The sequence below is a fragment of the Shewanella sp. MBTL60-007 genome (genome assembly GCF_019654915.1).
Classification (GTDB): Bacteria; Pseudomonadota; Gammaproteobacteria; order Enterobacterales; family Shewanellaceae; genus Shewanella.
In genome coordinates this window covers 1-57,671 of sequence record NZ_BPET01000025.1, presented here as the reverse complement: position 1 = coordinate 57,671, position 57,671 = coordinate 1, and the positions used below count along the sequence as shown (strand labels likewise).

Below are 57,671 nucleotides of genomic sequence, written 5' to 3'. Positions count from 1 at the left end.
GAAGCTCATCTAGCACCTTACCAAAACAAAAAACACACTATCCCTTTACTGCATATCATTATTTGTTCTTAGTGGTACTGACTTCCCTAATAGTAGAACAACGAATAATGACCAATCACTATTGGCGCGATCGCGGAGTATATCCCCAATACAGAGAACTCACCAGCTAATAAATTGACCAATGTGATCGATTAAATTTTTATCATATCGGCAGATATTAAGAGCCTCACCTAAGCCCTTATTTGTATAGAAAATAGTCACAGATTGCTTTCATACCAATCAAACTCCACAACTTTCAAGACCACAAACTACCACATCTATTCCATAAAGGAATAACTGCTATAGGTGTAACGCTAGTTATCAAAACAAAAGAGAATAGCTAATATCTTGCCATCGCTTTAATAGCCCACAGACTCCTTCGGCAACTTGAGTTTCGGCGGCTAATTAAACCAAATGAAAATGACACGAGGATCCCACCATGGATATGCAGCAAAAACTTCAGCAATTACTAGACAAACAAGAGATGACCGAGCTTATGTACAAATTCGCTCGTGCGCTAGATAGAGTCGATGGCGACTTAATGAAATCAACCTACTGGGAAGATGCCATTGAGGAACATCAAGACCCTATTTTCCCAGAGCTATTCTTTTACAATGATAACGCGCATCAATTTGTTGAGCCTGCAATGGAAGGCTTCAGAGCCTTAAAAGCCACACAGCACAGAATTAGTAACCCTCTTATCGAAATTAACGGTGATACAGCCACCGCAGAGGCTTATGTCTGGGCCTACCATGTACATGAACAGGACGGTGTCGATAAAGAGGGCATCTTAGGTGGCCGACACCATTTCCGCTTCGAGCGTCGCGATGGAGTATGGAAGATTAAACATCGCTCTACCGTATTCGACTGGAACCAAAACCAGAATGCCACAGCAATTTGGGCCGATAATTTCAGCGATAAATACCGCGGTAAACGCAACCGCCAAGATGACAGCTACAATTACATCTCAATCTAACCTTTTTGACTGAAGTAAGTGATGAAGGTCGCCATAGGCCTTCATTGCTAGAAATACACATTAGTGGCTATCCACCAGATGAGGGGAATAATATGTCGTCAATCAAATTTACTGCTGGAGCGGCCTTTCCAAGCATTCAACTGCCCGCTTTAACGGGCGAGTCAATATCTCTTGGCACGCCTGCTTTAGGTTATGACTGGCGCTTACTGGTTATTTATCGTGGCAAGCACTGCCCACTGTGTACGCGCTATCTTAATGAGCTGGAAAAGTTAGCAGCTGATTTTATGAAGTTAGGCATCGACATCGTTGCCGCATCGGCCGACTCTCTCGAGCAGGCACAGTTTCACAAGACTCAATTAACGGTTAGCTTCCCTATTGCTTACAATCTCACTATTGAGAATATGCAGCAGCTTGGGCTTTATATCTCTCACCCACGCTCAGAAAAAGAGACCGATCATCCCTTTGCTGAGCCAGGCTTGTTTGTGATTAACGACAAAGGCACAGTGCAACTTATTGATATTTCCAATGGTCCCTTTGCCCGTCCAGAGCTAGCCACGTTATTATCAGGACTCACCTTTATCCGCGACCCTGAAAATAATTACCCTATCCGTGGTACTTATCGTTAATCCTTACGCTCATTACACTACTTAGCGATAGCTTGAGTCTTCGGCTAAACGTTGCTTTAGATAATCAATAAAGCAGCGAACTTTTAACGGCACATAACGACTCTGGGGGTAGATAGCATTGAAAGGTAAGGGGTGAGAAAAATAATTAGGCATAATTCTTTTTAGCTTACCCTGTTCAATATGTTCATCCACCATCCAGATCGGTAGCTGAACAATACCAACACCATCTAGTGCCAACTGTAATATCGCCTCTCCATTGTCACAGCGACAATTACCACTCACTGGCACCGCAATATCACCACTCCCACCAGAGTGTTCAAAGTGCCAGATATTGACCGACTTCAACATCGAATAGACGATACAGTTATGGGATTTGAGATCCAAAGGCGCCTTAGGCTCGCCAAAACGATTAAGGTATTGTGGCGAGGCTACCGCAACTAAAGGATTATCGAATAGATGCCTTGCCACCAAGGAGGAATCCTCAAGTTGCTTAGCACGGATAGCGACATCGACTCCCTCGGCGACGAGATCCACATGCTTATCGCTTAGCATCAGATCGACTTTTATCTCAGGGTAACTTTTGAGGAAGTCACCCAAGATAGGCGCAATAAACTGACAGCCAAAAACGACAGGTGCCGCAACGCGCAAAATACCTTTCGGTGACGCTTGCTGAGATCGCACCTGAGCCTGTGCTTCATCGAGCTCAGCGATAATAGCCACGCAGTTTTCATAATAAACTGCACCGACCTCAGTCATCGAAAGCTCACGACTGCTCCGAGTGAGTAACTTTGCCCCAAGCAGACTCTCTAAGGCAGCGACTTTCTTACTAATTGTCGCCTGCGTAGTATTCTGCTCTCTGGCTGCTGCAGAAAAGCTACCGGTTTGTACCACACGCACAAAGGCTTTCATTGCACCTAATTGATCCATTTACTTTCCCTATCCCCTTGCCAGCTTATAGCACTCGCCAAACACCACTATTTAGTCGGCTTTGGCTTTTTAGTGGCTATTTTTTGGGCTGTGGCTTTTTTAGCGACAAAGTCTTTGGCGCTACGCTTACTCAAGCTGCGACGATTAGCCTTTTTATCCCTTGGCGCCCTTTTACTTTCCCCCGTTGATGGCTTATCCGTCACTTCGAATCCCTCAAGACTCTCGAGTGCTAACTCTCTATGAGTTAACTGCCCAATCGCCTTTAGGCTATCGGCCTCACTGTGACACACCAATGAGATAGCTAAGCCCTTATCTCCTGCTCGCGCGGTACGGCCAATACGGTGAACGTATACGGGGGCGCTCGTTGGTAAGTCCAGATTAATAACGACGGGTAAGGCATCGACATGAATGCCCCGAGACAAGAGATCTGTGGTGACCAAAACCGATAACTTAAGCGACTTAAAATCGGCTAATATTTGCTGCCTATCTAGCTGCGCTTTATCACCATGCAAAGCGCTCGCGTTGATGCCAGCTTTAACCAGTCGTTTAACAAGTTTATCAGCATCATCCTTTGCATTGATAAATACCAATACCTGCGGCCATTGCTGTCTTTGAATCAGCGCGATTAATGCCCTCGCCTTATCGCCTTTATTAATCAAATAAAACGACTCATTAATATTTTCAGCCACACTATTAGCAGCCTGCGCTGCGACCTTAACTGGCTTATGCAGCAAATCGAGCGCCTTTGTATTTAGCTCTGGTGCAAGGGTCGCCGAAAATAGTAATGTCTGTCGCTTGCTGGGGATATACTCGAGTATGCGCTCTAGATCTGGCCAAAACCCCATATCCATCAGTCTATCGGCTTCATCGAATACCAAGTGGGTTACCGACGCCAGTGAAAGATGCTGCTCACGTAACAGATCTAATAGCCTGCCAGGTGTTGCCACCACAAGTTGTGGTTTTTTATGTAACTGCTCCTGCTGCAACGCCTTTAGCTGATCGGCTCTATCCACACCACCACACAATACCGTTATCTTAGTGGTAGCAGAGACTAATTTAAGCGCATCACCCACTTGCAACGCCAACTCACGAGTGGGCACTAACACCAGCGCCTTTATCTCGCCGCCGTGGCAATTATCTTTGATAAGAGCTTGCAGCAGTGGCAAACCAAAAGCATAGGTTTTACCGCTGCCAGTTTGTGCCAGTGCTAACAGATCTTTCCCAGCGAGTACTTCAGGGATAGCAAGTCGTTGTATTTCGGTGGCGACCACCAGCTTGCTTGGTAATTTAGATAGGATTTCGGCGCTAAGATTAAGGTCGGAAAATTTCATAGTATGGGCTAGTAACGACAATTGCATGGAGTGTAACCACAGCCGCTCTATTAGTAAAATGTACTGTTTGCGCTTGTTGCCACACAGACCCAAAGCCTAGAGCATGATAAGCGATAGAGAACGGCTGAATTTTTCGATAAATAAATCCACGATTAGAGGCTGATCTCTGAGCGACTTTTAGTGTAAAATCCTCTCTTTCGTCAGCCAAAAAGCAGAAGCAATAGCAAGCTATCTCTTCGAGCAGGTCTTCAAGCATGTCGCCAAGTCAGAATCAGGCCCAGTTTTATCTGATGCCAAAGGATGCACAGCAAGTATCAAACTCGCCCAAATCGGCGCTTGAGCAAGTGTATCTGCTTGCCTGCCAACTAGCGCAGCGAGCCTTTGCCACTCAGCAGTTGGTCTACATTCATTGCCAAGACCAACAGCAGGCCTATGCTATTGATGAATTACTATGGCAATTTGAGCCGCAGTCTTTCGTGCCCCACAACCTTAAAGGTGAAGGTCCGTTAGGCGGCGCGCCAGTAGAAATTGGCTTTGATAGACTTGGTGCCAACAAAAAACGTCATCTTCTGATTAATCTTGCAGACCAAGTGCCGCAATTTGCGGTAAACTTTGGACAGATTATCGATTTCGTTGCCAACGACGACAGCCATAAAGCGATTGCTCGCGATCGTTATCGGCAGTATCGCGCACTTGGAATTGCATTAAGCACCCAAGATATAGCAACACAACCTATTAATTTTTAGTTTGAGATAAACACGCCCCATGGAAAAAACATATAATCCGCAGTCTATCGAACAATCTCTCTACCAAAACTGGGAAGAGCAAGGTTACTTCAAGCCACATGGCGATGAGTCTCAAGGCAACTATTGCATCATGATCCCGCCACCAAACGTGACGGGTAGCTTGCACATGGGTCATGCCTTCCAAGATACCATCATGGATACCCTAATCCGTTATCAGCGTATGAAGGGTAAAAACACCCTTTGGCAGGTCGGTACTGACCACGCAGGTATCGCCACACAGATGCTGGTTGAGCGTAAAGTCGCTGCTGAAGAAGGTTTAAGCCGTCACGATCTTGGTCGTGAAAACTTTATCGACCGTATCTGGGATTGGAAAAACCACTCGGGTGGCACTATCACTAAGCAGCTACGCCGCCTTGGTGCATCTGTCGATTGGGATCGTGAACGTTTCACCATGGATGACGGCATATCGAACGCTGTACAAGAAGTATTCGTACGCCTTTATGAAGACGACCTAATCTACCGCGGTAAGCGTCTTGTGAACTGGGATCCAACCCTGCACACGGCTATCTCAGACCTCGAAGTAGAAAACAAAGAAAAACAGGGCAGCATGTGGCACTTCCGCTACCCGCTAGCCGATGGCGCTTTGACAGCCGATGGTAAAGATTACCTAGAAGTGGCAACAACTCGTCCTGAAACCATGCTTGGTGACAGCGCCGTAGCGGTTCACCCAGACGATGAGCGTTATCAATCACTCATTGGTAAGTTTATTCTGCTGCCAATCGTAAACCGTCTTATCCCTATCGTTGCTGACGATTATGTGGATATGGAATTCGGTACAGGTTGTGTGAAGATCACTCCTGCTCACGACTTTAACGACTATGAGGTCGGTAAGCGTCACGCACTGCCAATGTACAACATCTTAACTATCGACGCTGCGATCCGCTCAAGCGCCGAAGTGGTTAACACCGATGGTAGTGCAAACAACGACTTAGATAACAGCCTACCAGAGCGTTATGCCGGTCTAGATCGTTTCAAGGCACGTACCGCTATCGTTGAAGAATTTGAACAACTTGGTCTACTTGGCAAAATCGATCCACACGCATTGAAGGTGCCTTATGGCGACCGCTCTGGCGTAGTGATTGAACCATTGCTAACCGACCAATGGTATGTTTCGGTTGCGCCTATGGCTAAGACCGCAATGGAAGCCGTTGAAAACGGTGATATCAAGTTTGTACCGCAGCAGTATGAAAACATGTACAACTCTTGGATGCGTGATATTCAAGATTGGTGTATTTCTCGTCAGCTTTGGTGGGGTCACCGTATTCCAGCTTGGTACGATGAAGCCGGTAAAGTTTATGTTGGCCGTGATGAAGCTGAAGTGCGTGCTAAGCACAAGCTTGACGATTCAGTGGTACTTCGCCAAGACGCAGACGTACTAGACACTTGGTTCAGCTCTGCATTGTGGACCTTCGCAACTTTAGGCTGGCCTGAAGATACTGCCGAACTTAAAGCCTTCCATCCAACGGATGTGTTGGTTACCGGTTTTGACATCATCTTCTTCTGGGTTGCCCGTATGATCATGATGACCATGCACTTCATCAAAGATGAAAACGGCAAGCCACAGGTTCCGTTCAAGACCGTATACGTGACAGGTCTTATCCGTGATGAAGCCGGTAACAAGATGTCTAAGTCTAAGGGTAACGTACTCGATCCACTAGACATGATTGACGGTATCGATCTTGAGTCGCTTGTTGAAAAGCGTACTGGCAACATGATGCAGCCACAACTTGCAGCTAAGATTGAAAAGAGCACCCGTAAAGAGTTTGCCGATGGCATCGAAGCTCACGGTACTGACGCTCTGCGCTTTACCCTAGCGTCTATGGCATCTACAGGTCGTGACATTAACTGGGACATGAAGCGTCTTGATGGTTACCGCAGCTTCTGTAACAAGATCTGGAACGCATCTCGTTACGTGCTGATGAACACTGAAGTACAAGCAGAAGGTGCTAGCGATGATGCAATCGGTGAAGCACTAGATTGTGGCCAGAACGGCGGCGAAATGGAGCTGTCGATTGCAGATCGCTGGATTATCGGTCTGTTCAATGAAACCGTTAAAGCCTTTGATGAGCATATGGCAAACTACCGTTTCGACCTAGCTGCTAACACCATTTACGAGTTCACTTGGAACCAATTCTGTGACTGGTACTTAGAGCTAACTAAGCCTGTAATGCAAAGTGGTACCGAGGCTCAGCTTCGTGGTACTCGCCATACTTTGGTTACTGTACTTGAGCAGATGCAGCGACTAATGCACCCAATCATGCCGTACCTAACTGAGACTATCTGGCAGCGCGTTAAGCCGCTTGCAGGTGTTGAAGGCGACAGCCTGATGCTAGTCCAGTTTCCAGAGTATCAAGCCGATAAGGTTGATGCTGCAGCGATGGAAGATCTTGAATGGGTTAAGCAGGTGATTGTTGCGGTACGTAACATCCGTGCAGAACTAAACATTGCTCCATCTAAGCCGCTAAACGCACTACTACGTGGCGTGAGCGAGCAAGATAAGGCACGTTTAGAGGCTAACCAAACCTTCTTCAAGACCCTAGCTAAGCTTGAGTCTATGACGATTCTAGCCGATGGTGAAGCAGCGCCTATGTCTACGACACAGCTTGTAGGCAACATGGAGCTGTTGATCCCAATGGCAGGCCTAATCGATGTGGCTAAAGAAGTGGCACGTATCGATAAGCTACTTGAGAAAGCACAAGCTGAATTTGCGCGTATCGAAGGCAAGCTATCAAATCAAGGTTTCGTTGCTAAGGCTCCAGCTGCCGTAATTGAAAAAGAGCGTGCTAAGCAAGCTGAATACCAACGCGATATGGATAAGCTAACCGAGCAGAAAGCCGAGCTTGCAAAACTCGAAGGCTAATTCTACAAGCTAACTGTAGAAGCTAAGCTTTATAAAGCATAAAAAAGGGCTGTCATCGACAGCCCTTTTTGTTATCTACAATCTAAACCAATACGTTGAGTCTGTTATACGCGATAGTACGCTATCTCTTGCTGCATAGATTCTGCGAGCTGGGCCAACTCATGGGTGGCAGCTTGCGTTTGCTCAGCGCCCGCTGCGGTTTGATCTGAAATATCGCTAATATTGATAATATTACGGTTGATCTCTTCCGTTACTAAGCTCTGCTCTTCTGACGCGGTTGCTATCTGTGTATTCAAGCCATTAATCTGTTCGATACTGGTCATGATTTGCAATAAAGCACCACCTGCTTGTACCGATTTCTCCACACTTAACTTAGCCTGTTCACTACCACGCTCCATCATAAGCATCGAGTCACGTGCACCTTGCTGTAGACGCTGGATCATCTTTTGAATCTCCTCCGTTGAGTCTTGGGTACGCTTAGCAAGAGAGCGCACCTCATCGGCGACTACGGCAAAGCCTCTTCCCTGCTCACCAGCTCGGGCAGCCTCAATCGCGGCGTTCAGTGCTAGCAGGTTGGTTTGCTCTGAAATCCCTTGGATCACATCCACTACACTACCAATTTCATCGGAAGACTTAGACAACAACTTCATTGCTTCCGTTGCCCCATCCATCTCAGTAGATAGGGTTTCAATCACCGAGATACTCTCATCAACAACAGCCTGACCGTGATGCGCCGCATCGCTAGCCTCTAACGATGAACTCGCAGCAGCTTCGGCGCTTTGAGCGACCTCCCTCACCGTCGCAGCAAACTGATGAATCGCCGCAGCTATCTGCTGCGTCTGTTGTTGCTGCTCCACCACATTACGTTGAGTCTGAGTTGATACCACAGAGTTCTCTTCGGCCGCGCTGGCTAAGCGAGAAGTCGACTCATGGGTATTTTGTACCGCATGCTGAAATCTTGCCGCTATGCGGTTAACGTAGCCAGCGATATGAGAAAACTCATCATCACCACCAATCACGATACGTTTTGTCAGATCGCCATTAGCAATATCGTTAGCCGTCATTTCAAGCTGTGTCATCGCTTTACCCATACGGCGAACAATTAAGGTTGAGCTAATCGAAATAACTAACATGCTAACGACAGAAAAAAGCGCAACTAAAACGATGTAGATCTGCATACTTTCATTAAACTGGGTGAAAGTCTCTTCCCCCTTAACAACCTGCAGATCTAAGAATGATTGCGCTTCAGCGGTAATATTCTTAAACATCGGGTTAATCGTTGTCAGCAGCACTCTGTTTGCCGCTTCATACTCACCTTGCTTTAGTGCATCTATCGTAGGATTAAAGCCCTGCGTTACGACACTATCCAGCTGTGCCTTTAACCTATTGACTTGTAGACGCTCTTGGTTATCTAACCTTGCCCCTAAGATCTCTTTCTCAATAATGCTGTATAACAGTGTAATAGCCGATTGCGATTGGCTTATGTGCTGCGTAAGAGGATGGTTATGCATTTCTGAAAATTGACTACTTGGGTCATGCTGAAATGCTAATAACAATTCACTACGTGCTGTCGCTAATTCATTAAGAACTTTACCTGCGCGAATACTATGCTGCATACCTTCGGCATGCAGCTCGCCTATCGACTCTCCGGCATCTTGCATACCGGTAATGCCTTTATAGCCTAAGAATAAAAATGATATTACGGTCAAAAATACGATGAGTTTAAGTTGAAATCGTACCGATTTAAAAAGCGAGATAAAGCCGGACTGTGATTGATGAGATTGGCGAACCTCATCATGTCCTAACTGTTCGATTAATACAGACATATTAATTCCTGTTCCCCACCAGTATTGATGGAATCATGAAAACAAAGCTCTCTAATTACACTCGTCTTACCCTAAGTAAAACGCAGCTGAAGCAGCATAGTGAAATTGCCCAAATTTGGTATACAAATATAACATCTGTTTAAATTATTGATATTGCTCACAAGAGTAAGATTATTTCCCCGCTGAGTCGCTATTTGGGTCGCTTTACTCTGCAGCAATTCAAACACTCTACAGCCTTACGCTCAGCTCAAATCCCCGGTAATTGCTACCTTCGTCAATTTGATGACAACGTCAAGAAATCGACTTACCCATTGTTTTATAAGGTTTATTTTTTATCTTTTATTGATTTAAATATCAAAAACACTCAAGATGTGAGCAAATTTCAATGGGTGTTAATAAAATGAAACATTGGTTGCTATCGAGTTGCGTATTGCTAGGCTTATCGGCGTGTGGAGGATCTGATGATTCAAGCTCCCAAGATAATGGCGGCGAAATACCGCCCTTAGCTCAAGCGCCTAGTGTTGAACTTGGCGAAGGGATAACCGCATGGAACGATAAACTAATCACCCTCGCGGCCAAAGTGAATATCTATGCCTCTGGCAGCTCTACATTCAAGTGGCGACAAGTCTCTGGGCCAGAGGTGTTACTATCAAGCGCAAGCCTTGACGGTGTGACTATCGATGCCAGAACGCTCGAACAAGATAGCAATATTACACTCAGCTTAACGGTCACCGATAGCAGTAATCAGACCGCTAGCGATCAAGTTAGTATCCAGCTCAACGATAGAATTAGCGCAGCGATGGCAAACGGCGATGCCAGTATTGCCGCCGATCTCTCTGCGCAGATAACCAAACGGGCACTACAGCATATTGAGCAATATCGCTCAGATGGCGCGGCACTCATTAACAAGGTCTACCAAGCTGACATCGTGGAGTATGACCAAGGTCGCCACTCACAGATGATCCAGCTTGCCGGTGCAGAACATGCCTATCCACAAAATAAAGCTTACGCCATCGTCATAGGCAACAAAGGCCTGACCTTTGCAGCCGCCAACGATAAGGCGGGCCAGCGGAATGCCGCTTTTGGTACCGATATCATTTCCAGCATGCAGCAAGGCAATAACGCCAGTTTTGAGCCAAGCTTTAAGCGTTTACTCGGTTGGATGTTAGAACAAGATCAAGAAGCCCTTGCACAACCTAAGCAGATAAGGCTGTTTTTGATGGCCGGTAGTACAGTGACTCGCATCAATAGCTGGATTGGCGAGCATTTCCCTAATTGGCAGATTGAAACCTGTAGTGATGAAGCAACACTCTCAAGCTGTTTAAGCCAAGCGCAATTAGTGATCACAGGTTCATCCGAGCTATTTTCAATCGAAATTGTTGAGCCACTGATTGCCCAAATACAGAGCGAAAAACAGCCTCTACTTTATATGCATCTGCACAGCTGGAATAGCGTACCTTTGACTCAAACGGTACTTAATCCTATGGGTTTTAGTATGCAGGGACCAGGCGGCCCAGGTAACTACTTCGCTCAAGATAAAGCAGACTGGAGCTCTGCAAATGCCATGTTAGGTAGTTACAGCGCTCTGGAAAAAGAAAAGCTATGGCTAACTTTGTTTGATAATGAGCGAATAGAATTCAATCTCGCCAACTGTGCCAGCAGTTGCGATGCCACGTTTAACGATGACTATCGCCCAGCACTAGCGAGTATTCGCAGTAATATTCAAGGGATAGAAACCAATAGGATCGATATCTTTAAGCAACCAAACTACTCCCTATATAAGCTGCTCATTCTTTTAGGTGACAACTATCGTCAAGCTATCCAGTACCCGATGGACGTAGCCACCAGCGATAGCCTAAATTTTCTCAAAGCCTATTATGCCGATCACAGCGTATATAACTTCCGCGATATCAATGCCGTGCAACAGGATCTTGGTAACTTTAGCCGCACTGACTTTAGCCACATCAATGCCGTTGACCAAGATGTGAATTTGATGAGTAAGAAAGGCTTCCGCTCTGCAGGTATATACGCCCTCCCAGGCCAAACGGTGAGTGTGACGCGAAAAGACAACAGCGAGGTACGCAGCTGGGTCTTTATCAACACGCTTCGCTCAGGCTCTACCCATGAGTTTGCTAGCAATGGCTATAACCGCCCTAAACTACTGCAATCGACCCATATCGAAGTCAAAGCCGGTGAAACCATTAAGTTTACCAGCCCCTACGGCGGGCCGATGCAGATTCGTTTCGATCAAACAGATCTGCCAACGCAATTTAGCTTCGAGCAGGTTGGACTACACCCATACTGGCGCAAAGGGATGGACGGTGAGCAGTTTTTACAAGACTTAGCGGCAAACCAATATGATTGGGCCGAACTTGCAACCGATCACTTTGAAGTACACTCAAAGCTCGATAAGATGCAAAATACCATGGAGCATGAGCCGCTTTGGAACACCCCAGAAAAGATGGCCACTGCCATCATGACTCAGGTACATAATTACCCGCATCTGTTAGCAGGATTTAAGGGGCCCTTTATCGATGAGGTCGCCGAGATCACTGAATTTGCCGCCAGCCAAGGCTGGGAGACCGATAGCATAGATACGGTTAAGCATATGAATGCCGACCAAGCCACCTGTGGTTATGGCTGCTCGGGCAACCCTTACGATGCGTACTGGTCATTTAGTCCCACTGGGCACGGCGATATTCACGAGTTAGGTCACGGGCTTGAAAAGGGACGCCTGCGTTTCGACGGTCATGAGGGTCACGCATCGACCAACCCATACTCTTACTATACCAAGTCTCGTGCTTACACTGAGCTTGGTAAGCTACCTTCTTGCCAAGGACTAGATATTGATGATGAGTTTGCCGTGCTGCAAGCGAGTATGAATCAAGCGGATCCGTTCGCTTATATGCAAGAGGCTAAGCTAACCAGCTGGTCAAACGGTATGGCGACCATGCTACAGATGATGGTCGCGGCGCAGAAACAGGGAGCGCTTGAAAATGGCTGGCACCTTCTCGCGAGATTACACATTTTGCTACGTGAATTTGAGCGCGCAAAAGCCTCTGAAGAGCTATGGCTAGAAAAGCGAGCTCAGCTAGGCTTCAGCCAGTTTACCCTCGATAGCGTCAAGAACATCTCCAATAATGACTTCTTAATGGTGGCGATGAGCTACTCGACTAAACTGGATTATCGTGAGCTTTATCAGATGTGGGGCTTAGCAACAACCCAAGCGGCCGAAGATCAAGTGGCAGCCTTCAACTTCGCGGTTGTCGACAGAAAAGTATATGTCTACAACCCTGGAGATTACTGCCTAAGCTTAGATCTACAGGCGGTTGATGTGGATGGACAGCAGCCATGGCCACTTTAGTCAGTAGAGCGGATTGAGTCGGTTAGCCACCACGTAAGCACCAGCAGTATAAAGCCAGCTAATAGCAATCAGTATAATATTAGTTGGCTTTTTCTTTCCCCCCTAAGTCAGTGACTTTAATAGGTGATTACCACCAATTAAGCGATTGAAATAGGGATCCTACGTCGACCAAAATGCTCCGGCGGACCATCGAATCGCCCTGGCAGTTGGCAGCCACAATAATCACATCGACCGCTATTATCTAAGTGATACTCGCCAAGCTCATACCAATCTCTGCCTATCAGCAACTTTTTACAGTGAGCACAGTAACTACTGCCGCCACTCGGATCATGAATGTTACCGGTATAGACAAAGTTTAACCCTTGGTCGAGGGCTATCTCCCTTGCCCGTATCAAGGTTGAGACTGGAGTCGCAGGAGTGTCCATCATATGAAAATCTGGATGAAAAGCACTGAAATGCAGCGGTATATCTGAGCCTAGATTATCCCTTATCCAGCGACACTGCCCCTTAAGCTCTTGGCTAGAATCATTTTCTCCGGGGATTAATAAAGTTGTTAACTCAAACCAGACCTGAGTCTCATGGCGCAGATAGAGCAAGGTGTCCAGCACATCACTTAAATGCCCTCCGCAGATCTTACGGTAAAAACCTTCGGTGAAGCCTTTGAGGTCGACATTGGCGGCATCCATAAATTTAAAGAACTCGACCCTAGGTTCAGGGCAAATATAACCTGCGGTCACTGCTACCGCCTTGATCCCGAGTTCATGGCAAGCCTTCGCCACATCTATAGCGTATTCATGAAAGATAACTGGGTCGTTATAGGTAAAGGCCACACTCTTGCAGCCCATGCGTTTTGCTGTTGCGGCCAAATCATCGGGCATAGCTTTGGCGCCTAAGGTATCGAACTCTCTCGATTTACTGATATCCCAGTTTTGGCAAAACTTACAACTCAGGTTGCAGCCAGCGGTGCCAAATGAGAGTACCGAGCTGCCGGGATAGAAGTGATTTAACGGCTTCTTCTCTATCGGGTCGATACAGAATCCACTAGAGCGGCCATAGCTAGTCAGCTTTATTTGATTATCTATATTTTGCCTAATAAAACAGACCCCACGCTTTCCCTCTCTGAGCTGGCAATGCCTTGGACAAAGGTCACACTGCACTCGACCGTCATCGAGTCTATGCCAATACTGAGTCTTTACCGTAAAAATATCACTATGACCGGTTGCATTCACTGTGTGGTTTGTAGACATAAATACGTCCCTAGGGCGCAACTTTCGTGAGCTATACTTAAAGCCTAGTTGATAACCTTGAGCTCATCAGTCTATGTTTGCTTCAGTTCGACCTGCTGCGGTAGCGGGTCTATTCTACCCAGCCGCGGCCGATGAGCTGAGGGCAATGCTCGACAGCTATTTGACTCAGGCTAGAGTGAACCTTATTGGCCAAGTAAGCGCTCAGCAGTCCCAAGCCGAAAGCTTAGACTCTCCTCGCTCACCTAAAGTCATTATTGTCCCCCACGCAGGCTACATCTATTCAGGTCTTGTCGCTGCCCATGCTTACGCCCTGATTGAGTCGATGGCTGCTAGCGTCAGCAAGGTGCTACTCATTGGCCCTGCCCATCGGGTTTACCTACAGGGCGGCGCGCTGCCACAGAGCCAATATTTTGAAACCCCCTTAGGTCAGGTAAGAATCGATCGGCGTAGCGTGGAGATGCTAGAGGGCAAGCCGTATATTACTGTCTCAAACTTGCCCCACCAGCAAGAACATTCCCTCGAGGTGCAGCTGCCTTTCCTACAACGCTGCCTCAATCAATTTGAGCTAATTCCACTATTAATTGGCGAAAGTGATCCCCATGAGATGGCTGAGCTACTAGAGCAACTATGGGGAGGAGAGGAAACTTTAGTCGTAATAAGTACTGACTTAAGTCATTTTCATCGATATGTCGAAGCGACGAACCTTGACAGGATAACTTGCCAAAAAATTGTAGAGGGGCAAGAAACCATCTTCCCCGAGCAAGCCTGTGGTAGTTCAAGCCTCAACGCTCTAATGCCGCAACTTAAACGCCACCAGCTGCGCCTTGCACAATTGAGTTACCAAAACTCAGGCGACACAGCTGGGGACAAAGATCGAGTAGTCGGCTATGCCAGCTTTGCCAGCCGTTAAACTTAGCCAGTCAGAGAAGCTGCAACTACTAGCTTTAGCCCGTGACGCGCTTGTTGCAGCATTCAATCCTAACTATCTTGCTGCAAAAATACCGCTCATCACAGGGAGGCTTGAGCAACTTAAACTTGGCTGTTTCGTCACCCTCACCTTAGATGGGGCTCTCAAAGGTTGCATGGGCCATATCGAGGCTGACCGTCCCATCGGTGAGCTGGTGCCGGCACTCGCTCACAGCAGCGCTTTCAACGATCTTCGCTTTCAGCCCTTAGTCGAATCTCAGCTAAGCTCACTTCGCATAGAGATCTCACTCCTATCAGAAATGCAAAAGCTTGAGTTCAGTGCTCAGTCACAGCTGCAGACCTACCTTGAAGCCACTAAGCTGGGCTTAGTACTGAGTGAAGGGAATAAAAGAGCCGTATTCCTGCCACAAGTATGGCAACAATTACCTGAGCCTAAGGAGTTTATCGAGGCACTCAAAGTTAAGGGAGGCTGGGACAGAGACTATTGGTCTTCTAATATGGAAGTCGAAGTCTTTAGCGTGACTCATTTTTGCGAAGGGTAGAAGAGCAACTGTAAGACGCTTAAGGCTCCAGCTTAAGCCTAAAGGATTAACCTTTCGTGCAAGCCCTGCACATTTACATAAGAGTTAAACTGCATTAGGGTTAACGTAACACCTTACAGGGAGCCCCTTGTATGGTCACACAGTAAGTTTCAGGAAATAATCTACTGAAGGGAATGACGACATGGATACCAACAAGCTATTACTCATCATCATCGCAATTCTACTGCCACCTGTAGCGGTATTTCTAAAAAGTGGTGTAGGTAAAGACCTATTGATCAACATCATCCTGTGCCTGCTTTTTTTTGTTCCAGGCCTATTACACGCGCTCTGGGTCGTCACTAAGTAAAGCTTTGCCCAACTGAAAAGCCTAGCTCGGTTACGGCATATAACCTTCTTGCTAGGCGGTTCAATTTCCGAATAAGATGGCTCGTATTTTTAAGGTGCGGCAGTCTGTTCAAGTTGCTGCTTAATCAGCTCAATCATCGCCTTAGCCGCAAAAGATAGGTTCTGCTGCTTACGCCAAAACAGCGATAGCTCCCACCTGAGATCATTAGCGGCAAGCGGCACATTGACTACTGCATCGACGCGGTAACGCTCGGCAATGATTTGCGGTAACACCATAATACCTGTTCCTGCCGCGACCAGCGCGATACCAAAATCGGCATGGCTGACTCGTGTTATTTCTGCGGGAATGAATCCGGCGTTATCGCAAGCATCCAAAATCAGCTCATAGAGGGCATATTCGGGCTCAAACATCACTTGGGAAAGAGACTGTAAATCTTTAAGCTGTAGCTCCATACACCCAGCTAGGGCATGGGTTTTAGGCACGACCACGACCATAGGGTCGTTACGGATCCTAAGCCCGTCGAACTCACCACCAAACTCGATGATCCCGGTCGCCAACTCAATCTCGCCTTTCTGCAAGGCTAAGGTTTGCTCTATACCACCGCGCACCAATAGCTGCATCTCCACCTTAGGGTATTGCTGTCGAAACTTGGCGATCACAGGAGCAAATAACTCAGCGCTGCCAAGGGGCGCTAAGCCTAGTTTTAACGTACCGCCAGTTAGGTTTCGCAGTGCATCCAGTTCAGATAGCATAGATTGGCGCTGGGACATAAGCTGCTCTGCGTGACGATATACCAGCTCTCCAGCAGCAGTAAGCTTAATCTGGGTGCCTCGCTTTCCTCGCTCCAGCAACACCATATCCAGCTCCTCTTCTAAGGCTTTTATCGCCTTAGAAAGTGCAGGTTGAGTGAGAAAGACATTGCGACTCGCCTTGGCAAAACCACCGGCATCAACAACCTGAGTAAAATAGTGCAGCGCTTTAAGATCCATTTAGATAACCAAATTTTATAGATTACATTCTTAATATTCATTTTTTTTATTTATTAAGCAAGCGTAAAATCACGCTAAATCATCATACTTTGCTCACTTGGAACTCATCATGGCAAGCCTTGCCAAACGTGCTCAAATTAGCCTCAAACACCAGGCCCTTACTGGCACCCAGATAGCCCTTCTTTGTTTATTTGCTTGGGGCTGCCAAATCTTAGCAGATCAGATTAACTCCCCTATTCCCGGTAGCGTTATCGGCCTTGGGATCCTGCTGCTATTATTGGCCAGCAAATTACTGCCTGAGAGCAGTATCAACTTAGGCTCCAGTTGGCTGATTGGTGATCTGCTGCTGTTTTTTATCCCTCCTGTGGTTGCCGTGATTAAATACCAAGATCTGCTTGAACATTATGGTGTGGTGCTTATTGGCTCTATGCTCGTCGCAAGCAGTTGCGTACTGTTAGGCACGGCGTTTACCGTTGATAGATTATTTAAGTTTGAACATAAACAACGCTTAAAGAAGCATAGAGCAGACACTAATTCCGAAGTGATAAACCAAGGTATGCCGCTATGAGCCATACAAGTATCGGATTATTTTGCTTAGGCCTTACCCTAGTCGGCTACTACACCAGCAAAGCCCTCTATCGCCGTCAGCGTAAGATATGGTTTGCTCCGATTATTATTGCCCCAGTGATCATAGTCACTGTGGTCGTCAATCTAAACATCAGTGTGAGCGATTACTTTAGTTATACCCATTGGCTAGCCGCCCTATTAGCCCCTGCTACCATCGCCTTTGCGGTGCCTATTTACCGCGAGAGGCAGTTAATAAAACAGTATCCACTCACACTAAGCCTTGGGGTATTAACCGGTTTGATGTTAGGGGTTGGATCATCTTGGTTATTAACCTTAGTAACCAATATGCCAACACAGCTCTCCCACAGCTTGATGGTGCGGACGGTCTCAACCCCGTTCGCGATGGAAGCAACGGGGGCCTTTGGCGGCATCCCTGAGTTAACTGCAATGCTAGTGCTGCTCACAGGCATTATGGGCATGTTAATTTGTGAGCCATTGTTTAAAATGGCTAGAATTCGCAGCTCCGTTGCGAAGGGAGTCGCATTAGGCGCTTCGGCTCATGGTGCGGGCGCAGCCAAGGCGAGTGAAATAGGCAGGCAAGAGGGAGTTATCGCCAGCTTAACCATGATTTTCACAGGGATCGCCATGGTCTTAAGTGCACCACTATTTGCCGTAATAATAAAATAACCCAAACATTGTGGCTGTCAGATAAGCAATATCGGCGGCCAACTCTTACCGAGCGTATAACCAACTTAAAGATTTTTCACGTCATCTCATTAAGGTATTAACACTCGTAAATTCAAGAGTAAAACCATTCAAGGAATTTCCTTGTAATCGGTTGCCTAGCCTATGCTTTCCTGCACAAACTCGCCCTAAGATAAGGAGATTTCTTTATCACTACTCTGCTCATTTTCCCCCCTGCTTAAAACATGCTACTGCAATAGTTCTAATTAACGCTTTGGTGTTTGCACCCAAATTAGGTAAAGTGTCGACTGCAATTACAAGCTTGCAGCGTTTTGGTAAAGAGTGACACGTCAATCACACCCCAAAGCAACACAATAAGCAATATAGATAATAAATATAAATAATTAGAACATTTGAAGGAAAGTTATGAGCGATTCGAACGATGCTTACGCAGATAACGACCTAAGGGAAGTTAAGCAGCTGGGGATGTGGGCCTCTATCGCCAGCTTAAGTTATATATTCTGGATTGTTGGTGGCATGGAGCTGGTTGAGCGAATTGCCTACTATGGCGTGAAAGCCAGTGCTGGCCTCTATGCAAAAGCACCGACATCAGAAGGTGGATTAGGGATTAGCCTTAGCGATTACGGTGTAATTATCGCTATCTGGGCATTTATGCAGACCTTTATTCCGGTTTTTACTGGCGGGATCTCTGACCGCGTAGGCTACAAAGAAACCATTTTTGTCTCCACCGTCATCAAAATTGCTGGCTACTTAGTGATGGCTTTCTTCCCCAACTTTTATGGCTTCCTGTTCGGTGCCATACTGCTTGCCGGTGGTACAGGGGTATTTAAACCGGGGATCCAAGGCACCTTAGTACTTTCCACGGGTAGACAAAATACCTCGATGGCATGGGGAATATTCTACCAAGTAGTGAATATTGGTGGTTTCTTAGGGCCACTCGTTGCTGTACATATGCGCCAGCTATCTTGGGACAACGTATTCTATGCCTGCGCCGCAATTATCTCGCTGAACTTCCTATTCCTACTTGCCTATAAAGAGCCTGGCAAAGAGGAGCGTATGGAGCGTAACCGTAAGATTAAAGCTGGTGAGATCCACCAAGAGGCACTATGGCGTGATGCTTGGCATGAGCTGAAAAAGCCTGTTGTTATCTACTACATGTTGGTATTTGCAGGTTTCTGGTTCCTGTTCAACTCGCTATTTGACGTACTACCAATCCATATCGCCGAGTGGGTCGACACCAGCGTTATTGTCACCTCGCTATTTGGTGCAGAAGGCACCTCGAATGGAATGGCGCAGTTCTGGCTAGGCTTAGATAACACTGGTACTAAGGTCATGCCAGAAGGCATGCTTAACCTTAACGCGGGTATGATCATGACCAGCTGTTTCTTAGTGGCAGCCTTAACCGCGAAGTACCGTATTACCACAGCCATGTTAGGTGGCTGTCTACTGAGTATTTTGGCCTTCGTGCTGATTGGTGCAACCAATGCCGCTTGGATGATCGTTTTGGCAATCGCGATGTTCTCTTTCGGCGAGATGATGATTAGCCCAAAGAAAAACGAGTTTATGGGTAACATTGCACCTGAGGGCAAAAAAGCCATGTACTTAGGTTTCGTTATGCTACCCCAAGGGATCGGTTGGACATTAGAAGGTTACTTCGGTCCTAAGCTTTATGAGATGTTTGCCTCTAAAGAGATCTTCTCTCGTGAGCTTTTGGCTGAGCGTGGTATGAATCCAACTGAGATAAGTGCCATTCCACAGGGTGAAGCTTTTACAACGCTAGTGAGCTATACCGGAGAGTCTGAAAAAGCACTAACTACATTGCTTTATAACACCCACAATATTGGCATGGCTTGGTACATTATCGCTGCAATTGGCACCATTTCAGCCGTGGGGATCTACCTGTACGGCAAGTGGTTGTTCAAACTACAGCAGCAACGCTAAATGAGTCATTAACACTTAGCCTATTGCTGGCCTAGATACAAAAAAAGCTGACCTTAGGTCAGCTTTTTTTTCGCTTTAATCATACATAATCACAGCAAGATGGTGATTATCACGACTAACTTAAGCAGCTTTAGCTTCTGCAGTAGGTTCATATGCTGCAACAGCTACTGGACCAACTGGTAAAATAACGCGACCAAACTCAGCGTTCAGTACTTGTGCCACAGCAAAGTAAATCGCGCTTAAACCACAGAAGATACCTTCGTAGCCAGCGATAGTGCCGATTAACTCACTACCAGTGAAGTCACGTGCAGCAAGTAACAAGAACAGAATAGTTAACGAAGCAAATACAACTTGCTTAGCACGTGGGTAGCGCAATGAACCGATAAATAGTGCACCAGTAAATAGGCCCCATAGTAACAAGTACCAACCCATGAAAGCAGCAGGGCTTGCAGCAAAGCCCATCTTAGGCATAACCAATAGGCCTACTAGGGTTAGCCAGAATAAACCATAAGAAGTAAATGCTGTGGTACCAAAAGTATCACCACGCTTAAAGCACATAATACCTACGATAACCTGAGCGATACCGCCGTAGAAGATCCCCATTGCTAAGATCATTGAATCTATTGGGAAGAATCCAGCGTTATGGATATTTAATAGGACGGTAGTCATACCGAATCCCATAAGACCAAGTGGAGCTGGGTTAGCTAATTGTGTCGACATTGAGTTCCCCTACAGGAAGTATTCAATAAAAAACGCACCTCAATTAAGGCGCATTATTAAATTAAGTTAATTTGAGCGCGCGCATTCTAGTTGAAGCCATGACGCCGAGCAAATCTGGGAACTTACAAAGAGGAAACCATAAAGAAGGATTGAAAAACCACATATCCCCATATAATCAATGCGTTAGCATCAGCCAACAACCAAGGTAGCTAACCAGCGAATTCGACGTGACACAAGTCACGTTTAGATGGCATTTTGACGCATTGAACACGCTTTGTTTGATTTAGCACATTAGCAGCTAATGAAATTAACTCTGTAAAAGTGTCGAAAAATTGCACCAGCTCACAAACTAATAAAATGGATCTTTTTCTATCAAATTTACATTTTATTGGCAAAACTTGCAGTACTACATACTGCCAACAGCAGGTTTGCATGACAAAACGCTAACACTGTAGATGTTAATTCACCGGGCTTACTCCTATAAAAAGCAGCAATGACTACACATTTTGCACTTCACTCGCTAACAAATCTCGACTCTCCCCTACCGCGAGCTGCGAGCCCAGCTCAATGCCCCCTACCGATAATCGGTGCAAACCAATAACAGGGTTACGAAAACGACCAAACATCCGCTTAATCTGATGATAACGCCCCTCAACCAAGGTCACCAAGGCTGTATGCTCATCGACAATTTCAAGTTTAGCGGGTTGAGTAGTGATATCCTCAAACGCAAAGTACATCCCACCAGCAAAGGCTGCAATATAGGACTCATCGATAGGATTTTTAAGCGTCACTCGGTACACCTTATCTACCTTATGCTCCGGCGACATTAACTTCTTCGACCAGCGACCATCGTTAGTCAACAACAGCAAACCCGATGTATTCAAGTCCAGTCGCCCAACTATGTGTAAGCTGTGTTTGTCTTCTCTGTCTAATAGATCGATAACTGTCTTATGCTTGTCATCCACTGTGGCACTCACCACACCAACGGGCTTATGCAGCATCACGTAACTCGGCGCATTCGCTTGTAACACCTTACCGTCTAAACAAACATGGGAGAATTGATCGATGATCTGGTCGATATCTCTTGCCACTTCACCGTCCACTAGCACTTGACCTTTGGCGAGGAGCAATCTCACGTTTTTCTTATTGATGCCGATTTTGGCACTGATAAACCTGTCTAAACGCGCGCGTTTTGATTCCATGACTTATTGACCATTCTCTTTCTTGTGAGGCACCACTTTATAGGCGCAGCGACGTGCGCCTTCAATAATGTGCTCCTCGCGGCTCACGATAGCGTCATTCTCAAACAGAGTTTGAAATAACTCTAGCTCTGAGCGACAGAAATTAAGACAGGCCGCTGCGGCAGCGCAAATAGGACAGTGGTTTTCAAGTAGCCAGTAATGGCCATCAGCTTGCTCAACCTTAGCCATATACCCCTCAAGTGTTCTTAATTTTGCTAAGACATGTAGCTTTTCGGCTAAACCTGAAGTGCCTACTAACTCATCTCGGTAAAGCTTCAAGGACTCCTGTTCACGGTGGTTGATTAACTGCTCTAGGCCGCCATTGCCAAATACCGATTTAACCGAATCGATCAACTGCACCGTTAATTCTTCATGTCTATCGGAAAAGTGGCTATTACTTTTAGGAGTCAGTGACCAGTAACGGGTAGGTCTTCCTCGAGTCGCCTTTCTATCTTCAAAAATCACATCTTGGCTATCTTCAAGGCTCTGTAGATGCTGGCGGACCCCCATAGTCGTTAACCCAAGCTCACTAGCTATCACCTTCGCAGTGAGCTCCCCTTGGATTTTTAGCATCTGCAAAATTTTGTCGCTGGTTTTCATTTAACTTCCTACTGCTGATACCTATTGGCTACAAACCATTATTACTGAATCCAAAGTTAAGTAAACTTTTTTATTTACTTTCTCTTTACTTTATTTGGTAAAGCGATTACTTTACTTAAAACTTAAATAAACAAAAAGGTTTACTTAAATGGAATTACTCATCATTAGTGCCAGCCAGAGAACCGGCTCTCAGAGTGCAAAAGTTGCTCGCTATCTGAGTAAAAAAGCCGATAACTTCAGTAAGATCAATCATGTTGAGCTATGCCAGTATCAACTGCCTTTTTGGGATGGCTCTGCCGATTCTAAGTCAGCCGATGATAGTTCCTGGCCCTTGATCGCTCAGCAGGTCAAAAACGCAGATGCACTCGTATTAATTACTCCTGAGTGGGGGGGCATGGCTTCGCCATTAATGAAGAACTTCTTGTTGATGTGTGACAGCCAAGATAGTGCCCATAAGCCAGCACTTCTAGTGGCGGTTGTCAGCGGGATCAGCGGCGCCTACCCCATCGCAGAATTGAGAATGAATGCCTTAAAAAACAATAAGCTGGTAGCAACACCCGATCACTTAATCATTCGCAACGTAGAGCAGGTGCTTAATAATGACGAACCCGAGGACGAGCGAGAGTTACATATACGGGAGCGCATAGACTACAGTTTGCATATGTTGATGCAATACGCTCAGGCACTAAAAACTATCCGACTCAACCACCACCAACAACCGTACCCAAAGCAACAGGAGTACTGTTACGGTATGTAGACAATCAAGTAAACATGATTAAACCAAGGAGCAAATTATGATGCGTTTAGAGCACTTAAATTTAGTGGTAAGGGATATTTCAAAAGCACTGGAGTTTTATCAGGCAGTGTTTCCTCACTGGCAGATAAGAGGAGGAGGGAAATCGGTTTGGCATGGTGTGGAGCGTAACTGGGTTCATTTTGGCGATGACTTTCAATACCTGACATTTAACGATGATGGTAATGAAGACAATCGTGACTTAAGCGGTCATCAGGTGGGGTTAGCGCACTTTGCCTATGTCACCGATGATCTCGATGGTGTGATAGAACGCTTAGCTAAAATAGGGCGAGACATAGACAAGCCTGGCGCCGATGATCCCTACAGACGTAACGTCTATTTCATCGATCCTGATGGCTATGAGGTGGAGTTTGTCGAATACTTGTCAGACATTCCAACCCTGCGCAATCGTTACGACTAAAAACGTTATCACTAAAACAGTAAAGACTGAGGCAGTTAAGAATTAGCCTAGTAGTATATGTCTAAGTAAAATGAGCCTGATCAACTCATTTGTCTTATCCAACGGCTGGGGATAATTCGTAATAACCAGTTTAATGCTGCCCAAGGCCAGCGCGGGACGAAGCAACTCGCTCTCTCCGTTTCGATGGCAGCAACCATGGCTCTGCAGCCTACATCGGTATCGACGATAAACGGCACCTTTTCAACCTGTTCGTTTAGCTCGCTGCGAATAAACCCTGGGTGAATACAGCTAACCTTTATCGGCGTGTGCATCACATCAATTCGAATCCCTTCTGTTAACGATGTAACTGCCGCTTTAGTCGCCGCATACACTGTCATTGCTCGTCTAAAGCCTCTAACCGCACTCACAGAAGAGATAGTCACTAAATGACCAGCATTTTGTTTACGAAAAATGGCCATTGCGGCTTCGGCTTGTGCCAAAAGAGCAACAAAGTTAGTTTCAGCGGTTTGCTTGTTAGCTTCGAATTGCCCGGTGCCGATAGAGGCTCCCTTGCCCATCCCCGCATTAAGAATAATTCTATCTAGCTGACCAAACTCTAGCTTAAACTCATCAAATACCTCAAAGACAGCCTGATGCTGATTAACATCAAGTGCTTTTATCGAAACCTTAATATTAGGATTTAACAGTAGCAACTCTTGTTTAAGGGTTTCTAAACGATCGACTCGCCGTGCACATAGAGCGAGGTTTCTCCCTATCTTGGCAAATTCCAGCGCCATGCCTTTACCTAGGCCTGAGCTAGCCCCTGTTATCAAAATTGTTTTACGTTTAGCTGCCATCTCTTTCGCTCATTACATATCTCTCTAGTGCTTCCCAAGCTACTAATGAGAGTCATAAATGTAAACCTAGGCATTAAATAATTACTTCAGCAACGGCTTAAGAAACTCTTTATTCGCAGTCTAAACTATTCAATACATCCAGACTGCGAGCGCAAACAAGCCTATGTAAAAGGCAAAACCCAACAAAAAAGGTTTATCACTGCCCCTTCTACCTTTTATTTTTGATCTAGCTAGAAACCGTGTTGGAGACAGAGGGTAGTTAACGCTTCCAAGACTAAATAGGTAGAGCAGCAGTGCTCCGGTAAAGTAAAACAGATAAGAGAGAACAAACTCCCAGATAACCCAAAACAGTAATTCAGCAGCCAACGCAAACATCATGCCCTCCTTAGCAGTTAACTCTTACTCACGACGCCATTTTTAGTAGAAATAGAATAAACCCGCCATATCCCAACACACCAAGACAGACCATGATGGTTAATGTCTTCGAACGTGCCATTGACTGGCATAACGCAAACTCAGTTTGCATTTCAAATAGCTCGTACAGACCCCAACTAGAATTTTCGGTAGCCTCTCTCTGATCCGTTTTTTTGGCTACGTCCTCTTTTAGGGGGATTTTCCCACTTTTACTGCATTCTTGCTTACATTGAGAACTTGAGTTCACAGTCCTATTTTGTGGTTTATTCCCGCTTGATAGCATCTTGCACCTCCTTATAGCGCCCTTCCCTATAGCGTAATACCAATCAGTATAAGAAGTTGATCTACTCAGAGCGCTTTTTGGCAAACTAATTCAAGGTGAATAACTGAAAGAATGGTTGTTCACTTGTGAAGTTATTCAGCGCAGAAGTAGGCAGCCAAAAACGCTCCAGAATGGCGACTAAATCTTTATACTGATTGGTATAAAACCATACCGACACCCAAGGTTAATGTCAGGTTAACAATTGTTAACAACTGTGAGATGGCTTTCAATTAAAGAAATTCATTGAAATAACTTGAATTAGAGATTCACGGATATGGGCTAAATCAATTACTTATACTGCAGTAGACCAGAATGCACTTACAAAGCTTGCTTTAAGTGTGATTTAGTATTAGTAAACCTGTGCCTTTACTGGGTAATGGGCTAAGTTTACTTAAGTTAAGGACAAGCGTTAATCGCAAGGGAGTGTAAGGCTAACGGAGCACCTCCCCATGATAGCGTACCATCATACATTAACGGTCATAGATAATGACTCACCGGCACAATTTGCGCTAAACAAGGCATTACAGCTCGCAAAGAAAACCCACTCTAAAGTCACGGCATTGAAAATCGATCGCCCCTACAGCAACCTATTAAGCAAAATAGGGCTCATTCCAAATAATGCTCTCGACCCTATGCTCTATGTCAAAAAACTCTTAGCCAAATACCAACGTCAGGGCGTAGAGGTTGAGATAAAAAGTATCAATAACCTTAAGGATCATGTCGCGCTCCTCAATGAAACACATAGCGGCGATTACGACTTAGTCATCATCAACAATAAACATCACAATGCAATCTTAAGTGAGTTTCTCCCTCGTAGTGAAGCGCATCTTCTGCGTGACTGTGAGCACCCCATTATGATTGTGGGCAATAAAAGCTGGCGTGCTCAAGGACATATCCTCACAGCCTTAGAAACTGCCGATTCCAATACCGAACACAAAGAGTTAAACCAGTGCCTAATCGATGATAGCCAACAACTCGCATCACTATTGGACAATGACATCCACCTACTTAACTGCTACCAGTTGGAAAACTGGAGTATGTCGGTCAATAAAGTGAGTAACCAAAGCTCTGATAAAGAGCAAAAACAGCAACACTGGGACCGTTTAGTCAACAGCGCCAAAAGCTACCATCTAACAAATGACCAGCTACACCTTGAACTAGGATTACCTGATCATGTGATCCCCACCGTCGCAAACCAATGTGATGCCAATCTTTTGGTTATTGGCGCCGGAGAGCACCATGGTTTAATCAGTGAGTTAAAGGGTCACACATCATCTGTACTCGTTGATGAACTTAAATGCGATATATTAGCCATCAAACCCCATCTACACTAACCCACTAACATTGGCAGTTTTAATCACGCTCTGATAAATTTTGAACGACTATGTCTGAGTCTTTTTGTGCCCAGAAGTCGACCCTAAACTGAGTATCATCACTGAGAAATTCCACCTTATGCCAATACTGAGGAGGTGATACACCAGTATCGCCCGCCTTGATGACAAGTTCTTGCTCCACCTCTCCACGCCTGTCTTTAAATCCGTAAAACTTAAGCGCTCCACTCAAAACCTGAATTTGACCGTAAACACCCGCTTTAGTGTTATGCAGATGAAGAAACATCTTAGGTACATTATGTTTTTCAAATACTGGAGTGGATTTGTAGTTCACGTAATCAGCAGGGATCTTAGCCATACTCCATCCTTATTTATAAAATCTAATTAATGCTATTTAAGCTCAAGTTAAGCGACTATCAGCAAACTAAGCACTATAATCAACCGCAATTATTCCGATATTCATTCGCAAGCCCTTGCAGTAATAATGAGAAACAATGAACGAACAATATAGCTACACCACACAATACACATTAGATAAAAGCCATTTTAGTGAATGCTACGATGAATCTGTTGTGGTCGACACCTCTATACGCGCGTATCGCAAGGCCATTATCTTCACGGTAGTGGGTACCGCCTTAATGCTAACCAATATCAACGGTTATGCCTCTTGGTTCATCATCGCATTAGGCGCACTCGAAGCTGTCAGTGTTTACTTTAGAAAGCCATGGTGGCTGATGCGCCAGATGATGAGTAAAGCCGCCAATAACGAAGTAACCCTTACCATAGATGAGTCAGGCATAACTAATGACTCATTCTATGTGCAAGGTACTATCCTGTGGCAGGATGTCACTAGCATCACGCCAACAGAACAAGGTTTCTTAATCAAACACAGCAAAGGAACCAGTTACCTATCGAAGCGCAGTTTAGATGAGACCGCCACTCAATTTGTGCTCGACAAGACACCAGAGAAAAACAGCTAATCTCTGACGTTCGCCATCAGAAATGCGTCGATATATTCGCCATCACGAAAAGCATATTCACGCATTTCTCCCTCTATCACAAAGCCATGCTTTTTATAGAGACTGATCGCTAAGTGATTATCCGTGTAGACCTCAAGTTCAATACGCCTCACAGCAAGCCAGTTTTGCGCCAAGGACACCATAGTATCGAGTAGAGCCGAAGCAATACCTATTCCTCGGTAAGCCTCATGCACCGCCATACCAATATTGGCCACATGTTTTCGACGCGGATTGCTAAACACCTCCATCCCGATTTGCCCCACAACCTCGCCATCTCTGATGGCCACTAGGCTATAGAAGTTAACTGGCAAGTCCTGCAACCGTTTTTGCCATAACTGCAAAGATGGAAAAGGCTGCTGCAGTGTTTCTCTATAACAGCTAGGTTGGCTATAGAGCTGACAGATCCCCTCGATATCGCCATCTAGACTGTGACGAATATCAATATCTACCAAATTAGTTCTCACCGTATCCAATGGTATATGCGAATCAGTCACCGGTCTCTCCTATTACTCTATGCTATTCCTATTGGTTAACTTTCAAGAAAACGCCTTGAGTGTCAATACCTAAGGTCTTTCTTAACCTTACTTACTTCCTCTTCATGGATAAATAGACATTAAAAATTGTTCAATTTACAACCTGTATCAGTTTGCAACAAATTTATTATCTAACATGCTGCTTTTTCTAATAGATGATACTCTATGGGTTCATTTGTTAATTTTGTAATCATGAGTCGACTTTTTCAATGCCATACTTATTAGCGCTTTTGTTGGCTATTAGCCTATATTCTGGGGCTAGCTCTGCGAGCGTTCCAACAAGCTGTGACAACAACACCGATTGTATTGAAGTCGGTCGTTGGGATCTTGGCTTTACTCTTGGCTATGGTAATAAATCTAACCCCCTCAAAGATTACAAAGATATTCCGCTTTATGTGGTACCGACCATCGCATACTACGGCGAGCGTTGGTTTTTTGATAACGGGAATATTGGCTACACCTTGGCAGAGGGAGAAAACTACACCCTTAACCTCGTCACCACCTTCAGTAATGACAGCGCATTCTTCTATCGTTGGGATCCTTCGAATATTTTTCTACTAAGTGGTAGCGGTAATCAACGTGCCATTTCACCTATGGTCTCCACCTTAGGTACCAGAGTGGCACCGGAACCCGTTATTGGCGAACTGGAAAATCGAAACTTTACATATCTTGGCGGAGCCGAGGCTTTTATTTACACCCGATTTGGTATAGTGCATGCCAGCGTCGCTCATGATATTTTAAATGTTCATGACGGCCTTGAGTCTAAGTTAAAGTGGTTCTACAACATTCCTCTAGATAAATGGAATTTTGAGTTTGCAGCCGTATTAGACTGGAAGAGTGAAGAGGTGGTCGATTACTATTATGGTGTAAGGCCGAGTGAGAGCCTCTTCTGGAACCAAGAATATCAAGCGGAGTCTGCATTGAATCAGAGCATTGAGTTTACGGGTCAGTATGTACTCACTAAAAACTGGAATTTACTCTTAGTTGCTCGTTACACCGACATCGCCGATGAAATCGTTGACAGCCCTCTTGTCGATAAAGATTATACGACCACCTATTTTGTTGGCGCAGCGTATAGGTTTTAACTCGAGTGTTTTCAAAATTAAAACTCATATTGCTGTGGATACTGTTGGGCTCACTTCTGAGTTCCTCTGCTGTCGCAGTAGGTAGTACTGAAGAATCGATACCTAATTTCAGTCTATCTCCAGAGATCTGCATCACATCCGAGAATGCGCAGTCCTGCGATATTGAAGTCACTTTAGAATGGAATCAGTTAACAAACAAAACAATCTGCATCATATCTGACTACAAAGATTTAAAGAAATGGTGTTCTCCGTCACCAAGCATTCACTCTTTAACCGTCAATATCAGTTCTGATCGTGATATTCAGTTTGTGATGATAGACAAAGATACCCACGAGACATTAGCGGGTGTAAAATTAAAAGTAACACCAGCTTCTTCGCCTCAAGTTAGGCGACGATATCGCAACCCATGGAGCTTATTCTAATGACCAACTCTCAATCTACGCATAGAGTTTTGTTAGTCGAAGATGATATTCGTTTGGCCAATTTGATCGTCGATTTCTTAAAATCGCATGGCATGCACGTCGAGGTAGAGCGTAGAGGCGATACAGTACTGACTCGCCTAATAAACTATAAGCCTGATATTATTTTGCTAGATATTATGCTTCCAGGCATGGACGGTTTAACCCTGTGCGAAAAGCTACCTGACTACTTTGCAGGTCCAATCTTATTGATGAGCGCTCTAGGTTCAAATGAAGATCAGATCAAAGGCTTGGAGCTAGGTGCAGATGACTATGTGGTTAAGCCTGTCGATCCAGCACTATTAGTCGCCCGCATCAATAACTTACTACGTCGTCAGGCAAAACCAGCACAAGTTGAGTCGCACTGCCTTAGCTTTGGTAAGCTCAGTATAGATCCGCATACTCAGGCTATTCGTTTAGGTGATACTGAAGTCGACCTAACCAGCCACGAATTTGAGCTGCTTTGGCTGCTTGCATCACAGGCTGGCCAAGTGATGAGTCGTCAGTACATTTATCAGTACCTGCTAAATATCGACTTTGACGGTAAAGATAGAAAGATCGATGTGCGGATTTCGCGCTTGAGAAAGAAATTAGGCGACAATATTGAAACTCCCTTCAGGATCAAAACCGTGTGGGGTCAAGGTTACCTATTCGCACCTGAAGCGTGGAATAATTAGGCCAGCGCATCAATAAAAGATGAAACGTCTTTTTCTTAGCCTCTATCTTCTGCTCAGCATTGGCTTTTTAGGCATTGGCTGGACACTCGATAACTTATGGCAAAACAATGTTGACGAAAAAGGTGCACTCGATGCACCTTTAGTCGCTTTGGCGCAAGTATTATCGACCCTGCCAGCTGCAGAGCGCCAAGAGATGCTCGACACCATCAAAGCCGACCCCGATTTCCCCCTGACTCTACTCGACTCAGACCAAGTGGCATTTTCTAACGAACAGCTTTTGGGCTCAGATAAAGTGATTGCCACCCCCTATGATATTAATCACGAGCTGCAATTTGTGGCAGTGGGTGAACAAGTGTTAATGGCTGGACCTATCGCAATCGACCCGGCTGCCAGCTTGAGAAGTATCTACAATATTTTCTTCTATCTGTTATTGGCCTTTATTGCGCTTATTTGGGTGTGGCCGCTATCGAAAGATCTCAAGATCTTACGCAAGGCGACCAAAGAGTTTGGCCAAGCCAAGTGGAACACTCGGATCCAGCTAACCAAGCGTTCCCAAGTATTGCCACTAGCGAACACCTTCAATGATATGGCCGCTCATATTAGTGCGCTTATCGAAAACCAGAAGCACCTTTCTAATGCCGTTTCTCATGAGATCCGCACTCCGCTGGCCCGACTAAAGTTTGCCTTAGCCTTACTACCTCAATACTGCAAACCAGAGTCTGATATCGCTAAGCGTCAGCGCTTTCTCGATGAGATGCAACTTGATATTAAAGAGATGGAAGATCTTATCCAAGAGCTGCTCACCTACGCCAGCCTTGAGACTCAGCGAGAATCGCTCAACTTTGAACGCTGTGATTTAAACGGCTTAGTGGCACAGACCATCAGACGCTTACAGAGCCATCATCCAACGCCGATCATTCTCGATGCGCCTGCGCACACAATCTACTTAGTCGCCGAACCCTCATTAGTTGAGCGTGCACTGCAAAACCTCATCACCAACGCACAAAGGTTTTCTACTGGTGATATTATCGTTAAGATCGCCCAAGACAGTGATGGCGTACATCTCTCAGTTACCGATAATGGCGAGGGGATTTTAGCGGAAGATCAGAGTAAGATCTTTGAGCCTTTCTATCGCAGCGCAAGCAGCAAAAATGGCAATAAGGGTCATGGTCTAGGTTTAGCAATAATCAAGCGGATCATGGATAGGCATCATGCTGAGGTGAGACTAACAAGCCGTCCAGGCTTTACCCAATTTACCCTATTCTGGCCTGCAGCTAATCAAGCTTAAAATCATCGATATTATCGCTTGGTTCTGCCGCTGGCTGCTTGCCAAAATCTAGGCTGCTATTCACTTTGGCCCTTTCGTCTAATAACTGGGCCTTCTTTGCTTTTAATAGGGCAAGCTGACGCCTCCGCTTACGTTGCTTACATAAGCGAATCACATCGTATTTTTGTGCATCTGAAAACTCTAGCCAATTAAAGCGCTCGTTTCGGTTGCGAAAACACCCTCTACAGTAGCCTCTTGCATCACTTTGGCACACGCCGATACAGGGGCTAGGGATCTCAAAAAATTCTAACTGCTCCATTCCTTAAACATATACTATCTTGACAATGAATGGTTAAAATAAATACGGTTATTTAAAACCTAACTTTAGCGATAACAAGATCGATTAACAGCTTCCCAAATCATAAGAGGTCACTCAATGATGCAAAGACAAAGAGCAAGTTATCTATTCTCACTATTAATTATTCCCTTATTTATGCTCGCAGCATGTAGCTCTACCCCAAAAAATGATTATGACCTAAATTACGACTTTTCTCGTTTAAAGAGCTTTTCACAGCTAGCGCCCAACAAGAATAGCGACCCGCTCAGCGCCAATAGAATTCAGCAAGCGATAGCCACTTCACTTGTCAGCCAAGGCTTTGTCGTCCAAGCCGAAGACCCAGACTTTTATGTGGCCTATGGTTTTAAGGTTGAAAATAAGCCCAAAGATTCAGGTTTTTCTATTGGGCTCGGCACTGGGACCTGGGGGAGTTCAGGTGGGGCAAGTATAGGTACCAGTGTAGATGTTCCAGTTGGTAGCGATACCGCAAAAATACAAACCATACAGATTGATATTATCGATCCTAAAACCAACCAGCTTGTCTGGCGTGGAACAGATAAATTCAACTTCGATGATGGGGGTGAAGCCAAGGCGGAAGATACTAAGGCCACAGTCGCCAAAATTCTCGCACAGTTCCCACCTAAATCAGAGAAGTAAGATTCGCCATAATGAACCGAACCCCATATGTTCGGTTCATCACCATACTCTAGTTGAAAATAGCGTTACTCAAGCCTGCCAGCTATCGATGAGCATTAACCGTACGGCCTTCTGCCCAGTGTCTTAAGGCTTGCAACTTCTCCCGCATTACCACAGAAAGGGGACGGGTCTTCATCAGCTCGTCAACCAAAGCACTCTGCTCCACCTCTCGCTCCAATGCCCTCGCCGTATAGATGGCGGAGATCACAGCCTGCTCAATCTCGGCACCAGAAAAGCCCTGACTCACCTTAGCAAGCAGGGCTAAATCAAACTGCCTAGGGTCGAGCTGGCGACGCTGTAGATGAATAAGGAAGATAGCCTGTCGGATCTCGGCATCGGGTAGGTCCACAAAGAAGATTTCATCCATGCGCCCTTTACGCATCAACTCGGGTGGGAGTGCACTGATATCATTGGCTGTAGCCACGAGAAAGACATCGGACTTACGCTCCGCCATCCAAGTTAAAATGGTGCCTAAAATACGCTTAGAGGTGCCATCATCACTGCTACCACAACTTAACCCTTTTTCAATTTCATCTATCCAGAGCACACAAGGCGACATGAGATCGGCAAGCTCTAGCGCCTTACGCAGATTCTTCTCCGTTTCGCCTATGTACTTATTATAGAGCGCCGACATATCCATCTTAAGCAGTGGCCTCTGCCACATCCCAGCAACGGCCTTGGCTGCTAAACTCTTACCGCTGCCCTGCACGCCTAACAGCAAGATCCCCTTAGGTTTGTCTGCAAGCATCTGTGTCTGTGATGAAGGCGTTCTATGACTCAGCCACTGTTTAAGATTATGTAGCCCAGCCACTTGAGAGAAGTCACTGGTGTCATACTCAAAGTGCAACACACCTTGCATATCCAGTAGGTCAAACTTACCACGATTAATACTGTCTACATCCGAATGAGTAACCGCGCCATCATCGACTATCGCCTTATGGGCAAGACGCCTAGCATCGTCGAAAGTGACGCCTCGTAGATTATCAGCAAGCTTCGCCACTGCAGTGTCGTCGACATTAAGCATTACGCCTTGGCTGCGCACCTTTTCGATCTGTTCATAGACAAGATTCATCAGCTGAGCAGTATCGGGTAGAGACAGCCTAAAGTGAGCACAGTAACGTTTAATCTCTGGCGGGATTACAAACTCATGACTCACAAGCACGACTGTGTGTTGCAGGGCTTCATATTCAAGGGCGATCTCTTTCAGTAGGCGTACATTTTTCGGCGCGCCCTCGACGAAAGGATGAAAATCGCACAATACATAGATCCCCTGCTGCTTTGTAGACTTGATCTGCCCGAGGATATCTCCAGGTTCGCAATTGAACTTTTGCCTCCCCATGCCGCCATCGACCCGCATCAAGCCCTGAGTAATGCTCCAGCTAAACAGAGGCTGGTAGAGTATATTAGAGACTTTTCTTAGGAGCTCAATCACTCGGTATTCCTCATAGGTCTCTATGACGACAATCGGAGTATTTGAGCGCAATACGGCGGTGAGATCTTGAATATCTTGCATGTAAGTCCTTGAGCAAAGCTCGATTAGCCTGAGAGGGGCAAATTTCCCAAAAAGAAAAGGGACACTTAGGTCCCTTTATATCAAGTCTGGTTTAATTTGTACCAGCATAGGGCACAATTAAGCCTATTATTGCAACAGATTAATGAAATAGGTAGTTGAGCCAGCCCTGCATCCTCAAGAGCACTTTACGCATAATCGATACGTGGGCAAAGTGCTCGGTATAGATCGCGGCGTGGCCGGAAACACCTGCAGGGAAGCGGGTTCTCACCTCATCGTCCTCAAGTTTTATCAATACCAAGGCTCTGCCTCGAACCATTAAACGGCTAGAAGAAACCAAAGAACCGGATGATTGGATCTCACCTTCGGCCATTGCAGGTAAAACCTTAGCGACTTTACCTTTAAACACTTGACCTGGCGCGCCATCTAAAATCACTTCAGCTTCATCACCCTCTTCTAATCTGAGTAGAGAGTTTTGCCAAAACGCACCAACAAAAACCCGCTCTTCATCGGGAATAAAGCTCAGTAATGGTCTGAGTGGCATAGGTACGGCAACGATACCGGGCCTAAGTGCCATCTGTGTCACCATACCATCGGCAGGCGCCTTAACCACTGTTTGCTCTAAATCGAACAACGCCTTTTCAAGCTCACCTTGAATACCTGCAACCTTGGTATTTACCCCATCAACATTGGACTCATAGGCTAAGCGCACTCTTAACTCTTCAGCATTGGCCGCTGTCAGTTGTGCTTCTGACGCAAAGTAGAGTTGACGTTTATTATCAAGCTCAAGTTCCGTAAAGGGTGAGTTAACACCGCCACGTTTACGTCCCTTCTCATAACGCTCAAATGCCGACTTGGTTCTATCCCTATCGGCAGTGGCGCGAGTCACTGCAGCTTTTGCCGTTTCCCACGCAGCCTCCAGCTGGGGCACTTCAAGCTCTGCAGCTACGAGCGCCGCACGTTTTTGTTTCACTATTGCTTGAAAGGGGGTCGGATCAATTCTAAACAGTACATCGCCTTTCTTAATAGGGGTGTTTGGCTCAACCTCCACCGATACCACCACACCTCTCACAGCTGGGTTAATCGGCGTAGTCACGAAATACTCTTTCGCAAACGGCGTATAAGGGTGGTTATAGTTCATCAATAAGATAAGCGCACCGACGATAAAAATCCCGCCCAGTATTGCGGTCGGCACTGTCCACTTGGTCAGTGGGATCTTAAAGATTTTAAAGATTGCGATACAAACAGCGGTATAGGTTAATATAAGTAGTAAATCCATGTTACACCTCCTCGCTGCTGGTTTGAGAAGAAGTTGTCTGAGGATTCACGGTTTGAGAAGCCTCCATCTGCGCCAACCTTTGCTCCAGTTTTCTAACGCTTTCAGTCAATCCTTTTACCTCACTTTCCAGCACTTGCTCTTTCTCTACCACCTCTTGGAAGCCCCACCCACGGTCCTCGCGGTAAAGGGTTGCCCAGATCCACAAAAATGGCCAAATAGCATGCAGAGTGAACAGGCTCACCCAACCAGCAATATGCAGGGCGTCCTGCTGGGGATGGTTTCGTTTCTTGGCAATCTCATAGGGGATATCATGGATTGCGATCACTCCATAGAAGATAAAAATCGCAACGAAAAAAATAATTCCTAACGCAAAATAATCTAAAAACACGGTGCACTCCTTATCAAACCGTCATTACGGCAATCGAGCCTTGAAAACATTCTAGCAGCATCTTGGCAACATTAATTCGATAGTTCCATTTTTTTTGATTAAAAACCGCATATTAGCGATCATCAATTTGGCTAAGCTAAGTGATCTTGTGCACACTTGCCATTAAATCTAACCTAGAGAAATAGGCTGCACGTTACACTAAGCCAAAATAAAAATTGAAAGCCTAAAAGTCGCTTTCAAACTGTTGCAAGCTTGAAAGCCTTATCAGCCCTGCAACTAATAACAATTCCCTACAATCTAAAAAGGTAAACATAATGATAGGTACAGCTCTATCTGCAAATGCTAAGCGCGCCATGTTGCTTGGCTGTGGAGAACTGGGTAAAGAGGTAGCAATCGAGCTCCAGCGCTATGGTATCGAAGTCATCGGAGTCGACCGCTATCCGAATGCCCCCGCGATGCAAATCGCCCACCGCTCTCACGTTATTAACATGCTTGATGCCGATGCACTTAAGTCACTCATTGAGCTCGAAAAGCCCGACTTAGTAATTCCTGAACTCGAAGCCATTGCCACGCAAACTCTCGTTGAGATGGAGGCCAAAGGCGTTAATGTAGTGCCAACCGCTAAAGCCACGCAATTAACCATGGATCGTGAAGGCATACGCCGCTTAGCAGCAGAAACCTTAGCTATTCCTACGTCGCCCTACTTTTTCTGTGATACCCAGCAGGAGTTCCACGATGCCGTCGCCACTATAGGGCTACCTTGCGTCGTTAAGCCTGTAATGAGCTCTTCGGGTAAAGGGCAGAGTGTTATTCGCAGCCAAGAACAAATTGAATCTGCTTGGCTGTATGCCCAAGAAGGGGGCCGTGCGGGTAAAGGGCGCGTCATCGTCGAAGGTTTCATCGCCTTCGACTATGAGATCACCTTACTGACCATCAGTGCGGTAAACGGCGTACACTTTTGTGACGCCATCGGCCATCGGCAGGAAGATGGCGACTACCGCGAATCTTGGCAGCCACAGGCGATGTCAGATATCGTATTAGCAAAATCACAAGCTATAGGTAAGAAAGTCGTTGAAGCACTTGGTGGTTACGGCCTATTTGGCGTAGAGCTATTCATTAAAGGTGATGAAGTCTACTTCTCTGAGGTCTCACCTCGCCCCCATGACACTGGTATGGTGACCCTCATTAGCCAAGATCTTTCCGAGTTTGCTCTACATGTGCGTGCGATCTTGGGGCTGCCTATTAGTAATATCGCTCAGCACGGGCCGAGTGCATCTGCGGTGATCTTAGCCGAAGGTTGCTCGAACAATATTCAGTTCTCAGGAGTTGCTGAAGCATTAGTTGAAGCAAATACTCAACTGCGGCTATTTGCCAAGCCTGAAATCGATGGCAAGAGGCGTCTAGGTGTGGCACTAGCAAGAGATACAAATATCGACAAAGCGGTAGCGAAAGCCTTAAACGCCGCTAACAAGGTTAACGTCATCTTATAAATCAACTTACCAATTAAAAGCCTCAAACTTTTGCTAAACAGATTTAGCCTTGATTGAGGCTTTTTTTCCAACCTAATTTGGTATAAAAGCTAATTAACTCGATTACTCACTTTTCCTTGGGTAAAGCGCAACAGATTATCGACTGCGATATTGAGTAGATTCTGTCTTGCTTCAATTGTCGCCCAAGCATTATGGGGGGAAATGCTGATATTGCTGACCTTAAGTAAAGGGTTATCCGTTGCTGGCGGCTCTGTTGATAACACATCGACACCGGCAAAAGCCAACTGCCCACTTTCAAGTGCCTTTGCTAAGGCTTGCTCATCTATAAGCCCTCCACGGGCGGTGTTTATCAAGATTGCTGAGGGTTTCATCTTCTCAAGCACAACCCCATCGATCAATTTATCGGTATCTGGGGTTAATGGGCAGTGCAGCGAAATAATATCTGCTTGAGCAAATAACAACTCTCGCTCTACCCAACAGCAGCCTTGAGGTAGATCTATTTTAGGGTTACGGGTATTTACCAGTACGTTCATTCCAAAAGCTTGACCAATTTGTGCGACCACTTTACCGATATCGCCAAAACCAATTAAGCCTAAGTACTTACCTTTTAGTGATTGCAAAGGCGCAAGGGTAAAACAGAAATCCTGCGACTCGCTCCAGACTCCGCGCTTCACCGCCTCGGAATGTATGGCTACCTGCTGCGTGGCATGAAGGATATGGGCAAAGACCATTTGTGCAACCGCATCGGGACCATAACCCGGTACATTAGTTACCACGACATCTAACTCTTTCGCGGCATTAAGGTCCACGACGTTGATTCCTGTGGCGAGGATACCGATATATTTAAGCTGAGGCAGTTGCTTTAATATCCCTGCATCTAGCAAAGTCTTATTGGTAAAAATAATCTCTGCATCCTGACTGCGAGCTAATATCTCTTCCGGAGCGCTGCGCTCATAAACGTTTAACTCTCCAAATGCCTCTAACGCTTGCCAATCTAGATCGCCAGGATTTAGCGTATATCCATCGAGTACCACAATTTTCATAAAACGGCCTTTTAAAACTTCAAGCTGGCACCAATATTGGCTTGCCCCTGCCACATAATGTCTGACTGAATATTCCACAGGCAGCCATCATTACCACAGAACAAGGAATTATCAGCATTGATAAAGGTGGCATAGCCCTTCACTTCGGCAAACAGTGAAAATGTCTCGGTGGCCTGATACTCAATACCACCACCAATTGCCACAGAGAAGCGCGTCTCATTAGAGTATGCTCCGCCTGGGCGCATATTGGTTAAACCTAGGCTAGTGGTAACATAAGGCTTCACACCTTGCATTGGGAAGTAGAGACTCCCCCCCACGTGAAAGTAATCCACATCCATCGAGGTGATGACTTTAGGGCTGAAATTATCGCCCGTTTTTAAATCCGTCCCCTGATGGCTATAAAGTAGATAAACATTACCGGGATCTTTTGTGGTAAATCCAAGCATTACGCCATAATTTTGCGATTCGGCTACTTTGACCTGTCCTTTATCTTCAGTCTCAGTACTCGAGATATCAAACTCGCTCGCACCGAAGCTATACCCCCCGAACGGCGCAACATAAACTTCTGCCATCGCTGGTAAAGTACAAAATGAACCCAGTAATACTGCTAAGCACCTTTTCATAGTATGTCCCTATAGCCTTATCGTTGATATGTTATTAACGCATGCCTCTATCACTCTTTACCCTATCATAAGCGGCTTGAATATCTTGCGCTTTTGATTTGGCGATTTCCATCATTTCAGCAGGCAAGCCCTTAGCAACTAACTTATCGGGGTGATGTTCATTCATCAGCTTTCGATAAGCTCGCTTGATATCCTGATCAGACATCGACTCAGACACGCCTAGCAGCTTATAGGCGTCTTCAACCGAGGTCTGCTGATCCTTGCCGCCATTGCGGTGAAAATTAAATTCAGCCTGCCAACGTGCAAGTAAGTCATCTAGCTGCTTTTGGCTAAAGCCAAGTTCTTTGGCGATGATAGCCAGAATTGAAAGTTCTTTTTGATCTAACTCAGCATCGACAAGCGCCGTTTGAATTTGGATCTCCAAAAACATCTGCAGCAGCTCTTTACGGCCCATGGAGATCAGCCTAAAGGTTTTTAAGCAGGCATAGATATCAAAGTCAGCCTCTTTACCCTCTCTAAACGCTGCCTGCGCATCGGCTCTTGCCTGTCCACTTAACTTAAGCTGATCCATCAGCGAAGTCGCCATACGAATATCGTTTTGGGTCACTTGCCCCGATGCTTTAGCCACATGGCCCATCACCGCAAAGGTGGTATTAAAAAATAGCGCTTGGCGCTTACCAATTCCACTAAAGCCAGCCTTCTTACTCTGCTTTCGGTCATACATATGACCCAGCCAAAGCCCTAGTATTGCGCCGGCTAAACGACCAAACATAAACCCAATGATGAAGCCGAAAACCTTACCCCAAATACGCATTATCTAACCTTTTTTGTTTCACGTTTTTCAATGTGTGCTAGTCGCTCAATCGTGCCGACATCGCACCAATAGTGATTATAATGACAGCCCGACACCAAACCATCAGCCATAGCCTGACGAAGTAGTGGAGCCAAGGCAAATGCCCCTTCGGGCGTATCTTTAAATAATTGAGGGTGATAAACCCCCATGCCCGAAAATGTCAGCTTCTCACTGCCAACATCGGACACTTGACTACCTTGTAACGAAAAGTCTCCGTTTGGATGCTGCACTGGATTATCCACTAGCCAAAGATGGGCCAGTTTATCCGATTCCAGTGCCGCAATAGCTGGCAGTTCATCAATAAAAATATCACCATTAATCACCAAAAATGGTTCATCACCTAACAGACTTAACGCCTGCTTTATGCCGCCCCCGGTTTCTAAGGCCGATGTTTCTTCACTGTATAGGATACTGACCTGCCACTGGCTGCCATCGCCTAACCTCTCAACCAACTTGTGGCCTAACCAAGCGTGATTAATCACTATCTCATTGAAGCCTGCTGCGGCGAGCTTTTCAATGTGATAAACAATCAAAGGCTTTCCAGCCACCTCAACCAAAGGCTTTGGCAGAGAATCAGTTAATGGTCGCAGGCGTTCACCCCGCCCCGCCGCTAGAATCATAACCTTCATTTATAACCCTTCACTGTTAAGATCACCTTTAACCTTCACCGCCGGAATAATCACCTCTGCTATCCACTGACTCAAGGGCTGCAGCTCGCTATAACGGCCAGCAATATCACGGATATACTCGAGCGTCAGCGGAATGTCTGCCATATAGGCTGGTTTACCATCACGATAATTAAGCCGAGCAAATATACCCGCCGCTTTTATATGTCTCTGAATACCCATCAAGTCGAACCAGCGCTGATATTGCTCAAAGCTCACACTTGAGTCTATCTGTTTAGCCTCTAAGCACTGGTTATAGTGCTGATGCATTAAGACCTCTACCTCATCATCAGGCCAACGAATGTAGCAGTCTCGCAAAAGTGAAACCGCATCATAGGTCACAGGACCTATCACAGCATCTTGAAAATCGATCACCTTAAGCTGCTCATTTTGTAGCATGATATTGCGGCTATGGTAATCACGATGCATACCAACTTGTGGCTGCGCTAAGGCATTATCAACTAATACTTTAAACGGTGCTTCCGTATGGCTTAGCACTAACTCTGGCGCTAACTCAAGATGATGCACTGCTAACCACTCGGTAAAGATGTTGAGTTCCCGTATCACAAACTCAGCGTCATACTGAGGTAATTCTCCAGCTTGAGTGTGAGTCACTTTTGCAATGTCTTTGAGTAACAGCAATGCTTGAGAATAATACCGCTGTAAAGTCGCTTTATTGAGTACAGATAGCAGCTGTACATCACCGAGGTCGCTCAGTAGCATAAGGCCTTGGTTTTTATCACTGGCGATCACTTGCGGAACGGCTATCCCCTGCTTCGAATAACTATCAGCTAATTGAATAAAGGGGCTAATATCGATAAGGTTAGGCGGAGAGTCGACTACAATATAAGACAGATTATTCACCGTAACTCTAAAGTAGCGTCTGAAACTTGCATCGCCAGATATTAGCTGTGGAGATACATTTCCATTAAAATACTGGTTTAGCCATGCATTTAACTGAAGAAATCTAGGATCTGACAAGGGCACCTCATGGCTCTTAAGAAGAAATTGCTTTATTATAACGACAAAATGGAAACAGCTAAGCACTTGAAAAAAATTATTTGGCTGAGTTGCCCAGGAAAGGGTCAACTTCCTCCTCTTCACCGTCCAGACTAAGAAATCATAATTAATTGACCTAAGATGCAGATCCGTTATTTTTTGGCCTTGTGCCTGCTTCCCCAATTAGTCTTAGCAGACGAAACCGAAACTGTTGCCGAAACAAGCTCACAGTGTATTGTTGAGCCTCCAGTAAAGCCCTATGTACCACTCTACGAAGGTAATAGTGCAGAGGATTTAGCACGGATCTATATTAGCTCCGATCGTTCTTCGGCGCAGATGGGCAAACAAGCAACCTTCAGTGGCGAAGTTAACTTCAGTCAAGGTGGGCGTAACATCGCCGCCGATGAGGCAATTCTCAACCAGGAAGCGGAAGAGCTTCAAGCCAATGGTAACTTAGTCTTCCAAGACGAGATATTCACGGTTACCGCCGACTCCTTAGTTGCTAAGATGCGTAGTAACAGTGCTGTCTTAAGTGGCGCTCAGTACTGGCTCACTGGACAACAGATCCATGGTGATGCAGACAGACTCGAAATCACCAAAGAGAATAACCTGCTGCTATCGGGCACTAACTTCACCACCTGTCCAGGTAAAGATCCAGATTGGTTGCTTGAAGCTGACCGCATCAAGATTGATAGTACCGAAGAGTGGGGAGAGATTTGGGACGCTAAGATTAAAATAGCGGGCGTGCCTGTGATGTATGTGCCCTATATGACCATCCCTGTCTCGGATAAGCGTAAATCTGGCTTCCTTTTTCCAACATTTAGTACCAGTACCACCAATGGCGTGGAGGTTGCGACCCCTTATTATTGGAATATCGCACCAGAATATGACTTAACCTTCACCCCCAACTATATGTCGGCGCGAGGTCTATACACCAAAACCGAATTCCGATACTTGGCCGGAGAGAAGCAACAGGGGCAGCTGAACTTTGAGTACCTTGCCGACGATGACAAGCTGGTCAATAGCCCAGACAGATACCTGTATCACTGGGAGCACAGTGGTGCCATCAATAAAAACTGGCGCGTACTGGCGAACTATACCGATGTATCGGATAACAACTACTTTAACGACTTGAACTCCGATGTGCAGAGAGCGACTGACAACCAATTAACTCGTATTGGTGAGATCGCCTACTTTGAAGAAAATTGGGATTTCAGTGCTCGTGCGCAAGATATTAAGGTGCTTGGTGAAGAGGAAAAACCTTATCAGGTCATGCCGCAGTTTACCTTTAACTACCGCGCTCCAAGTTATTGGCACGGTTTAGACTTCAATCTATACAGTGAAGCGACAAACTTCGAGCATCAAGATAGTGAGTACTCTACGGCGACTCGTGTGCATCTTGAGCCAAGCATCTCTTATCCAATACATGGCCCAGCGGGTTCTTTCACCAGTGAAGTCAAGCTTCTCCAAACTAACTATTGGCAAGATGACAACTCTAACCTAGCGGAAACAGATCTTGCCGAACGCGTCAATCGTACCCTGCCTCAGGTACGACTCCATGGTCAGATTAACTTCGAGCGCTTCACAGACTATTTCGATACCAACTATCGTCAAACACTTGAGCCTCAATTCCAATACCTGTATGTAGGTTATGAGGATCAATCTGATATCGGCATCTACGATACCGCTCTATTGCAAGAGGATTATAATGGTCTATTTAGAGATCGTCGCTTCTCGGGTCTAGATCGTATTGCCGATGCCAATCAGTTTACCTTAGGTTTGACCACCAGACTCTTTAACGAACAAAACCGTGAAGTATTTAAGTTCAGTCTTGGTCAAATTATCTATATAGAGGATAGCCGTGTCGGTATCCATGATGTTAATGGCACCAGCGACACCTTTGTGCAGGAGAACACCTCCAACTCTGCCATCGCAGCGGAATTAACAACTCAACTGTATTCAGACTGGTTCTTAAGCGGCTCGATTCAATATGACGCTAAAGAGAGCGAAAATAAGAAGAGTGAGGTAACTGTCGACTATCGTCCAGGTACCAATAAGCTGCTACAGGCGAGCTATCGCTATGTACCCGATCTGCTCAACACTAACACCAATGAGTCGGTGGACATTAAGCAGTTAGGTTTTCGTGGTGCTTGGCCAATTAATGACAACTTATATTTAGTGGGTAACTGGTATTACGACCTCAATGAAAGCCGAGCGGTAGAGACCTATACAGGTTTTCAATATGAATCGTGTTGTTGGGCGGTGCGTTTGAGTTATCATTACCGCATTAAGACCAATTATATTGACGAAGATAATCCAGTACAGGATACTCGAGAGCTATTTGAAAGCGGGATCTACCTAAACTTTATCATCAAAGGACTCGGTGGTTCAGGCCCATTAGGGGTGTCAGATATGCTCAATGACGGTCTATTTAACTACCGTAAGCCGCTTTATTTGAAGAATTAGCAAACAAATAACGTAAAGAAATGCTGAACCTAGCTGACGACATGCAGTCAAAGCAGGACTATAGAATCATTAATGCGGTATGCAAGTGCCGCAGATGACACTCAATAAATGCCAAGGACTTTAGTGGATGAAACGCTGTAACCAATTGATTTTTGCTCTTTTTACATTGGCAATGAGCCAGACAATTCAAGCTGCGCCAGTACCACTCGATCGCGTAACCGTGCAGATAAACGAAGGGATCATTTTAGAAAGCGAAGTTGCGGGAATGGTTAAGACCATTAAGGCTAACGCAGCCAATGCGGGGCAAAAGTTGCCCTCAGATACTGCGCTGCGCACTCAGGTGATTGAGCGTTTGATCTTAACCCGCCTACAGCTACAGATGGCAGATAGAATCGGTCTACATATTGGTGACTTACAACTAGACCAAACTATCGAAAACATCGCTAAAGAGCAGAAGATGACTGTCGAGCAAATGAAGACGGAAATCGAGAAAGATGGCACCACCTTTGCTCAATACCGTGAACAGCTTCGCGAAGAGATCACCCTAGGTGAAATCCAACGTATTCAGGTTCAGCGTCGTATTCAAGTGTCGACACAAGAGATCAATAACCTCGTTAAGCTTATTAATGAACAAGGGCTTAAGGATGTTGAGTTCCAGATTGGTCACATCCTAATTGACGTACCAAGCGAGGCCAATAGCCAACAGCTTGATGCTGCAAGCAAAAGAGCTTCGGCGGTAATGAAACGACTAAAAGACGGAGATGACTTCAGAAGCATCGCAATTGCAGCATCTTCTGGCCCTAAAGCACTTGAAGGTGGTATTTGGGACTATATGAACATCAACGAAATGCCCACTTTATTCGCAGAAGTAGTCGGCGATGCTAAAACTGGTGATATCATAGGACCAATTAAGAGCGCGTCAGGCTTCCATATCATCAAGATTATGGATGCCCGTGGACTACAGACGAAAGAAGTGGAAGAGGTTAAATCCCGTCACATTCTGCTTAAGCCATCGCCAATTCTTTCTGAAGAGCGTGCTAAGAGCATGATGGACAGATTCCTTGCTCAAGTTAAATCTGGAGAAGCTAAGTTTGAAGACTTAGCCCGTCAATACTCTGAAGATCCAGGTTCAGCAGCTAAAGGCGGCGAGCTCGGTTGGGCAGATCCAAATATTTATGTTCCTGCTTTTGCGCAAGAGCTCAATAGCCTTAAAGTCGGTGAGTATAGTGAGCCTTTCCGTTCAACTCACGGCTGGCATATCGTTCAATTAGAAGAGAAACGCACAACAGACGCGACCGATAAGTTTAATACCAATCGAGCTCACCAGCTGATCTATCGTCGTAAGTTTAATGAAGAGTTACAAAACTGGTTAGATGAGATGCGCGCTGAAGCATTTATCGATATTTTCGAGCCAGAAACGAACCGAGGTTAATACTATTGTGACTAAACGCATTGCCATCACGCCGGGCGAGCCGGCGGGTGTCGGCCCAGATTTAGTGATACAACTAGCTCAGCAGGCTTGGCCTGCTGAGCTAGTTGTTTGTGCTGATCCAGAACTGTTACTGTCTCGCGCCAAAAAGCTGGGCCTCACTATTCAGCTGCGTCCGTATCAACCAAACCAGCCACCTAAGGCTCAAGAAGCAGGCACACTCACGATTGTGCCGTTTACTCTGGAAGCTGAAGCGGTTTGTGGACAGTTAAATGAAACCAACAGTGCCTATGTCGTTGACACATTAAGATTTGCCGGCGAGAAAAACATGATTGGCGAATTTGATGCTGTGGTAACAGGCCCGGTTCATAAAGGCATTATCAACCAAGCTGGTATTCCTTTTAGCGGTCACACCGAGTTTTTCGCCAATCAGGCTAATTGCCAAGATGTGGTGATGATGCTTGCAGCCCCTGGTTTACAAGTGGCGCTTGTTACGACACATATCCCATTAGCTTACGTATCAAAAGCCATTACCCGTGATCGCCTGCATCAAATCGTCAAAATCTTACACAAGGATTTAGTCGAAAAGTTTGCTATCGAGTCACCACGGATCTATGTGTGCGGTCTAAACCCTCACGCAGGGGAAGATGGCCATTTAGGCACAGAGGAGATCGATACCATCATCCCAGCACTCAATGAGCTGAGAGAACTCGATATGGATATCATCGGCCCACTACCAGCCGATACTCTGTTCCAACCTAAATACCTAGAAGATGCTGACGTCGTACTCGCCATGTACCACGATCAAGGACTTCCAGTACTAAAATCTAGAGGGTTTGGCAGTTCAGTCAACATCACTCTAGGATTACCCTATATAAGAACCTCGGTCGACCATGGTACGGCCTTAGAGCTTGCAGGCACAGGCACTGCCGATATCGGCAGTTTCGTCTGCGCATTAAATAAAGCCATTGATTTGGCAGCAAAGAATTAGTGATAAAAATTACCTCATGAGCAATAAAGTACATTTAGGCCATACGGCCAGAAAACGTTTTGGACAGAACTTCTTAACCGACGAGAATGTGATTAACCGCATCGTTGGTGCTATCTCACCTGATAACGATCATGTCATGGTAGAAATTGGTCCTGGTCTGGCTGCATTAACAGAGCCTGTGGCTACTAGCATCGATAAGCTTATCGTTGTCGAGTTAGATAAAGATCTTGTTGAGCGTTTACAAGAGCACCCAGTGCTCAAAGATAAGCTTGAGATCCATCAAGGTGATGCGCTCAAGTTTGACTTCAAGCAACTAGTGCGTGAAGACAAGCAGATGAAGGTGTTTGGTAACCTACCATACAACATCTCAACTCCGCTGATGTTCCACCTATTTGAATTTGCTCAGCATATTGAAAACATGCACTTTATGCTGCAAAAAGAGGTCGTTCTACGTCTATCAGCAGCGCCAGGCACCAAAGCCTATGGGCGCCTAACCGTGATGGCACAATATCACTGCCAAGTAATGCCTGTGCTTGAAGTGCCACCGGGGTGTTTCACCCCGCCACCAAAAGTAGACTCAGCAGTTGTGCGCCTAGTACCGTATAAAGATAAGCCTTGGCCATGTAAAGATGTTGAGCTGCTTAGAAACTTAACGACGACTGCATTTAACATGCGCCGTAAAACGCTGAGAAATAACCTTAAACAGTTATTATCAGATGAAGACTTTGCCGAACTAGGCATCGATGCGACACTTAGACCTGAGCAGATCCGCGTTGACCAATATGTGGCGATGGCTAACCATGTTTTCGATAAGAAAGCATCGAGTTAATCAAATAGGTTTCTCTCTAAAGGGCAGTTAACTGCCCTTTTTTTATACCTTTTTAATAGATTATTACCTGTTAATTCAGCAACAGTCCATTTAAGATGAAAGTATGATCTACGCACAATCAAATTAACTGCATCTTTTAGGGGGCGATATGAGTCAAATAGCATCATCTGTATGTGTCGATGTCAAAACATCATATATTGAAACCCAGTCCGCACCGGACGAAGATAAGTACCTGTTTAGTTACACCGTAACCATCTCCAATTTAAGCAATGAAGAGATCACTCTCAAGAGCCGCCATTGGTGTATTACGGACGCTAATGGCCGAAAAAGCCAAGTGCATGGTGCAGGTGTTGTAGGAGAGACTCCGACGATAAAACCCAATAGTAGCTACGAATATACCAGTGGCACCGTACTCGAGACGCCACTGGGCGTAATGGAGGGCAGTTACACTATGGTCGATAGCCGCGGTAATGAGTTTAAAGCGCCAATATCACCCTTTCGTTTATCCACCCCCGGTTTACTTCACTAAAGCAAAAATCATATCTAGGTAAAAATGGCTAACTATTTTGTAGGCGATATACAGGGCTGTTTCGAGGAGTTAACCCTGCTTCTCAATAGAGTCGACTTTAACCCCTCAAAAGACTGCTTATGGGCAGTGGGTGATCTTGTCGCACGGGGCACAGGCTCTCTGGAGACCCTGCGCTTTTTTAAATCACTATCGGGTTCGGCAAAGGTAGTCCTTGGTAACCACGACCTACACTTACTGGCAATTCATGGCAAGTTAAAGCGCGCTAACCCTAAAGATAACTTAAGCGCCTTACTCGCCGCCGACGACATCAATAGCATTATCGATTGGCTAAGACTTCAACCCCTCTATCAGGAGTGGCCCGAGCAGCGACTCCTGATGAGCCATGCAGGCGTACCTCCACAATGGGATTTGACAGCCCTGCGCAGCGAAGCGGATAGAGTATCTCAGACGCTAAAGTCAAAGGATTATCTAGAGGAGTTAATCAGTGAAATGTACACCAACGATGTTGATGACTATCACTCAGATTTAACTCAGCTTGAGAAGCAGATCTATTGCATTAATGCCTTAACCCGCATGCGCTATCTTAAGGATGATGGGCGCTTAGATTTTGACTGTAAGTCACCAATTCAAAACTGCAATCACGCCAACTTGACGCCTTGGTTTAATGTTAAATCTAACATTCCACCTGACTACACATTAGTCTTTGGCCACTGGGCCGCGATTATGGGACAAACAAACCATGTGAATCGATTAGGTTTAGATACAGGCTGTTGCTGGGGAGAATATATGACCCTATGGCATTTTGAATCGAACCAAAAAATCACTCAAGAAAAATTAAAAGACGTTAAAAGAAGTTAAAAAAGAGTTAAACTATCGCTGAATTTGGCCGATAAAATATTCGATTGGCATGTCAGGCGGATGCTGTGACTTGGATAAAAATAATAAAAATGGAGCTCCTATGAAGTTAAATGTAGCCACCAGGGTGATCGCAGGATTTACGGTAGTCACATTACTACTGATCGTCCTAGGCGCAGCATCTTGGTTAACTAACAACCAGCTAAAGAGCAGCACACAAGTTCTACAAGAGCTCAGCTTACCAGCGCTCGAGTCGAGCAGTTTACTGTCACAAACTATCTCCGAGCAGGAAAAGCTGATCTTAACTGCCTATCACAGCGCTAATGCAGGTGAGATCCCTCAAATCAACGCTCAATATTCTGCCGCGAGCCAGACCTTTGAGTCAGAGATTACCAAACTGGCCAGCTTAGTCAGTAATAACTCCGAATTAAACTCCGTCATTCGGACTCTTGAGGGGCAATACTCTCAATTCAATGCCGCCAGTAAAGAGATGATAGCTATTCATGAAGCTGCGCTAACCACAGCCAAGCAGATTAGCAGTCAATATGACGATGTGGAAATTGCCGTCGATGACAGTGCGTCTTTATTACTAGATTTAATCGATCTAGAGATGAGTGAAGATCTGGTTGAACAGGAGATTGCAGCGACTGCAAGTACGCTAGAGCTGAGTTTTAGTAACATCGCGAGCACCAGTTTCGACCTTGTTCGCAGTACAGACAAGGCCAAGTTCGATATCATCTCAAAAGAGCTGGACTATATTGTTAGTGACACTAAGAGCAAAGTAGATTACGTCACTAACCATTGGGATGGTGTTGTCGAGAGCGATCTTATTGAAGAGCTCAACAGTGAAGCGACTAACGTATTTACCATGGTTCAAGGTAAGAATTCGTTAATTGCACTAAAACGCAAAGAGATAGAGCATAATATTCGCGCAAAGACTTTACTTCACGATGTGGAACTTGCTGCGGGCAATGTAAATCAACAAATGAAGGCGCTAACAACGAACATCGAGTCGATCTCTCGTGACATTAGCAGCAGCGCCATCGCGAATATCGACAACGCAAGTATGCGTACGATTCTATTAATGACGGTTGCAATTCTTGTCGCCATTATCGTCAGCATCGCAGTTGTGCGCCCACTAACCCGCTCTCTCGATAAAATCAACCACGCGCTAAACGTGTTGGCCTCAGGAGATCTAACCCATAAATTAGACGATTCGGGCCACGATGAGTTTGCTAAACTATCGGCCAACTGCAATAAACTAGTTGATAGCCTACGTAGCCTTATTCAAGGCATTTTAGAGCGCTCCGATCAACTCGCGGCCGCAGCCGAAGAGACTTCGGCAATCACGGCTCAAACGACTGTAGGCATTCAAGAACAGAAGAGTCAGGTCGATCAAGTGGCCACTGCAACGACCCAGCTCAGCTCGAGTGCCCAGCAAGTCACCGTTAGCGCCGACGAAGCGCTAAGTCAGATAAAAGCCGCCGATGATGAAAGCCAACATATGCGACTCATGGCTGATGAAAACAAGCGCACCATTCTAGCGCTCGCCGATGAAGTGGCTAAAGCCAGTGTGGTGATTAATAAAGTCCACGCAGATAGCGCCTCTATCGGCTCAATTCTCGATGTGATCCGCGGTATTGCTGAACAGACAAACCTACTTGCTCTTAACGCCGCAATCGAAGCGGCCCGCGCCGGCGAGCAAGGCCGTGGCTTTGCAGTGGTAGCCGATGAGGTTCGCAGTCTCGCATCGAGAACCCAAGACTCAACCCAAGAGATCCAGCAGATGATCGAGGTGCTACAGAAGGGCACGCAAGAAGCGGTTGCAGTAATGGACCTAGGAAGCTCTCAGGCGAGTTCTTGCGTTGAAAAAACAGAGCAGGCTAACATTGCCCTAGAGAGTATTAGCGAAGCTGTACATCGCGCTCATGACTCAGGAACCCATATTGCTCATGCAGCACAAGAGCAGAACCTAGTTAGCCAGCAGGTCTCAGAAAAGCTTGAGCATATCGCCGCTATTTCGGAGGAAACCTCTACCGGAGCCGACCAAACGGCGCAGTCGAGTCATCAGGTCGCTCAATTAGCCGAAGAGCTACAAGCCTCGGTTAAAGAGTTTAGAGTTTAACTTACCCGATTGAGACGCTTAACCCGTTAAGCAGAAGTTTAATATAAAAAAGAGGCGCTATAGTTAGCGCCTCTTTTCTTTGGCTATTAAAAGCCGTAAATCAGCTAAAAAAATACTGGGACTCGCCCAGTAATTTTAAATTCGCTTTGTAAGAGCTTAACTGCCTGCAATACGCTCTTTAATGGCCGCTGTGATTTCACTGCTACCATGGCCGTTGCTTTCAGCCCAGGCAACGATGCTCTGCCCATCAGCTTCCGCTTGGTTTAAATCTGAAGCAGGAAGACGCTTAGCGACAAAGGTGCCAACCTTATTAGAACCACTCTTTAAAGCCGTTCTCAATAAACTATCGCCACCGCAGGAAACACCGCTATAAATGTTACGTAACTTTACTCTGCTCTCTTTTAACTTCTTACGAAGACGGTTTTTGTCATCGGCCTGCACATAGTTACAGATGTTTGCAGCCAACTGGTCTTGATTAGCTAGCGCAGTTGATGGAACAGAAATTGAAGATGCCACTATCAGTGTAGCGATGCTCAGGGGTAACAGACGCATCAGACACTCCTTATTTTTTAGTTTTTATTTAGAAAAGTAGCGCTATTTAGTAGCTTGCTTTCTCTTTATCTAGGGTACTAAACAACCCTCTGAATTTAACACTTTTTTACCAATTTGATAAAGCTATATTCAACACCTTTATCATTTTTTGCAACATCTCGAGAAACTTCTTGCCAGCTACCATCGTCCCACTTCGGAAAATAGGTGTCCCCATCGACTGTTAGGGCTATCTCGGTGAGATAGAGAATATCAGCCTGAGGCAACAACATTTCATACAGTTGCCCACCTCCCATCACGACCAACTCTTCGCAGTCTCCGGCAGCGATTTTCGCTTCATCAAAACTGCTTACACGAGTAACACCTTCAATCACTAAATCTTCCTGACGGCTTATCACGATATTATGGCGCCCAGGTAGCGGCCGCCCTATCGACTCATAGGTCTTTCGGCCCATCACCACAGGCTTGCCTAAAGTCATGGCTTTAAAGTGGCGTAGATCTTCAGGAAGATGCCATGGCATTTGGTTGTCTTTACCAATAACACGGTTATTTGCCATCGCGGCAATCATAGCTATTTTCATGATACTTCCCTTTATTTCTGTGATGTTAGCGTGCAATCTAGCAGCCCACTAACATGCTGTAGGCTTAATAAAATTTAGTTATTTAATGACAGGGCGAGAGCGGAAATAGAGTAAGCTTGGCATTGCTAACCCGACCGAAAGTGCACCTAAAATAAATACAGTCTTAAGACCGTTACTCACCACTTGATAGATAAGCTCTGGACTCATATCTGCTTGTGCGGTCAGCTGCACTAGGCCGATGACGGTATTAAATGCGTAGGTGCCCGGGATCATCGGAATTATTGCAGCAACAGCATACATTAATGGCGGGGCTAAATGCTTCTTCGCAAATGCTATCGTGACTATGCCCACCAAGGCTGCCGCTAAAAAAGTGGCCCACTCAATTGGTAAACCAAAGCTTAGCCACATAGTTCGGCTACCATGACCCATAGCTGCCGCGATTGCACAGTAGGGCAGGAATCGGCGCGGCACATTAAACACCATGGCAAAGCCTATTGCTGGAATAGCAGAGAAAATCGCATCGTTGAGCATAGTTAAGATCAGCGACATCATCAGAACAAGCCGCCTATCTGCATGGCAATGGTGATACCTATCACCGATGCGACTGTTAGCAAGGTCGCATGCCCCCAGCGGGAGATCCCCACATTTAAGTGCCCTTTGACCATATCTGAAATAGAGTTAATCATCGGAAAGCCTGGTACCAGCATCAACACGCTCGCTGCCATTGGCAGTTTAGGGGTGTCTGTCAAATCAAACTGATAACCCATTTGTGCAATAAGGGTCGTCACAAAGGCGGTGACGCTAAAATTAAGTAGAAGATTAAAGTGACGCTTGGCAATAGACAAACGCACGAACATGCCGATGGCCGAAGCGAGGAAAGTAATAAAACAAGCTGCTAAATCACCACCAAACAAGTGGCAAAAACTGGCACATGATAAACCTATCATAGGCACAACAAACTTGGCAGGATAAGTCTTGGGCTCAATACGGCCGACGCGTTTACGCACTTCGGTCAATCCATAGATCCCTTTTTCGGTCAGCAAGCAGATCCGCTGCAATTCGCAAACCACGGTCATATTGATACCATGTTCACGAATTCGTCGAGTCGTTGTGATACATCGACCGACTGAAAGACTGGTTAAAACGAGGGAGTTGGAGGAGATGGAGATCTCCACACTTTCTAAACCTAAGGCGTGGCCTAGACGCTGAGTGATCTCTTCAACGAGTTCTGATTCAGCGCCATAGGCAAGCAGAAGTTGAGCAACTCTAACGACTTGACGAGTAATGTCATTTTGCGTTGTAGCGTACACCTTGTCTCAACTTCCTCTTATCGTATCAATTATCTTTGATAGATAATTTCAACATCGTAATCATCATCATCGAAGTCATCGTCAAAATCATCGTCATAATCTTCATTGATCGATTCATTTGCTTTCTGATGATAATTATCCCACTTAAATTCAACTTCTGCGTCGGCATCCGCTTCCTCTTCAGGAGGTAGAGAGTCGATAAAGTCGAGTAATTTAAGGGCTAGTTCGGCAGTACCTTCACGGTTATAAGCTGAAATGGTATAGACATCGCCATCCCACTCTAGCTCTTTAACGATATGATCGATTCGCTCCTGAAGCTCTTCTTCAAGCATCAAGTCCGCTTTGTTAATCACCAACCAGCGTGGCTTAGATGCAAGCTTAGGTGAATGCTTCTCTAGCTCACCTACGATTGCACGAGCAGACTCCACTGGATCGCTACCATCGATAGGCTCAACATCTAAGATGTGTAGCAATACACGACAACGCTCTAAGTGCTTTAGAAACTGAACACCTAGGCCTGCACCATCGGCAGCCCCTTCGATCAGACCTGGAATATCCGCAATAACAAAGCTCTGACCCGGTCTTGGGTTAACAACACCTAGGTTAGGAACTAGAGTTGTAAATGGATAATCAGCTACCTTTGGCTTAGCCTTGGAAACCGAACGAATAAAGGTCGATTTACCCGCATTTGGCATGCCTAGCAAGCCCACATCGGCGAGTAGAAGCAGCTCAAGCTTAAGGCTACGAACTTCACCGTCTGTACCTAAGGTTTTTTGTCTTGGCGCACGGTTAGTACTGCTCTTAAAGCGAGTATTACCTAAACCATGGAAACCACCTTTAGCCACAAGCAATTTCTGCCCATGAGTGGTTAAATCACCTAGTGCCTCTTCGGTATCGTTGTCGATAGCGCGCGTACCAACTGGTACTTTAAGGATCAAGTCTGCACCACCGTGACCAGTACAGTCACGACCACGACCATTCTTACCGCGCTCGGCGATATGAAAACGTTCAAACTGATAGGTGATCAAGGTATTGAGGTTTTCATCGGCTTGTAGATATACACTACCACCGTCACCGCCATCACCACCGTCAGGACCACCATCTGGAACATATTTTTCGCGTCTAAAGCTAACGCAACCACTGCCACCATTACCGGCTTCTACACGGATAATAGCTTCATCGACAAACTTCATACCAACTCCTGGCACCATAGAATGAAAGAATTATACTCTTAACGATTCTAGTCGCCAAAACACAATTTACTTAATTTAAAAAAAACAAAGCCCCACCAATGGCGGGGCTTAGTATCAATCTTTGCGAAGCGAAAGATTAATCTTCGATGCTAATGAACTTACGGTTCTTAGGACCTTTAACTTCAAACTTCACTTTACCATCGGTAAGAGCGAATAAAGTGTGGTCACGGCCAACACCTACGTTTACACCAGCGTGGAATTTAGTACCACGTTGACGAACGATGATGTTACCAGCAAGAACTGATTCACCGCCAAAGCGCTTTACACCAAGACGTTTACTTTCTGAATCGCGGCCGTTACGAGTAGAACCGCCAGCTTTTTTATGTGCCATGAGTTAGACTCCTAATTAAGCGTTGATAGCTGTAATTTTAACTTCGGTGAACCACTGACGGTGGCCCATCTTCTTATCGTGGTGCTTACGACGACGGAACTTAACAATAGTTACCTTCTCCGCACGGCCGTGGCTGATAACTTCAGCAACAACCTTACCACCTTCAACTAAAGGTGCACCAACGTGTACAGTTTCACCATCAGCAACCAAAAGAACTTGGTCGAATTCGATAGTTTCGCCTGTAGCGACTTCTAATTTCTCTAAACGAACTGTATGGCCGGCTTCAACGCGATGTTGCTTGCCGCCACTTTGAAAAACAGCGTACATAGCTATTTTACTCCGATATTTCTAACACGCCGCTCAAAACATATTTGTTTGATGCAGGGGTGCTATAAAAGCTTTAATGACAATGGTCGCGGAGTTTACGCTAAGAAGTAGCCGCTGACAAGTCTTAATTAACTAAGAATAAAAAAAGACCCAAATAACTCTCACAATCTTCTACAACTACTGTCTTGTGCCGCAAATTTAGGTAGAATCCAATTATTATAACATTTAAGCCTTAATTGAGCTGCTTATGTTAATCGGCAGCCAACAAAACCAGAGCCTACTTATGGATTTAAACGCCATTCGTCAATTGGCTGATAGCGACATGCAAGCTGTCAATCAACTGATCTATAAACAACTAGAGTCAGACGTTGCCCTCATTAATCAACTTGGGTTCTACATTATTAACGGCGGTGGTAAACGCTTACGACCTCTGCTCTCTATTCTAGCAGCTCGCGCCATCGACTATAAAGGTGATTCTCACCTTAAATTGGCCGCAATCATTGAATTTATCCATACAGCATCACTTTTACATGATGATGTTGTTGATGAATCGACCCTACGTCGTGGTAGAAAGACAGCCAATGCACTATTTGGTAATAGTGCTAGTGTGCTAGTGGGGGACTTCCTCTACACCCGCTCTTTCCAAATGATGACTGAGCTGAAGTGTCTAGACGTACTTGAGATCCTTGCCGATGCGACCAACGTACTCGCTGAAGGTGAAGTGCTACAGTTAATGAACTGTAATGATCCAGACACCACTGAAGACAGCTATATGCGCGTCATATACTGCAAAACAGCAAAACTATTCGAAGCCGCCACTCGTCTTGCTGGTTTACTGGCAGACAGCCCAATTGAAGTACAAGATGCACTAGCCGACTACGGTAAGTATTTAGGCACAGCATTCCAGTTGACCGATGATCTACTCGACTACACAGCTGAAACTGAAGAGTTAGGCAAAAATATCGGTGATGACTTAGCCGAAGGCAAGCCCACTTTGCCGCTTATCTTTGCTATGGCAAATGGCAGTGACACAGAAAAGGCCTTGATCCGTGAGGCTATTGAGAAAGGTGACGGTACCGAGCACATCGAGATTATTCTAAGTGCACTTAAGAGCTGTGGTGCTTTAGAATACACTGAAAAGCGGGCCATAGAAGAGTCTGACAAGGCGATTGCAGCCCTTGATATCATTCCTGATTCTGACTATAAAACTGCATTGATCTCACTGGCTAAAATCGCCACACAGCGCAGTCACTAATCACATGAGATCGCAATATAAGCGATAAAACAAAAAAGGGAGCCTAAGGCTCCCTTTTCAATTGCTGCCTGCGTGGGCAGCTCATATAGACTACTTAACGAAGTCTATACCTAACTGAATGTCTGCTTTTAGTGTATCTAGCATAGCGTCACGTGCATTAGCTTCAAATGCACTCACTTCGCCATAAGCCAATACTTCTTCAACACCATTTTTGCCTAGTACAACAGGTTGTGCGAAGAATTCAGCGTGCTCACTGCCGCCATCAACGTACGCGCACTCTACAACGTTTGCTTCACCCTGTAAGCCACGCACAAGTGATAGACCAAAGCGACATGCCGCCTGCCCCATTGATAGTGTCGCACTGCCGCCGCCAGCTTTAGCTTCAACCACTTCAGTACCCGCATTCTGAATACGTGTCGTCAGCGCAGCAATTTCTTCATCGCTAAAGCTCACACCTTCTACCTGTGAAAGTAGCGGCAGGATAGTCACACCGCTGTGACCACCAATAACCGGAACCTTAACGTCTGCTACGTTCAGGCCTTTTGCTTCTGCAACGAAGGTTTCTGAACGAATGACATCAAGTGTCGTCACACCAAATAGGCGGTTTTTATCATAGACACCCGCTTTTTTAAGCACTTCAGCTGCAATCGCTACAGTAGTGTTAACCGGGTTAGTGATGATACCGATCAAGGCTTTTGGGCAAGAGGTTGCGCACTTTTCAACTAAGTTACGTACGATGCCAGCATTGATATTAAATAGATCTGAACGATCCATTCCAGGCTTACGAGCAACACCCGCCGAGATAAGTACTACGTCAGCACCTTCTAAAGCAGGAGTTGGATCTTCACCAGCAAAACCTTTTACTTCTACCGCAGTTGGAATATGGCTTAAGTCAACCGCAACGCCAGGGGTAACTGGAGCGATATCATACAGCGACAATTTAGAACCCGCAGGTAATTGAGTTTTTAATAGTAGGGCGAGAGCCTGGCCAATACCACCAGCAGCACCAAGTACAGCAACTTTCATAATGTTCTCCGTTAATCCTCGGATTTTTGTGATTTAGATCCATTTTTATTTTCCCGCAACAGTACTGGATTCACAACAAAAATACAATTATCCCTTAGTCGTGTTCCATATAATCTAGAACGCTAATATAGGTAGCAACATTCGGAAACCGAGTAAGAGTCAGGCCTGCAGAAGGAATGCAAGAATACATTAGCAG

The 57,671-nt window shown here is 45.6% G+C and carries 58 protein-coding genes (1 of these 58 running past the window's edge); 29 read left to right on the top strand and 29 right to left on the bottom strand.

All coding sequences use genetic code 11. The annotated features are described in order from the left end of the window. Nucleotides 1-9, bottom strand: partial view of a hemolysin family protein gene (locus tag K5Q92_RS11365; protein ID WP_220769121.1) — the 5' portion only. 1,314 nt of this gene lie to the left of the window's left edge; 9 of the gene's 1,323 nt are visible here — the first part of the coding sequence; the start codon lies at nt 7-9; its stop codon lies off the left edge, out of view. A gap of 469 nt (nt 10-478) precedes the next feature. On the opposite strand from K5Q92_RS11365, the gene K5Q92_RS11360 reads away from it, so the two are divergent. Together K5Q92_RS11360 and K5Q92_RS11355 are read left to right on the top strand one after the other, a co-directional pair. After that, complete coding sequence (locus K5Q92_RS11360; RefSeq protein ID WP_220769120.1) at nt 479-1,015, top strand: nuclear transport factor 2 family protein; 537 nt, start codon at nt 479-481, stop codon at nt 1,013-1,015. Nucleotides 1,016-1,107: 92 nt separating this feature from the next. Further along, complete coding sequence (locus K5Q92_RS11355) at nt 1,108-1,641, top strand: peroxiredoxin-like family protein (RefSeq protein ID WP_220769119.1); 534 nt, start codon at nt 1,108-1,110, stop codon at nt 1,639-1,641. Nucleotides 1,642-1,662: 21 nt separating this feature from the next. Here K5Q92_RS11355 and K5Q92_RS11350 read toward each other — a convergent pair whose 3' ends face one another. Continuing rightward, complete coding sequence (locus K5Q92_RS11350) at nt 1,663-2,568, bottom strand: LysR family transcriptional regulator (protein ID WP_220769118.1); 906 nt, start codon at nt 2,566-2,568, stop codon at nt 1,663-1,665. Between the two features lie 47 nt (nt 2,569-2,615). Beyond that, nucleotides 2,616-3,899, bottom strand: a complete 1,284-nt coding sequence (locus K5Q92_RS11345; protein WP_259649548.1) for a DEAD/DEAH box helicase — start codon at nt 3,897-3,899, stop codon at nt 2,616-2,618. A gap of 254 nt (nt 3,900-4,153) precedes the next feature. Here K5Q92_RS11345 and K5Q92_RS11340 point away from each other — a divergent pair, with 254 nt between their 5' ends. Beyond that, nucleotides 4,154-4,645 carry a DNA polymerase III subunit chi gene (locus K5Q92_RS11340; protein ID WP_220769116.1) on the top strand — a complete coding sequence of 164 codons (492 nt, stop codon included), beginning with the start codon at nt 4,154-4,156 and terminating at the stop codon, nt 4,643-4,645. A 19-nt stretch (nt 4,646-4,664) separates the two neighbouring features. Then, nucleotides 4,665-7,565, top strand: a complete 2,901-nt coding sequence (locus K5Q92_RS11335; protein WP_220769115.1) for a valine--tRNA ligase — start codon at nt 4,665-4,667, stop codon at nt 7,563-7,565. Between the two features lie 104 nt (nt 7,566-7,669). On the opposite strand, the gene K5Q92_RS11330 is transcribed toward K5Q92_RS11335, so the two are convergent. Further along, a complete protein-coding gene (locus K5Q92_RS11330; RefSeq protein WP_220769114.1) occupies nt 7,670-9,391 on the bottom strand; it encodes a methyl-accepting chemotaxis protein in 1,722 nt (573 codons plus the stop codon). 400 nt (nt 9,392-9,791) lie between these two features. On the opposite strand from K5Q92_RS11330, the gene K5Q92_RS11325 reads away from it, so the two are divergent. Further along, nucleotides 9,792-12,755 (top strand): ImpA family metalloprotease, encoded by a 2,964-nt coding sequence (locus K5Q92_RS11325; protein WP_220769113.1) that lies wholly within the window; start codon nt 9,792-9,794, stop codon nt 12,753-12,755. A gap of 137 nt (nt 12,756-12,892) precedes the next feature. Here the strand turns inward: K5Q92_RS11325 and amrS are convergent, their stop codons facing one another. Further along, nucleotides 12,893-14,002 carry an AmmeMemoRadiSam system radical SAM enzyme gene (gene amrS, locus K5Q92_RS11320; protein WP_220769112.1) on the bottom strand — a complete coding sequence of 370 codons (1,110 nt, stop codon included), beginning with the start codon at nt 14,000-14,002 and terminating at the stop codon, nt 12,893-12,895. A gap of 73 nt (nt 14,003-14,075) precedes the next feature. Here amrS and amrB point away from each other — a divergent pair, with 73 nt between their 5' ends. The 3 genes from amrB (at nt 14,076) to K5Q92_RS11305 (ending at nt 15,817) form a co-directional block, all read left to right on the top strand. Continuing rightward, the gene (gene amrB, locus K5Q92_RS11315) at nt 14,076-14,912 is read left to right on the top strand and encodes an AmmeMemoRadiSam system protein B (RefSeq protein WP_220769111.1); all 837 of its coding nucleotides are present in this window, start codon (nt 14,076-14,078) and stop codon (nt 14,910-14,912) included. Then, nucleotides 14,890-15,471 carry an AmmeMemoRadiSam system protein A gene (gene amrA, locus K5Q92_RS11310; RefSeq protein WP_220769110.1) on the top strand — a complete coding sequence of 194 codons (582 nt, stop codon included), beginning with the start codon at nt 14,890-14,892 and terminating at the stop codon, nt 15,469-15,471. Before amrB ends, amrA begins: the two co-directional genes overlap by 23 nt. Nucleotides 15,472-15,652: 181 nt before the next feature. Then, the gene (locus tag K5Q92_RS11305) at nt 15,653-15,817 is read left to right on the top strand and encodes a YqaE/Pmp3 family membrane protein (protein WP_220769109.1); all 165 of its coding nucleotides are present in this window, start codon (nt 15,653-15,655) and stop codon (nt 15,815-15,817) included. 89 nt (nt 15,818-15,906) lie between these two features. Here the strand turns inward: K5Q92_RS11305 and K5Q92_RS11300 are convergent, their stop codons facing one another. Next, nucleotides 15,907-16,806 (bottom strand): LysR family transcriptional regulator, encoded by a 900-nt coding sequence (locus K5Q92_RS11300; RefSeq protein ID WP_220769108.1) that lies wholly within the window; start codon nt 16,804-16,806, stop codon nt 15,907-15,909. Between the two features lie 109 nt (nt 16,807-16,915). On the opposite strand from K5Q92_RS11300, the gene K5Q92_RS11295 reads away from it, so the two are divergent. The 3 genes from K5Q92_RS11295 (at nt 16,916) to K5Q92_RS11285 (ending at nt 20,019) form a co-directional block, all read left to right on the top strand. After that, the gene (locus K5Q92_RS11295; protein WP_220769107.1) at nt 16,916-17,374 is read left to right on the top strand and encodes a CidA/LrgA family protein; all 459 of its coding nucleotides are present in this window, start codon (nt 16,916-16,918) and stop codon (nt 17,372-17,374) included. After that, the gene (locus tag K5Q92_RS11290) at nt 17,371-18,060 is read left to right on the top strand and encodes an LrgB family protein (protein WP_220769106.1); all 690 of its coding nucleotides are present in this window, start codon (nt 17,371-17,373) and stop codon (nt 18,058-18,060) included. The genes K5Q92_RS11295 and K5Q92_RS11290 overlap by 4 nt, the downstream gene beginning before the upstream one ends. 423 nt (nt 18,061-18,483) lie before the next feature. Then, nucleotides 18,484-20,019 carry an MFS transporter gene (locus K5Q92_RS11285; RefSeq protein WP_220769105.1) on the top strand — a complete coding sequence of 512 codons (1,536 nt, stop codon included), beginning with the start codon at nt 18,484-18,486 and terminating at the stop codon, nt 20,017-20,019. Between the two features lie 120 nt (nt 20,020-20,139). On the opposite strand, the gene K5Q92_RS11280 is transcribed toward K5Q92_RS11285, so the two are convergent. The 3 genes from K5Q92_RS11280 to K5Q92_RS11270 all read right to left on the bottom strand — a co-directional run bounded on the left by K5Q92_RS11280 (nt 20,140) and on the right by K5Q92_RS11270 (nt 22,580). Continuing rightward, a complete protein-coding gene (locus tag K5Q92_RS11280; RefSeq protein ID WP_220769104.1) occupies nt 20,140-20,739 on the bottom strand; it encodes an acetate uptake transporter in 600 nt (199 codons plus the stop codon). Between the two features lie 497 nt (nt 20,740-21,236). Further along, nucleotides 21,237-21,941: a pseudouridine synthase gene (locus tag K5Q92_RS11275; RefSeq protein ID WP_220769103.1), complete on the bottom strand. Its 705-nt coding sequence runs from the start codon at nt 21,939-21,941 to the stop codon at nt 21,237-21,239. Between the two features lie 3 nt (nt 21,942-21,944). After that, complete coding sequence (locus K5Q92_RS11270) at nt 21,945-22,580, bottom strand: metalloregulator ArsR/SmtB family transcription factor (RefSeq protein ID WP_220769102.1); 636 nt, start codon at nt 22,578-22,580, stop codon at nt 21,945-21,947. A gap of 148 nt (nt 22,581-22,728) precedes the next feature. On the opposite strand from K5Q92_RS11270, the gene K5Q92_RS11265 reads away from it, so the two are divergent. After that, on the top strand, nt 22,729-23,337 hold the full coding sequence (locus K5Q92_RS11265; protein ID WP_220769101.1) for an NAD(P)H-dependent oxidoreductase: 609 nt from the start codon (nt 22,729-22,731) through the stop codon (nt 23,335-23,337). 37 nt (nt 23,338-23,374) lie between these two features. Beyond that, complete coding sequence (locus tag K5Q92_RS11260) at nt 23,375-23,794, top strand: VOC family protein (protein WP_220769100.1); 420 nt, start codon at nt 23,375-23,377, stop codon at nt 23,792-23,794. 80 nt (nt 23,795-23,874) lie between these two features. On the opposite strand, the gene K5Q92_RS11255 is transcribed toward K5Q92_RS11260, so the two are convergent. Further along, a complete protein-coding gene (locus K5Q92_RS11255) occupies nt 23,875-24,630 on the bottom strand; it encodes an SDR family oxidoreductase (protein ID WP_220769099.1) in 756 nt (251 codons plus the stop codon). 1,185 nt (nt 24,631-25,815) lie between these two features. Here K5Q92_RS11255 and K5Q92_RS11250 point away from each other — a divergent pair. Next, nucleotides 25,816-26,700: a universal stress protein gene (locus K5Q92_RS11250; RefSeq protein ID WP_220769098.1), complete on the top strand. Its 885-nt coding sequence runs from the start codon at nt 25,816-25,818 to the stop codon at nt 26,698-26,700. Nucleotides 26,701-26,719: 19 nt separating this feature from the next. Here the strand turns inward: K5Q92_RS11250 and K5Q92_RS11245 are convergent, their stop codons facing one another. Continuing rightward, entirely contained in the window at nt 26,720-27,055 is a 336-nt protein-coding gene (locus K5Q92_RS11245) for a DUF1971 domain-containing protein (protein ID WP_220769097.1), read from the bottom strand. Between the two features lie 136 nt (nt 27,056-27,191). Here K5Q92_RS11245 and K5Q92_RS11240 point away from each other — a divergent pair, with 136 nt between their 5' ends. Then, nucleotides 27,192-27,677 (top strand): YcxB family protein, encoded by a 486-nt coding sequence (locus tag K5Q92_RS11240; RefSeq protein WP_220769096.1) that lies wholly within the window; start codon nt 27,192-27,194, stop codon nt 27,675-27,677. On the opposite strand, the gene K5Q92_RS11235 is transcribed toward K5Q92_RS11240, so the two are convergent. After that, nucleotides 27,674-28,210: a GNAT family N-acetyltransferase gene (locus K5Q92_RS11235; RefSeq protein WP_220769095.1), complete on the bottom strand. Its 537-nt coding sequence runs from the start codon at nt 28,208-28,210 to the stop codon at nt 27,674-27,676. The genes K5Q92_RS11240 and K5Q92_RS11235 overlap by 4 nt on opposite strands. 248 nt (nt 28,211-28,458) lie before the next feature. On the opposite strand from K5Q92_RS11235, the gene K5Q92_RS11230 reads away from it, so the two are divergent. Genes K5Q92_RS11230 through K5Q92_RS11215 form a run of 4 tightly spaced genes read left to right on the top strand, consistent with a single transcriptional unit; the run spans nt 28,459 to nt 31,757 of the window. Then, on the top strand, nt 28,459-29,334 hold the full coding sequence (locus K5Q92_RS11230; protein WP_220769094.1) for a MipA/OmpV family protein: 876 nt from the start codon (nt 28,459-28,461) through the stop codon (nt 29,332-29,334). A 38-nt stretch (nt 29,335-29,372) separates the two neighbouring features. After that, nucleotides 29,373-29,756, top strand: coding sequence for a DUF3019 domain-containing protein (locus K5Q92_RS11225; RefSeq protein ID WP_220769131.1), 384 nt, complete (start codon nt 29,373-29,375; stop codon nt 29,754-29,756). Beyond that, on the top strand, nt 29,756-30,469 hold the full coding sequence (locus K5Q92_RS11220) for a response regulator (RefSeq protein ID WP_202720571.1): 714 nt from the start codon (nt 29,756-29,758) through the stop codon (nt 30,467-30,469). Before K5Q92_RS11225 ends, K5Q92_RS11220 begins: the two co-directional genes overlap by 1 nt. Before the next feature lie 19 nt (nt 30,470-30,488). Next, nucleotides 30,489-31,757 (top strand): ATP-binding protein, encoded by a 1,269-nt coding sequence (locus K5Q92_RS11215; protein ID WP_220769093.1) that lies wholly within the window; start codon nt 30,489-30,491, stop codon nt 31,755-31,757. On the opposite strand, the gene K5Q92_RS11210 is transcribed toward K5Q92_RS11215, so the two are convergent. Continuing rightward, nucleotides 31,744-32,055, bottom strand: coding sequence for a DUF1289 domain-containing protein (locus K5Q92_RS11210; protein ID WP_220769092.1), 312 nt, complete (start codon nt 32,053-32,055; stop codon nt 31,744-31,746). The genes K5Q92_RS11215 and K5Q92_RS11210 overlap by 14 nt on opposite strands. A 117-nt stretch (nt 32,056-32,172) precedes the next feature. On the opposite strand from K5Q92_RS11210, the gene K5Q92_RS11205 reads away from it, so the two are divergent. Next, on the top strand, nt 32,173-32,730 hold the full coding sequence (locus tag K5Q92_RS11205) for a DUF4136 domain-containing protein (protein WP_220769091.1): 558 nt from the start codon (nt 32,173-32,175) through the stop codon (nt 32,728-32,730). 82 nt (nt 32,731-32,812) lie between these two features. Here K5Q92_RS11205 and K5Q92_RS11200 read toward each other — a convergent pair whose 3' ends face one another. The 3 genes from K5Q92_RS11200 to K5Q92_RS11190 form a co-directional block, all read right to left on the bottom strand. Beyond that, nucleotides 32,813-34,282 (bottom strand): AAA family ATPase, encoded by a 1,470-nt coding sequence (locus K5Q92_RS11200; protein ID WP_220769090.1) that lies wholly within the window; start codon nt 34,280-34,282, stop codon nt 32,813-32,815. A gap of 139 nt (nt 34,283-34,421) precedes the next feature. Next, nucleotides 34,422-35,558, bottom strand: coding sequence for an HlyD family secretion protein (locus K5Q92_RS11195; RefSeq protein ID WP_220769089.1), 1,137 nt, complete (start codon nt 35,556-35,558; stop codon nt 34,422-34,424). A 1-nt stretch (nt 35,559) separates the two neighbouring features. Continuing rightward, entirely contained in the window at nt 35,560-35,946 is a 387-nt protein-coding gene (locus tag K5Q92_RS11190) for a DUF3302 domain-containing protein (RefSeq protein WP_220769088.1), read from the bottom strand. 314 nt (nt 35,947-36,260) lie between these two features. Here K5Q92_RS11190 and purT point away from each other — a divergent pair, with 314 nt between their 5' ends. Then, the gene (gene purT, locus K5Q92_RS11185) at nt 36,261-37,436 is read left to right on the top strand and encodes a formate-dependent phosphoribosylglycinamide formyltransferase (protein WP_220769087.1); all 1,176 of its coding nucleotides are present in this window, start codon (nt 36,261-36,263) and stop codon (nt 37,434-37,436) included. Nucleotides 37,437-37,525: 89 nt separating this feature from the next. Here the strand turns inward: purT and K5Q92_RS11180 are convergent, their stop codons facing one another. Genes K5Q92_RS11180 through K5Q92_RS11160 form a run of 5 tightly spaced genes read right to left on the bottom strand, consistent with a single transcriptional unit; the run spans nt 37,526 to nt 41,607 of the window. Next, nucleotides 37,526-38,479 carry a D-2-hydroxyacid dehydrogenase gene (locus K5Q92_RS11180; protein ID WP_220769086.1) on the bottom strand — a complete coding sequence of 318 codons (954 nt, stop codon included), beginning with the start codon at nt 38,477-38,479 and terminating at the stop codon, nt 37,526-37,528. Nucleotides 38,480-38,490: 11 nt separating this feature from the next. Further along, the gene (locus K5Q92_RS11175; RefSeq protein ID WP_220769085.1) at nt 38,491-39,102 is read right to left on the bottom strand and encodes an outer membrane beta-barrel protein; all 612 of its coding nucleotides are present in this window, start codon (nt 39,100-39,102) and stop codon (nt 38,491-38,493) included. 34 nt (nt 39,103-39,136) lie between these two features. Beyond that, nucleotides 39,137-39,916 (bottom strand): co-chaperone DjlA, encoded by a 780-nt coding sequence (gene djlA, locus K5Q92_RS11170; protein WP_220769084.1) that lies wholly within the window; start codon nt 39,914-39,916, stop codon nt 39,137-39,139. After that, nucleotides 39,916-40,584 (bottom strand): N-acetylmuramate alpha-1-phosphate uridylyltransferase MurU, encoded by a 669-nt coding sequence (murU, locus tag K5Q92_RS11165; RefSeq protein ID WP_220769083.1) that lies wholly within the window; start codon nt 40,582-40,584, stop codon nt 39,916-39,918. The genes djlA and murU overlap by 1 nt, the downstream gene beginning before the upstream one ends. Beyond that, nucleotides 40,585-41,607 (bottom strand): aminoglycoside phosphotransferase family protein, encoded by a 1,023-nt coding sequence (locus tag K5Q92_RS11160; protein ID WP_220769082.1) that lies wholly within the window; start codon nt 41,605-41,607, stop codon nt 40,585-40,587. It abuts the gene before it with no gap. Between the two features lie 153 nt (nt 41,608-41,760). Between K5Q92_RS11160 and lptD the strand changes: the two genes are divergently transcribed. The 7 genes from lptD (at nt 41,761) to K5Q92_RS11125 (ending at nt 50,843) form a co-directional block, all read left to right on the top strand. Then, on the top strand, nt 41,761-44,085 hold the full coding sequence (gene lptD / locus K5Q92_RS11155) for an LPS assembly protein LptD (protein ID WP_220769081.1): 2,325 nt from the start codon (nt 41,761-41,763) through the stop codon (nt 44,083-44,085). A 127-nt stretch (nt 44,086-44,212) separates the two neighbouring features. Continuing rightward, nucleotides 44,213-45,517, top strand: coding sequence for a peptidylprolyl isomerase SurA (surA, locus tag K5Q92_RS11150; RefSeq protein ID WP_220769080.1), 1,305 nt, complete (start codon nt 44,213-44,215; stop codon nt 45,515-45,517). Between the two features lie 4 nt (nt 45,518-45,521). Continuing rightward, nucleotides 45,522-46,505, top strand: coding sequence for a 4-hydroxythreonine-4-phosphate dehydrogenase PdxA (pdxA, locus tag K5Q92_RS11145; protein ID WP_220769130.1), 984 nt, complete (start codon nt 45,522-45,524; stop codon nt 46,503-46,505). Between the two features lie 16 nt (nt 46,506-46,521). Beyond that, on the top strand, nt 46,522-47,334 hold the full coding sequence (rsmA, locus tag K5Q92_RS11140; protein WP_220769079.1) for a 16S rRNA (adenine(1518)-N(6)/adenine(1519)-N(6))-dimethyltransferase RsmA: 813 nt from the start codon (nt 46,522-46,524) through the stop codon (nt 47,332-47,334). A gap of 148 nt (nt 47,335-47,482) precedes the next feature. Beyond that, entirely contained in the window at nt 47,483-47,863 is a 381-nt protein-coding gene (gene apaG, locus K5Q92_RS11135) for a Co2+/Mg2+ efflux protein ApaG (protein ID WP_220769078.1), read from the top strand. Between the two features lie 24 nt (nt 47,864-47,887). Continuing rightward, nucleotides 47,888-48,721: a symmetrical bis(5'-nucleosyl)-tetraphosphatase gene (locus tag K5Q92_RS11130; RefSeq protein WP_220769077.1), complete on the top strand. Its 834-nt coding sequence runs from the start codon at nt 47,888-47,890 to the stop codon at nt 48,719-48,721. A 100-nt stretch (nt 48,722-48,821) separates the two neighbouring features. After that, on the top strand, nt 48,822-50,843 hold the full coding sequence (locus K5Q92_RS11125; RefSeq protein ID WP_220769076.1) for a methyl-accepting chemotaxis protein: 2,022 nt from the start codon (nt 48,822-48,824) through the stop codon (nt 50,841-50,843). 156 nt (nt 50,844-50,999) lie between these two features. Here K5Q92_RS11125 and K5Q92_RS11120 read toward each other — a convergent pair whose 3' ends face one another. The 7 genes from K5Q92_RS11120 to rplU form a co-directional block, all read right to left on the bottom strand. Continuing rightward, nucleotides 51,000-51,395 (bottom strand): DUF3718 domain-containing protein, encoded by a 396-nt coding sequence (locus tag K5Q92_RS11120; protein WP_220769075.1) that lies wholly within the window; start codon nt 51,393-51,395, stop codon nt 51,000-51,002. Between the two features lie 95 nt (nt 51,396-51,490). Continuing rightward, nucleotides 51,491-51,973 carry a type 3 dihydrofolate reductase gene (folA, locus tag K5Q92_RS11115; protein ID WP_220769074.1) on the bottom strand — a complete coding sequence of 161 codons (483 nt, stop codon included), beginning with the start codon at nt 51,971-51,973 and terminating at the stop codon, nt 51,491-51,493. A gap of 78 nt (nt 51,974-52,051) precedes the next feature. After that, nucleotides 52,052-52,525, bottom strand: coding sequence for a threonine/serine exporter family protein (locus K5Q92_RS11110; RefSeq protein WP_220769073.1), 474 nt, complete (start codon nt 52,523-52,525; stop codon nt 52,052-52,054). Then, nucleotides 52,525-53,283 carry a threonine/serine exporter family protein gene (locus K5Q92_RS11105; protein ID WP_220769072.1) on the bottom strand — a complete coding sequence of 253 codons (759 nt, stop codon included), beginning with the start codon at nt 53,281-53,283 and terminating at the stop codon, nt 52,525-52,527. Before K5Q92_RS11105 ends, K5Q92_RS11110 begins: the two co-directional genes overlap by 1 nt. A 29-nt stretch (nt 53,284-53,312) precedes the next feature. Then, a complete protein-coding gene (gene cgtA / locus K5Q92_RS11100; RefSeq protein WP_220769071.1) occupies nt 53,313-54,476 on the bottom strand; it encodes an Obg family GTPase CgtA in 1,164 nt (387 codons plus the stop codon). 136 nt (nt 54,477-54,612) lie between these two features. Continuing rightward, a complete protein-coding gene (rpmA, locus tag K5Q92_RS11095; RefSeq protein ID WP_202720595.1) occupies nt 54,613-54,867 on the bottom strand; it encodes a 50S ribosomal protein L27 in 255 nt (84 codons plus the stop codon). A 15-nt stretch (nt 54,868-54,882) separates the two neighbouring features. Next, nucleotides 54,883-55,194: a 50S ribosomal protein L21 gene (gene rplU, locus K5Q92_RS11090; protein WP_028765847.1), complete on the bottom strand. Its 312-nt coding sequence runs from the start codon at nt 55,192-55,194 to the stop codon at nt 54,883-54,885. Between the two features lie 283 nt (nt 55,195-55,477). Here rplU and ispB point away from each other — a divergent pair, with 283 nt between their 5' ends. After that, the gene (gene ispB, locus K5Q92_RS11085) at nt 55,478-56,449 is read left to right on the top strand and encodes an octaprenyl diphosphate synthase (protein WP_220769129.1); all 972 of its coding nucleotides are present in this window, start codon (nt 55,478-55,480) and stop codon (nt 56,447-56,449) included. A gap of 90 nt (nt 56,450-56,539) precedes the next feature. Here ispB and mdh read toward each other — a convergent pair whose 3' ends face one another. Further along, nucleotides 56,540-57,475 (bottom strand): malate dehydrogenase, encoded by a 936-nt coding sequence (gene mdh / locus K5Q92_RS11080; protein WP_220769070.1) that lies wholly within the window; start codon nt 57,473-57,475, stop codon nt 56,540-56,542. Nucleotides 57,476-57,671 lie beyond the last annotated feature (196 nt).

Coding starts and splice junctions, on each gene's coding strand:
- K5Q92_RS11360 (WP_220769120.1), top strand. CDS start 479: ATGGATATGCAGCAAAAACTTCAGCAATTACTAGACAAACAAGAGATG.
- K5Q92_RS11355 (WP_220769119.1), top strand. CDS start 1,108: ATGTCGTCAATCAAATTTACTGCTGGAGCGGCCTTTCCAAGCATTCAA.
- K5Q92_RS11350 (WP_220769118.1), bottom strand. CDS start 2,568: ATGGATCAATTAGGTGCAATGAAAGCCTTTGTGCGTGTGGTACAAACC.
- K5Q92_RS11345 (WP_259649548.1), bottom strand. CDS start 3,899: ATGAAATTTTCCGACCTTAATCTTAGCGCCGAAATCCTATCTAAATTA.
- K5Q92_RS11340 (WP_220769116.1), top strand. CDS start 4,154: ATGTCGCCAAGTCAGAATCAGGCCCAGTTTTATCTGATGCCAAAGGAT.
- K5Q92_RS11335 (WP_220769115.1), top strand. CDS start 4,665: ATGGAAAAAACATATAATCCGCAGTCTATCGAACAATCTCTCTACCAA.
- K5Q92_RS11330 (WP_220769114.1), bottom strand. CDS start 9,391: ATGTCTGTATTAATCGAACAGTTAGGACATGATGAGGTTCGCCAATCT.
- K5Q92_RS11325 (WP_220769113.1), top strand. CDS start 9,792: ATGAAACATTGGTTGCTATCGAGTTGCGTATTGCTAGGCTTATCGGCG.
- amrS (WP_220769112.1), bottom strand. CDS start 14,002: ATGTCTACAAACCACACAGTGAATGCAACCGGTCATAGTGATATTTTT.
- amrB (WP_220769111.1), top strand. CDS start 14,076: ATGTTTGCTTCAGTTCGACCTGCTGCGGTAGCGGGTCTATTCTACCCA.
- amrA (WP_220769110.1), top strand. CDS start 14,890: ATGCCAGCTTTGCCAGCCGTTAAACTTAGCCAGTCAGAGAAGCTGCAA.
- K5Q92_RS11305 (WP_220769109.1), top strand. CDS start 15,653: ATGGATACCAACAAGCTATTACTCATCATCATCGCAATTCTACTGCCA.
- K5Q92_RS11300 (WP_220769108.1), bottom strand. CDS start 16,806: ATGGATCTTAAAGCGCTGCACTATTTTACTCAGGTTGTTGATGCCGGT.
- K5Q92_RS11295 (WP_220769107.1), top strand. CDS start 16,916: ATGGCAAGCCTTGCCAAACGTGCTCAAATTAGCCTCAAACACCAGGCC.
- K5Q92_RS11290 (WP_220769106.1), top strand. CDS start 17,371: ATGAGCCATACAAGTATCGGATTATTTTGCTTAGGCCTTACCCTAGTC.
- K5Q92_RS11285 (WP_220769105.1), top strand. CDS start 18,484: ATGAGCGATTCGAACGATGCTTACGCAGATAACGACCTAAGGGAAGTT.
- K5Q92_RS11280 (WP_220769104.1), bottom strand. CDS start 20,739: ATGTCGACACAATTAGCTAACCCAGCTCCACTTGGTCTTATGGGATTC.
- K5Q92_RS11275 (WP_220769103.1), bottom strand. CDS start 21,941: ATGGAATCAAAACGCGCGCGTTTAGACAGGTTTATCAGTGCCAAAATC.
- K5Q92_RS11270 (WP_220769102.1), bottom strand. CDS start 22,580: ATGAAAACCAGCGACAAAATTTTGCAGATGCTAAAAATCCAAGGGGAG.
- K5Q92_RS11265 (WP_220769101.1), top strand. CDS start 22,729: ATGGAATTACTCATCATTAGTGCCAGCCAGAGAACCGGCTCTCAGAGT.
- K5Q92_RS11260 (WP_220769100.1), top strand. CDS start 23,375: ATGATGCGTTTAGAGCACTTAAATTTAGTGGTAAGGGATATTTCAAAA.
- K5Q92_RS11255 (WP_220769099.1), bottom strand. CDS start 24,630: ATGGCAGCTAAACGTAAAACAATTTTGATAACAGGGGCTAGCTCAGGC.
- K5Q92_RS11250 (WP_220769098.1), top strand. CDS start 25,816: ATGATAGCGTACCATCATACATTAACGGTCATAGATAATGACTCACCG.
- K5Q92_RS11245 (WP_220769097.1), bottom strand. CDS start 27,055: ATGGCTAAGATCCCTGCTGATTACGTGAACTACAAATCCACTCCAGTA.
- K5Q92_RS11240 (WP_220769096.1), top strand. CDS start 27,192: ATGAACGAACAATATAGCTACACCACACAATACACATTAGATAAAAGC.
- K5Q92_RS11230 (WP_220769094.1), top strand. CDS start 28,459: ATGCCATACTTATTAGCGCTTTTGTTGGCTATTAGCCTATATTCTGGG.
- K5Q92_RS11220 (WP_202720571.1), top strand. CDS start 29,756: ATGACCAACTCTCAATCTACGCATAGAGTTTTGTTAGTCGAAGATGAT.
- K5Q92_RS11215 (WP_220769093.1), top strand. CDS start 30,489: ATGAAACGTCTTTTTCTTAGCCTCTATCTTCTGCTCAGCATTGGCTTT.
- K5Q92_RS11210 (WP_220769092.1), bottom strand. CDS start 32,055: ATGGAGCAGTTAGAATTTTTTGAGATCCCTAGCCCCTGTATCGGCGTG.
- K5Q92_RS11205 (WP_220769091.1), top strand. CDS start 32,173: ATGATGCAAAGACAAAGAGCAAGTTATCTATTCTCACTATTAATTATT.
- K5Q92_RS11200 (WP_220769090.1), bottom strand. CDS start 34,282: ATGCAAGATATTCAAGATCTCACCGCCGTATTGCGCTCAAATACTCCG.
- K5Q92_RS11195 (WP_220769089.1), bottom strand. CDS start 35,558: ATGGATTTACTACTTATATTAACCTATACCGCTGTTTGTATCGCAATC.
- purT (WP_220769087.1), top strand. CDS start 36,261: ATGATAGGTACAGCTCTATCTGCAAATGCTAAGCGCGCCATGTTGCTT.
- K5Q92_RS11180 (WP_220769086.1), bottom strand. CDS start 38,479: ATGAAAATTGTGGTACTCGATGGATATACGCTAAATCCTGGCGATCTA.
- K5Q92_RS11175 (WP_220769085.1), bottom strand. CDS start 39,102: ATGAAAAGGTGCTTAGCAGTATTACTGGGTTCATTTTGTACTTTACCA.
- djlA (WP_220769084.1), bottom strand. CDS start 39,916: ATGCGTATTTGGGGTAAGGTTTTCGGCTTCATCATTGGGTTTATGTTT.
- murU (WP_220769083.1), bottom strand. CDS start 40,584: ATGAAGGTTATGATTCTAGCGGCGGGGCGGGGTGAACGCCTGCGACCA.
- lptD (WP_220769081.1), top strand. CDS start 41,761: ATGCAGATCCGTTATTTTTTGGCCTTGTGCCTGCTTCCCCAATTAGTC.
- surA (WP_220769080.1), top strand. CDS start 44,213: ATGAAACGCTGTAACCAATTGATTTTTGCTCTTTTTACATTGGCAATG.
- rsmA (WP_220769079.1), top strand. CDS start 46,522: ATGAGCAATAAAGTACATTTAGGCCATACGGCCAGAAAACGTTTTGGA.
- apaG (WP_220769078.1), top strand. CDS start 47,483: ATGAGTCAAATAGCATCATCTGTATGTGTCGATGTCAAAACATCATAT.
- K5Q92_RS11130 (WP_220769077.1), top strand. CDS start 47,888: ATGGCTAACTATTTTGTAGGCGATATACAGGGCTGTTTCGAGGAGTTA.
- K5Q92_RS11125 (WP_220769076.1), top strand. CDS start 48,822: ATGAAGTTAAATGTAGCCACCAGGGTGATCGCAGGATTTACGGTAGTC.
- K5Q92_RS11120 (WP_220769075.1), bottom strand. CDS start 51,395: ATGCGTCTGTTACCCCTGAGCATCGCTACACTGATAGTGGCATCTTCA.
- folA (WP_220769074.1), bottom strand. CDS start 51,973: ATGAAAATAGCTATGATTGCCGCGATGGCAAATAACCGTGTTATTGGT.
- K5Q92_RS11110 (WP_220769073.1), bottom strand. CDS start 52,525: ATGATGTCGCTGATCTTAACTATGCTCAACGATGCGATTTTCTCTGCT.
- cgtA (WP_220769071.1), bottom strand. CDS start 54,476: ATGAAGTTTGTCGATGAAGCTATTATCCGTGTAGAAGCCGGTAATGGT.
- rpmA (WP_202720595.1), bottom strand. CDS start 54,867: ATGGCACATAAAAAAGCTGGCGGTTCTACTCGTAACGGCCGCGATTCA.
- rplU (WP_028765847.1), bottom strand. CDS start 55,194: ATGTACGCTGTTTTTCAAAGTGGCGGCAAGCAACATCGCGTTGAAGCC.
- ispB (WP_220769129.1), top strand. CDS start 55,478: ATGGATTTAAACGCCATTCGTCAATTGGCTGATAGCGACATGCAAGCT.
- mdh (WP_220769070.1), bottom strand. CDS start 57,475: ATGAAAGTTGCTGTACTTGGTGCTGCTGGTGGTATTGGCCAGGCTCTC.